The 56,533-nt window shown below is 73.7% G+C and carries 52 protein-coding genes and 1 pseudogene (1 of these 53 cut by a window edge); 32 read left to right on the forward strand and 21 right to left on the reverse strand.

All coding sequences use genetic code 11. From position 1 onward, the window contains the following. Window positions 1-480: 480 nt before the first annotated feature. Window positions 481-1,263: pseudogene (locus tag ACTMTB_RS26850) on the forward strand (GNAT family N-acetyltransferase); the annotation flags it as partial. Between the two features lie 117 nt (window positions 1,264-1,380). On the opposite strand, the gene ACTMTB_RS26855 reads toward ACTMTB_RS26850, so the two are convergent. Further along, entirely contained in the window at window positions 1,381-2,031 is a 651-nt protein-coding gene (locus ACTMTB_RS26855; protein WP_441148990.1) for a futalosine hydrolase, read from the reverse strand. Further along, on the reverse strand, window positions 2,028-3,842 hold the full coding sequence (locus tag ACTMTB_RS26860; RefSeq protein ID WP_441148991.1) for an MFS transporter: 1,815 nt from the start codon (window positions 3,840-3,842) through the stop codon (window positions 2,028-2,030). The genes ACTMTB_RS26855 and ACTMTB_RS26860 overlap by 4 nt, the downstream gene beginning before the upstream one ends. An 87-nt stretch (window positions 3,843-3,929) precedes the next feature. On the opposite strand from ACTMTB_RS26860, the gene ACTMTB_RS26865 reads away from it, so the two are divergent. Then, window positions 3,930-4,769, forward strand: coding sequence for a DUF3027 domain-containing protein (locus ACTMTB_RS26865; protein WP_441148992.1), 840 nt, complete (start codon window positions 3,930-3,932; stop codon window positions 4,767-4,769). Window positions 4,770-4,772: 3 nt separating this feature from the next. On the opposite strand, the gene ACTMTB_RS26870 is transcribed toward ACTMTB_RS26865, so the two are convergent. Beyond that, on the reverse strand, window positions 4,773-4,985 hold the full coding sequence (locus tag ACTMTB_RS26870; RefSeq protein WP_441149132.1) for a DUF2530 domain-containing protein: 213 nt from the start codon (window positions 4,983-4,985) through the stop codon (window positions 4,773-4,775). Between the two features lie 134 nt (window positions 4,986-5,119). Between ACTMTB_RS26870 and ACTMTB_RS26875 the strand changes: the two genes are divergently transcribed. The 5 genes from ACTMTB_RS26875 (at window position 5,120) to thpR (ending at window position 9,725) form a co-directional block, all read left to right on the forward strand. Next, window positions 5,120-6,598 carry an NCS2 family permease gene (locus ACTMTB_RS26875; protein ID WP_441148993.1) on the forward strand — a complete coding sequence of 493 codons (1,479 nt, stop codon included), beginning with the start codon at window positions 5,120-5,122 and terminating at the stop codon, window positions 6,596-6,598. A 120-nt stretch (window positions 6,599-6,718) separates the two neighbouring features. Continuing rightward, complete coding sequence (locus ACTMTB_RS26880) at window positions 6,719-7,168, forward strand: MarR family winged helix-turn-helix transcriptional regulator (RefSeq protein WP_172894517.1); 450 nt, start codon at window positions 6,719-6,721, stop codon at window positions 7,166-7,168. A gap of 68 nt (window positions 7,169-7,236) precedes the next feature. Further along, window positions 7,237-8,523 carry an MFS transporter gene (locus ACTMTB_RS26885; RefSeq protein ID WP_441148994.1) on the forward strand — a complete coding sequence of 429 codons (1,287 nt, stop codon included), beginning with the start codon at window positions 7,237-7,239 and terminating at the stop codon, window positions 8,521-8,523. Window positions 8,524-8,634: 111 nt separating this feature from the next. Continuing rightward, the gene (locus ACTMTB_RS26890) at window positions 8,635-9,150 is read left to right on the forward strand and encodes a hypothetical protein (RefSeq protein WP_357919609.1); all 516 of its coding nucleotides are present in this window, start codon (window positions 8,635-8,637) and stop codon (window positions 9,148-9,150) included. After that, window positions 9,147-9,725 (forward strand): RNA 2',3'-cyclic phosphodiesterase, encoded by a 579-nt coding sequence (thpR, locus tag ACTMTB_RS26895; protein WP_441148995.1) that lies wholly within the window; start codon window positions 9,147-9,149, stop codon window positions 9,723-9,725. Before ACTMTB_RS26890 ends, thpR begins: the two co-directional genes overlap by 4 nt. Window positions 9,726-9,864: 139 nt before the next feature. On the opposite strand, the gene ACTMTB_RS26900 is transcribed toward thpR, so the two are convergent. The 4 genes from ACTMTB_RS26900 to ACTMTB_RS26915 form a co-directional block, all read right to left on the reverse strand. After that, a complete protein-coding gene (locus ACTMTB_RS26900; RefSeq protein WP_350796566.1) occupies window positions 9,865-10,851 on the reverse strand; it encodes an aldo/keto reductase in 987 nt (328 codons plus the stop codon). A gap of 58 nt (window positions 10,852-10,909) precedes the next feature. Then, window positions 10,910-11,989, reverse strand: a complete 1,080-nt coding sequence (sepH, locus tag ACTMTB_RS26905) for a septation protein SepH (RefSeq protein WP_441148996.1) — start codon at window positions 11,987-11,989, stop codon at window positions 10,910-10,912. A gap of 184 nt (window positions 11,990-12,173) precedes the next feature. Continuing rightward, window positions 12,174-13,304 (reverse strand): phosphoserine transaminase, encoded by a 1,131-nt coding sequence (serC, locus tag ACTMTB_RS26910; protein WP_441148997.1) that lies wholly within the window; start codon window positions 13,302-13,304, stop codon window positions 12,174-12,176. 272 nt (window positions 13,305-13,576) lie between these two features. Beyond that, window positions 13,577-14,683: a citrate synthase 2 gene (locus ACTMTB_RS26915; protein ID WP_280839119.1), complete on the reverse strand. Its 1,107-nt coding sequence runs from the start codon at window positions 14,681-14,683 to the stop codon at window positions 13,577-13,579. 272 nt (window positions 14,684-14,955) lie between these two features. Between ACTMTB_RS26915 and pdxH the strand changes: the two genes are divergently transcribed. The 7 genes from pdxH (at window position 14,956) to ACTMTB_RS26950 (ending at window position 21,073) form a co-directional block, all read left to right on the forward strand. After that, window positions 14,956-15,585 carry a pyridoxamine 5'-phosphate oxidase gene (gene pdxH, locus ACTMTB_RS26920; RefSeq protein ID WP_441149133.1) on the forward strand — a complete coding sequence of 210 codons (630 nt, stop codon included), beginning with the start codon at window positions 14,956-14,958 and terminating at the stop codon, window positions 15,583-15,585. Then, window positions 15,582-16,877, forward strand: coding sequence for an MFS transporter (locus ACTMTB_RS26925; RefSeq protein ID WP_441148998.1), 1,296 nt, complete (start codon window positions 15,582-15,584; stop codon window positions 16,875-16,877). The genes pdxH and ACTMTB_RS26925 overlap by 4 nt, the downstream gene beginning before the upstream one ends. 107 nt (window positions 16,878-16,984) lie before the next feature. Next, window positions 16,985-17,914 carry an aldose 1-epimerase family protein gene (locus tag ACTMTB_RS26930; RefSeq protein ID WP_441148999.1) on the forward strand — a complete coding sequence of 310 codons (930 nt, stop codon included), beginning with the start codon at window positions 16,985-16,987 and terminating at the stop codon, window positions 17,912-17,914. Window positions 17,915-17,925: 11 nt separating this feature from the next. Further along, a complete protein-coding gene (locus ACTMTB_RS26935; protein ID WP_154940072.1) occupies window positions 17,926-18,528 on the forward strand; it encodes a nitroreductase family protein in 603 nt (200 codons plus the stop codon). Window positions 18,529-18,707: 179 nt separating this feature from the next. Next, complete coding sequence (locus ACTMTB_RS26940; RefSeq protein WP_154940070.1) at window positions 18,708-19,013, forward strand: type II toxin-antitoxin system VapB family antitoxin; 306 nt, start codon at window positions 18,708-18,710, stop codon at window positions 19,011-19,013. A 32-nt stretch (window positions 19,014-19,045) separates the two neighbouring features. Further along, window positions 19,046-20,209 (forward strand): acyl-CoA dehydrogenase family protein, encoded by a 1,164-nt coding sequence (locus ACTMTB_RS26945; protein ID WP_441149000.1) that lies wholly within the window; start codon window positions 19,046-19,048, stop codon window positions 20,207-20,209. 99 nt (window positions 20,210-20,308) lie between these two features. Continuing rightward, a complete protein-coding gene (locus tag ACTMTB_RS26950; protein WP_441149001.1) occupies window positions 20,309-21,073 on the forward strand; it encodes a DUF4230 domain-containing protein in 765 nt (254 codons plus the stop codon). 58 nt (window positions 21,074-21,131) lie between these two features. Here ACTMTB_RS26950 and ACTMTB_RS26955 read toward each other — a convergent pair whose 3' ends face one another. Then, entirely contained in the window at window positions 21,132-21,335 is a 204-nt protein-coding gene (locus tag ACTMTB_RS26955; RefSeq protein ID WP_154940064.1) for a PspC domain-containing protein, read from the reverse strand. 712 nt (window positions 21,336-22,047) lie between these two features. On the opposite strand from ACTMTB_RS26955, the gene ACTMTB_RS26960 reads away from it, so the two are divergent. The 10 genes from ACTMTB_RS26960 to ACTMTB_RS27005 all read left to right on the forward strand — a co-directional run bounded on the left by ACTMTB_RS26960 (window position 22,048) and on the right by ACTMTB_RS27005 (window position 35,667). Then, window positions 22,048-23,418: an L-serine ammonia-lyase gene (locus ACTMTB_RS26960; RefSeq protein ID WP_441149002.1), complete on the forward strand. Its 1,371-nt coding sequence runs from the start codon at window positions 22,048-22,050 to the stop codon at window positions 23,416-23,418. A 58-nt stretch (window positions 23,419-23,476) separates the two neighbouring features. Next, the gene (locus tag ACTMTB_RS26965; protein ID WP_441149003.1) at window positions 23,477-24,304 is read left to right on the forward strand and encodes an ABC transporter permease; all 828 of its coding nucleotides are present in this window, start codon (window positions 23,477-23,479) and stop codon (window positions 24,302-24,304) included. Between the two features lies 1 nt (window position 24,305). Beyond that, window positions 24,306-25,049 carry an ABC transporter ATP-binding protein gene (locus ACTMTB_RS26970; protein WP_154940058.1) on the forward strand — a complete coding sequence of 248 codons (744 nt, stop codon included), beginning with the start codon at window positions 24,306-24,308 and terminating at the stop codon, window positions 25,047-25,049. After that, window positions 25,046-26,998, forward strand: a complete 1,953-nt coding sequence (locus ACTMTB_RS26975; protein ID WP_441149004.1) for a DUF5941 domain-containing protein — start codon at window positions 25,046-25,048, stop codon at window positions 26,996-26,998. The genes ACTMTB_RS26970 and ACTMTB_RS26975 overlap by 4 nt, the downstream gene beginning before the upstream one ends. Window positions 26,999-27,015: 17 nt before the next feature. Further along, window positions 27,016-29,193, forward strand: coding sequence for a bifunctional glycosyltransferase/CDP-glycerol:glycerophosphate glycerophosphotransferase (locus ACTMTB_RS26980; RefSeq protein WP_441149005.1), 2,178 nt, complete (start codon window positions 27,016-27,018; stop codon window positions 29,191-29,193). A gap of 138 nt (window positions 29,194-29,331) precedes the next feature. Further along, on the forward strand, window positions 29,332-30,639 hold the full coding sequence (locus tag ACTMTB_RS26985; RefSeq protein ID WP_441149006.1) for an ABC transporter ATP-binding protein: 1,308 nt from the start codon (window positions 29,332-29,334) through the stop codon (window positions 30,637-30,639). A gap of 91 nt (window positions 30,640-30,730) precedes the next feature. Continuing rightward, on the forward strand, window positions 30,731-31,738 hold the full coding sequence (locus tag ACTMTB_RS26990) for a hypothetical protein (protein WP_441149007.1): 1,008 nt from the start codon (window positions 30,731-30,733) through the stop codon (window positions 31,736-31,738). Between the two features lie 287 nt (window positions 31,739-32,025). Further along, window positions 32,026-32,493: a DUF4442 domain-containing protein gene (locus tag ACTMTB_RS26995; protein WP_441149008.1), complete on the forward strand. Its 468-nt coding sequence runs from the start codon at window positions 32,026-32,028 to the stop codon at window positions 32,491-32,493. Window positions 32,494-32,551: 58 nt separating this feature from the next. Continuing rightward, window positions 32,552-33,301 (forward strand): beta-phosphoglucomutase family hydrolase, encoded by a 750-nt coding sequence (locus tag ACTMTB_RS27000; protein ID WP_441149009.1) that lies wholly within the window; start codon window positions 32,552-32,554, stop codon window positions 33,299-33,301. Further along, on the forward strand, window positions 33,298-35,667 hold the full coding sequence (locus ACTMTB_RS27005; RefSeq protein WP_441149010.1) for a glycoside hydrolase family 65 protein: 2,370 nt from the start codon (window positions 33,298-33,300) through the stop codon (window positions 35,665-35,667). Before ACTMTB_RS27000 ends, ACTMTB_RS27005 begins: the two co-directional genes overlap by 4 nt. A 57-nt stretch (window positions 35,668-35,724) precedes the next feature. On the opposite strand, the gene ACTMTB_RS27010 is transcribed toward ACTMTB_RS27005, so the two are convergent. Beyond that, complete coding sequence (locus ACTMTB_RS27010; RefSeq protein ID WP_441149011.1) at window positions 35,725-35,904, reverse strand: hypothetical protein; 180 nt, start codon at window positions 35,902-35,904, stop codon at window positions 35,725-35,727. A 193-nt stretch (window positions 35,905-36,097) separates the two neighbouring features. Between ACTMTB_RS27010 and ACTMTB_RS27015 the strand changes: the two genes are divergently transcribed. Continuing rightward, window positions 36,098-36,757, forward strand: coding sequence for a dienelactone hydrolase family protein (locus ACTMTB_RS27015; RefSeq protein WP_441149012.1), 660 nt, complete (start codon window positions 36,098-36,100; stop codon window positions 36,755-36,757). Between the two features lie 268 nt (window positions 36,758-37,025). Here ACTMTB_RS27015 and ACTMTB_RS27020 read toward each other — a convergent pair whose 3' ends face one another. Beyond that, window positions 37,026-38,162, reverse strand: a complete 1,137-nt coding sequence (locus ACTMTB_RS27020; RefSeq protein WP_441149013.1) for an AI-2E family transporter — start codon at window positions 38,160-38,162, stop codon at window positions 37,026-37,028. A 260-nt stretch (window positions 38,163-38,422) separates the two neighbouring features. Here ACTMTB_RS27020 and ACTMTB_RS27025 point away from each other — a divergent pair, with 260 nt between their 5' ends. From ACTMTB_RS27025 to ACTMTB_RS27035, 3 genes are all read left to right on the forward strand, one after another. After that, window positions 38,423-38,605, forward strand: a complete 183-nt coding sequence (locus ACTMTB_RS27025) for an antitoxin (protein WP_210777169.1) — start codon at window positions 38,423-38,425, stop codon at window positions 38,603-38,605. Window positions 38,606-38,794: 189 nt separating this feature from the next. Further along, window positions 38,795-40,003: a cytochrome P450 gene (locus ACTMTB_RS27030; protein ID WP_441149014.1), complete on the forward strand. Its 1,209-nt coding sequence runs from the start codon at window positions 38,795-38,797 to the stop codon at window positions 40,001-40,003. A 43-nt stretch (window positions 40,004-40,046) separates the two neighbouring features. Continuing rightward, on the forward strand, window positions 40,047-40,295 hold the full coding sequence (locus tag ACTMTB_RS27035; RefSeq protein ID WP_441149015.1) for a ferredoxin: 249 nt from the start codon (window positions 40,047-40,049) through the stop codon (window positions 40,293-40,295). A 51-nt stretch (window positions 40,296-40,346) separates the two neighbouring features. Here ACTMTB_RS27035 and ACTMTB_RS27040 read toward each other — a convergent pair whose 3' ends face one another. After that, entirely contained in the window at window positions 40,347-41,249 is a 903-nt protein-coding gene (locus ACTMTB_RS27040; RefSeq protein ID WP_441149016.1) for an SMP-30/gluconolactonase/LRE family protein, read from the reverse strand. A gap of 100 nt (window positions 41,250-41,349) precedes the next feature. On the opposite strand from ACTMTB_RS27040, the gene ACTMTB_RS27045 reads away from it, so the two are divergent. Continuing rightward, complete coding sequence (locus tag ACTMTB_RS27045) at window positions 41,350-41,811, forward strand: Lrp/AsnC family transcriptional regulator (RefSeq protein ID WP_441149017.1); 462 nt, start codon at window positions 41,350-41,352, stop codon at window positions 41,809-41,811. Window positions 41,812-41,862: 51 nt separating this feature from the next. Here ACTMTB_RS27045 and ACTMTB_RS27050 read toward each other — a convergent pair whose 3' ends face one another. The 9 genes from ACTMTB_RS27050 to eccB all read right to left on the reverse strand — a co-directional run bounded on the left by ACTMTB_RS27050 (window position 41,863) and on the right by eccB (window position 49,312). Further along, window positions 41,863-42,462, reverse strand: coding sequence for a hemerythrin domain-containing protein (locus ACTMTB_RS27050; RefSeq protein WP_441149018.1), 600 nt, complete (start codon window positions 42,460-42,462; stop codon window positions 41,863-41,865). A gap of 244 nt (window positions 42,463-42,706) precedes the next feature. After that, window positions 42,707-43,360: a C39 family peptidase gene (locus ACTMTB_RS27055; RefSeq protein ID WP_441149019.1), complete on the reverse strand. Its 654-nt coding sequence runs from the start codon at window positions 43,358-43,360 to the stop codon at window positions 42,707-42,709. Window positions 43,361-43,722: 362 nt separating this feature from the next. Continuing rightward, window positions 43,723-44,142: a pyridoxamine 5'-phosphate oxidase family protein gene (locus tag ACTMTB_RS27060; protein ID WP_154940011.1), complete on the reverse strand. Its 420-nt coding sequence runs from the start codon at window positions 44,140-44,142 to the stop codon at window positions 43,723-43,725. Between the two features lie 42 nt (window positions 44,143-44,184). Further along, complete coding sequence (locus ACTMTB_RS27065; RefSeq protein ID WP_154940009.1) at window positions 44,185-44,526, reverse strand: YkvA family protein; 342 nt, start codon at window positions 44,524-44,526, stop codon at window positions 44,185-44,187. 89 nt (window positions 44,527-44,615) lie between these two features. Beyond that, window positions 44,616-45,413, reverse strand: coding sequence for a hypothetical protein (locus ACTMTB_RS27070; protein WP_441149020.1), 798 nt, complete (start codon window positions 45,411-45,413; stop codon window positions 44,616-44,618). Between the two features lie 133 nt (window positions 45,414-45,546). After that, the gene (locus tag ACTMTB_RS27075; RefSeq protein ID WP_441149021.1) at window positions 45,547-45,891 is read right to left on the reverse strand and encodes a hypothetical protein; all 345 of its coding nucleotides are present in this window, start codon (window positions 45,889-45,891) and stop codon (window positions 45,547-45,549) included. A gap of 226 nt (window positions 45,892-46,117) precedes the next feature. Further along, the gene (locus ACTMTB_RS27080; protein ID WP_441149022.1) at window positions 46,118-47,380 is read right to left on the reverse strand and encodes a WXG100 family type VII secretion target; all 1,263 of its coding nucleotides are present in this window, start codon (window positions 47,378-47,380) and stop codon (window positions 46,118-46,120) included. Continuing rightward, window positions 47,373-47,741 (reverse strand): hypothetical protein, encoded by a 369-nt coding sequence (locus ACTMTB_RS27085; RefSeq protein WP_210774881.1) that lies wholly within the window; start codon window positions 47,739-47,741, stop codon window positions 47,373-47,375. The genes ACTMTB_RS27080 and ACTMTB_RS27085 overlap by 8 nt, the downstream gene beginning before the upstream one ends. A gap of 98 nt (window positions 47,742-47,839) precedes the next feature. After that, window positions 47,840-49,312, reverse strand: coding sequence for a type VII secretion protein EccB (gene eccB, locus ACTMTB_RS27090; protein WP_441149023.1), 1,473 nt, complete (start codon window positions 49,310-49,312; stop codon window positions 47,840-47,842). 163 nt (window positions 49,313-49,475) lie between these two features. Here eccB and ACTMTB_RS27095 point away from each other — a divergent pair, with 163 nt between their 5' ends. Further along, the gene (locus ACTMTB_RS27095; RefSeq protein ID WP_441149024.1) at window positions 49,476-50,657 is read left to right on the forward strand and encodes a type VII secretion protein EccE; all 1,182 of its coding nucleotides are present in this window, start codon (window positions 49,476-49,478) and stop codon (window positions 50,655-50,657) included. Here the strand turns inward: ACTMTB_RS27095 and eccD are convergent. Beyond that, window positions 50,641-52,038: a type VII secretion integral membrane protein EccD gene (gene eccD, locus ACTMTB_RS27100; protein WP_441149025.1), complete on the reverse strand. Its 1,398-nt coding sequence runs from the start codon at window positions 52,036-52,038 to the stop codon at window positions 50,641-50,643. The two genes, ACTMTB_RS27095 and eccD, sit on opposite strands and share 17 nt — an antisense overlap. Window positions 52,039-52,207: 169 nt before the next feature. Here eccD and eccCa point away from each other — a divergent pair, with 169 nt between their 5' ends. Together eccCa and ACTMTB_RS27110 are read left to right on the forward strand one after the other, a co-directional pair. Next, complete coding sequence (eccCa, locus tag ACTMTB_RS27105; protein WP_441149026.1) at window positions 52,208-56,170, forward strand: type VII secretion protein EccCa; 3,963 nt, start codon at window positions 52,208-52,210, stop codon at window positions 56,168-56,170. A gap of 257 nt (window positions 56,171-56,427) precedes the next feature. Continuing rightward, a protein-coding gene (locus tag ACTMTB_RS27110) for a WXG100 family type VII secretion target (protein ID WP_088964212.1) crosses the window boundary here: on the forward strand, window positions 56,428-56,533 show its 5' end (the start). It continues 203 nt past the right edge of the window; 106 of the gene's 309 nt are visible here — the first part of the coding sequence; the start codon lies at window positions 56,428-56,430; its stop codon lies off the right edge, out of view.

Genomic DNA, 56,533 nt, shown 5'->3' on the forward strand with positions numbered 1-56,533 from the left:
CCGCCGGTGCCGCCCGCGCCGCCGGTGCCGCCCGCGCCGCCCGCGCCGCCCGCGCCGCCCGCGCCGCCCGCGCCGCCGGTGCCGCCCGTGCGCCGGTGCCGCCCAGCGCTCACTGGTCAGGCCGTTTCAGGACGCGTGGCAACGCCTACGCGACTCGCTTTCGAGCTGATGTCGTGAACGATTCAGCCGGGTGAGATGCCGCTGGTGGGTGTCATCGGACACCTCACCGTCCGTGCCTCACCCTCGGCAGGATGGCCGCCGCAACAGCCGGGCGGTTACCCGGTGCTGCACTGCGCGCCCCCACCGAACGTCATACCGCCTACCCAACGCGTAGGGCCGGGCGTGAGTCGTTAGCGACATCAGCTCCAAAGCGTCGCATCACCCCACCGTTGTCCCCAGCCCGGCGGGTTTTCCACAGCGTTATCCACAGGTTGGCCGAGGCTGTTGAAAGGACGCGGTGCGTGGTCGCAGCATGGGTTCGTGACGCAGACCTCGCCCCGGATCGACCTGGGCCGCACGATCCGCGCGATGCGCCGCCGCGCCGATCTGAGTCAGCGGGAGCTGGCCGAGAAGTCCGGGGTACCGCAGGCGACGATCGCGCGCATCGAGTCGGGGCGGGCGGTCGATCCGCGCTTCCGCACGATCGAGGCCCTGGTGGCAGCGGTGCGGGGCCGGATCGTGATGTCTGTGCCGACCGCCGGCGACGGGGTCGAGGTCGGGGGCGGCATCGAGGCTGGGCCTGGCGGCCACGGCGTGGCCGAGGAGGGTCGCGAGCAGGCGACGGGTGGGCTGCCGGCCGTACCGCACGACGAGCTGCGGGACGCGGTCGGTCGGCGCTACCCGGCACACCTGGACGCATGGCCGGTGCACGAGCCGAAGGACTGGCCGGGTGCGTGGTGGGCGGACTGGTACAACCTGCCGCCCGAGCGGTGGCCCCTGCCGCTGCCCGAGGCGACGTACGAGCGGGACCGCGGCTACCGGGACCGGCGACGCAGGGCGGAACTAGTGCGCCGCAAGTTCTCGGTACGCCAGGTCGTCGAGCCCGGCCGGTCGGCGACGTGCTGGCGGTTCGTCGCCGAGCTGCCCGACGGGGAGCTCGTCGGCGAGTTGCGGGCCCACGAGCGCACAGTGCACCTGGCATACGGGGGCGACGAGTCGGTGTGGCCCCGCGACCTGGTGCTCGACGGAGTGCTGGTCGCCAACGAGCACCGGCGGCTCGGCATCGGGCGTGGGTTGCTGGACGCGTTGCTCCGGCGGATGGCGGAGGTGCGGATAGGCGCGGTGTCCGGGATCGCCGAGGGCCCGGCGTCAACTTCCTGGCGGCGTGCGGCTTCCGAATCGCACCGCACCGGCCCCTGGCGATGTGTCTCGACCTGCCGGTCAGCTCAGGGCCCGGGCGGCCGCCGTGAGGGCGGTGAACGCCTCCCGCATCCGCCACGACCCCCGGTCCCGGGGGCCGATCGGGTTGGAGACGGTGCGCAGCTCGGCGAAGGGCAGGCCGGCGTGCGCGGCGGCCACCGCCACGCCGTACCCCTCCATGGCCTCGGCCACGGCGTCCGGGTGGCGGTCGGCGAGGGCTCGGGTGCTCGCGGCCGTGCCGGTCACCGTGCTGACGGTCAGCACCGCGCCGACGACCGCCTCGGGGAGCGCCGCGCACAGGGTGGCCAGCAGGTCGGGGTCGGCGTAGACGGTTGGACCGCCACCCAGCAGCTCCGGCGGCATGCCCAGCTCGTCGACCGGGATGAACCCCTCGGGCGACTCCGCGCCCAGGTCCGCCGCCACGCTGCGGGTGCCGAGGACCGTCGCGCCGACCGCCACCCGGCCGGCGAAGCCGCCGCCGATCCCGGCGCTCACCACCGCCCGGTACGGGCGACCCGCCGCCTCGGCCAGCGTCAGCAGCCGCGCGGTGGCGGCACCGGCCATCGCCGGCCCCACCCCGACCGGCCGTACGGTCACCGTCGGGTCGGTGAGGCCGGCCCGGACCGCCTCCGCCTCGGCCGGCACGGCGGTCAGCACCAGCAGACCCGTCACGACACCGACCCCGGCGACTGGCGCCGCTGGTCGTCGTCCGCCCCGCCGGGACGCGCCACGGCCGAGGACGGCCGGTAGATGTGGTACCCGGGCGGTGCCAGTCCGGCGTCGTCGCCGGCGGTGTCGGGGGAGCGGTGGCCGGTCGGCGCCGGTGAGGTCGGCGCGGCCTGGGCGGCGGCCGCCGTGGCGGCGTCCGCCGCCGCGTCGTGATCGTGCGGACCGGCGGTGTACGGCTCGTGGCTCGGCCCGGGCCGGTCCCGACCGGCGGTGCGCGGCTCATGGGTCGGCTCGGGCCGGTCGCGACCGGCGTAGTGCGGCTCGTGGGTCGGCCCGGGCCGGCCGCGGTCCGGGCTGTCCGGCCGGTCTGAGCCCGGCGTGCTGCCTGCCGCGTTTTCCGGCACGTCGTGGTCCGCGAGTTCCTCGTCGGTGAGCGGGCGACCGATCAGCCGTTCGTCGCGCAGTCGACCGGCGACCACGATGCCCCGGACGGCGGCGAGCACGCCCACCCCGGCGGCGACCGCGATGCCGACCCGCCCCTCGAAGGGGACCAGGCCGAGGCCGCCGCCGGCCACGAAGGCCAGCATCAGCGCGGTCTCCGAGTGGGCGAAGGAGCTGGCCCGCAGCCGCTCCGGGATCCGCTCCTGGATCGAGGCGTCCACGGCCAGTTTGGCGATTCCGCTGGTCAGCGCGGCGACCAGGCAGAGCACCGCCACCATCGGCAGGGAGAACTTCAGCGTGCCCAGGACGGCCACCCCGGCCACGATGATCATGCTGCTCGACTGGATCGCGGCGGGCCGGTGGATGCGCAGCCGGGTGCCGAGCGCGGTGGCCAGGAAGCCGCCCACGACCAACGCCCCGCCGACCAGGCCCAGCGCCGCCTGGTCGCTGAGTTCGCGCCCGAAGAAGTCGGTGTTCAGGTCGCCCTTCTTGAGCGCGAACGCGAGGAAGAGCAGCAGGAAGCCGTAGAGCGCGCGCGGCGCCGCCGCGCCGATCAGGGTGGCGATCACCAGGCGGCCGGCCGGGCGACCCCGGCCCAGGGGCCGGTCCCGGTCGGGGTTCAGCCCGCGCCACGGGCGGGGTACCCGCTCCGGCGGCTCGGAGTCCGCCTTCGGTGGCAGCCGCAGCGCGATCACCATGCCGACCAGGAAGATCACCGAGGCCACCCGCAGCGGCCACTGCGGCCCGAACCAGAACGCGGCCAGCCCGATCGGCGCCACCAGCGCGCCGGCCACCGTGCCGTAGACGCTGGCCCGCGCCCCCACCTGGGAGAGGCCGAGCCCCTCGGGCAGCAACCGGGGCACGGCCGCCGAGCGGGCCACCCCGTACGCCCGGGAGAGCGCGAGCACGCCGAACGCGGCCGGGTACAGCCCGAGGCCGCCGATGTAGTCCGAGATCAACCAGGCCAGGAACGCCCGGCCGAGCATGGTGGTGGCCAGGGCGTACCGGCGGCCGTGCCGGAAGTGGTCGAGCAACGGGCCGACCACCGGCGCCAGCATGGCGAACGGCACCATCGTGACCAGCAGGTAGAGCGCGACCTTGCTGCGCGCCTCGCCGAGCGGGACGTCGAAGAAGATCGTCCCGGCCAGGCCGATCGCGATGAGCGTGTCACCGGCGCAGGAGATCGCGTGCAGGTCGAAGAGGCGGACCATGCCGACCTCACCGCCGGCTCCCCGCGCCCGCGCCGACCCCGCCCGCCGGGTCATCCAGCGTCCTCCGCGCAGTGATCCGCGGAACAGCAGACGTGCGGCGCGGATGCCCGTGCCGGCGGTCCGGCCGAGGACGGACCGCCCGGAGCGGGAGGAGAGCGGCATGTGCACCATCCTCGCCCATCTGATCCACGCCCGTCGCGCCACCCGGGGAAGACGTCATCGGGGAGTCCCTGTCAGGCGGCGACGCGCATGGGGAACAATGGACGGGTGACCAGGCCCGCCTCCACCCGCGCCGCCCGCCTCGACCAGGTCTGTGCCGCCGCCGTCGACGTGGCGCGCGACGCCATCACCGAGGTGGAGCCCTCCGACGTCGGTGATCACCTGCGCGCCGTCGCCGAGGGCGACCGGGTCGTCACGCACTACTTCGAGTGCCGGCTCGCCGGCTACCGCGGCTGGCGGTGGGCGGTCACCGTGACCCGGGTGCCGCGCAGCAAGCACGTCACGATCTGCGAGACCGTGCTGCTGCCCGGCTCCGACGCCCTGCTCGCCCCGGGCTGGCTGCCCTGGCAGGAGCGGCTCAAGCCGGGCGACCTCGGCCCGGGCGACCTGCTGCCCACCGCGCCGGACGACGAGCGGCTCGCCCCGGGCTACCTGCTCTCCGACGACCCGGCGGTCGAGGAGGTCTCCTGGGAGCTCGGCCTCGGCCGGCCCCGGGTGCTGTCCCGCGAGGGGCGCTCCGAGACCGCCGAGCGCTGGTACGAGGGCGACCACGGCCCGTCCGCGCCGATCTCGGTGGCGGCGCCCGCCGCCGCCCGCTGCGGCACCTGCGGCTTCTACCTGCCGCTGGCCGGGGCGATGCGGCAGGCGTTCGGCGCCTGCGGCAACTTCTACGCCCCGGACGACGGCCGGGTGGTCAGCGCCGACCACGGCTGTGGCGCGCACTCCGAGGCGCTGGTCGAGGCGGCAGAGTCCCCGGTCGACGAGATGCCCACGATCTACGACGACAGCGCGGTCGAGGCGATGTCGGTCAGTCGCGCGCCGGGCTCGGTGGAGACGGGCGAGCCGGCGGAGCCGTACGGCCACTCCTGACGGTCAGTCCTGCGGGGACGATTCGCGACGGCGGCGCCGGTTGGCGTCGTGCCGCATCATCACGGCCAGACCGGGAAAGCCCCACAGGAAACCGGCCAGGCAGGTCCAGAGCCAGTTCTGGTGCCCGTGCTCCGTGAGCCAGCCCCGGAAGAAGACCAGCAGGACGAGGCCGACGACCGCCCAGGCGATCAGCCCGGCGACCGCGAACGGGACCATCGGCGGGTCGAGCGGCTCGGGCCGCGGCGCTTGCTCCTGTGGCACGGGGAAAAGCGTACGCGATCAACTTTTCCTGCCGGGCCGTGATCTGGGACGATGCGCGCGACAACCGAAGATCACCTGCGAGGGACCTGATGGCCATTGCGCCGCCGGACAACGGCACTCCACCCGATCCCGCCCAGCCCCGCACCGGTTTTGACCGGTTCTTCGAGATCTCCGCCCGTGGTTCGACGATGAGCCGCGAGGTACGGGGTGGTCTGGCGACCTTCTTCACGATGGCGTACATCGTGGTGTTGAACCCGCTGATCCTGGGCGGTGCTGTCGACGGTGACGGCAAGAAGCTCTCGATCCCCGCACTGGCCGCCGCGACCGCCCTGGTCGCCGGCCTGATGACGATGCTGATGGGCGTCGTCGGACGATTCCCGATGGCGCTGGCCGCCGGTCTGGGCGTGAACGCGCTGGTCGCGTACGAGATCGCCCCGGAGATGACCTGGGCGGACGCGATGGGCCTGGTGGTGATCGAGGGTGTGATCATCGCCGTGCTGGTCCTCACCGGCCTGCGTACGGCGGTCTTCCGCTCGGTCCCCACCCAGCTGAAGACGGCCATCGGCGTCGGCATCGGTCTCTTCCTCACCATCATCGGCCTGGTCGACGCCGGCTTCGTCCGGCGGATTCCGGACGTGGCCAACACCACCGTGCCGGTGGGCCTGGGCATCAGCGGCAAGATCGTCAGCTGGCCGATGCTGGTCTTCGTGGTCGGCCTGCTGGTGACCCTGGTGCTGGTGGTACGCCGGGTGCGCGGCGCGATCCTGATCGGCATCCTGGCCTCGACCGTGCTGGCGATCATCGTGGAGGCGGTCGCCAACGTCGGGCCGTCCTTCGTCGACGGCAAGCCCAACCCCAAGGGCTGGTCGCTGAACGTGCCGGAGCTGCCCAAGCAGGTCGTGGACGTCCCGGACCTGTCGCTGCTGGGCAACTTCAACGTGCTGGACTCGTGGAGCCGCGCCGGCTGGCTGGTGCCGCTGATGTTCGTCTTCACGCTGCTGATCACCGACTTCTTCGACACCATGGGCACGATGGTGGCGATCGGCCAGGAGGGGGACATGCTCGACGAGCGGGGCACCCCGCCGCGGGCCAAGGAGATCCTGCTGGTCGACTCGATCGCCGCGGCGGCCGGTGGCGCGGCGAGCGTCTCCAGCAACACGTCGTACATCGAAAGCGCCGCCGGTGTGGGGGAGGGCGCCCGGACCGGCGTGGCCAACCTGGTCACCGGCGCCCTGTTCCTGTTGGCGATGTTCCTGGCGCCGCTGGCGGTGGTGGTGCCCTTCGAGGCGGCCTCGACGGCGCTGGTGGTGGTCGGTTTCCTGATGATGACCGCGGTACGCACCATCGACTGGACCGACTACGAGATCGCCATTCCGGCGTTCCTCACCATCACCTTCATGCCGTTCACCTACTCGATCTCCAACGGCATCGGCGCCGGCATCATCAGCTACGTGGTGCTGAAGCTGGCCAAGGGGAAGGCGCGGGACATCCACCCGCTGCTCTACGGGGTGGCCGTGCTGTTCGTGCTCTACTTCCTGCGCGGGCCGATCGAGTCCGTGGTGCTGTAGCTCGACCGCCGCTCCGGGCCGGGGCCGAAACCGGATACCCGGCCCGGAGCAGCACAAACTCCCCGTGAGCATGGTCATATCGCGTGTCGTTAGCCAGGCTCATTAGTTATGCTAACTACTGTGACGGAGCGGACGGTGACGGCGAAACGCGTGCCACCGGCGCAGCTGGCCCCTCAGCTGCGTGATGCGATCACCCGACTCAACCGGCGGGTCCGACAGGCCCGGCCGGTCGGCGACCTGACGGTCACCCAGCTCTCCGCGCTCACCAGCCTCAAGCTGGCGGGCGCGCTGACGCCCCGGGAACTGGCCGACGTCGAACGGGTGCAGCCACCGACGATGACCAAGATCGTCGCGAAGTTGGAGGAGCGCGGCCTCGTGCAGCGCACCCCCCACCCGACCGACGGTCGTCAGGTCATCCTGGCGGCGACCGAAGGGGGCCTGGCCGTGCTCGAACAGTTCGAGCGGGCCCGCAACGAGTGGCTGGCCAGCCGGCTCGCCGCGCTCACGGAGGACGAACGGGACACGCTGCGGCGCGCCGCCGAGATCCTCCAGCAGCTGGCAAGAGCCTGACACACCCGCACCTCGGGGTCCGCACCGTCCGTTGTGGATGAGGCGTACCACGAGGAGGCGCACCAAGAGTGCAGGCGAAGCTGACGACGATGTTCCAGTCCCTACAGGTCCGTAACTACCGGCTATTCGCATCCGGGCAGCTGATCAAGCTGATCGGCGTCTGGATGATGTTCATCGCCCAGGACTGGCTCGTCCTCGAGCTCTCCGACGACTCCGCCACCGCGCTCGGCGTGGTGACGGCACTCCAGTTCACCCCGGTGCTGCTGCTCACCCTGCTCTCCGGCCGGCTCGCCGACCGGTACGACAAGCGACTGCTGCTCTTCGTCGCCAACGCCTTCTGGACGGTGCTCGCGCTCGGGATGAGCGTGCTGGTCCTCACCGACCTGGTGCAGCTCTGGCACGTCTTCGCCTTCGCCGCCCTGCTCGGCGTCGCCAACGCCGTCGAGACCCCCGTCCGCCAGGCGTTCGTCTCCGAACTGGTCGGCATGTCCCTGCTGCCCAACGCGCTCTCGCTCAACGCGGCGGTCTTCAACTCGGCGCGGATCGTGGGCCCGGCCGTGGCCGGCCTGGCCATCGCCGCCTTCGACGTCGGCCCGGTGTTCCTCTTCACCGCGGTCAGCTCGATCGCCCCACTGGCCACCGTGGTACGGATGCGCCCCGCCGAACTGCACCGCAAGGACCTGCCGCCGGTCGGCGAGCGGGACTCGGCCAAGGTCGTCGACGGGCTGCGGTACGTCTTCCGCCGTCCCGACCTGCTGCTGCCGATGGCGGTGATGTCGGTGGTCGGGATGACCCTGTTCAACTTCCAGCTCACCCTGGCCGCGCTGGCCAAGACCGTGTTCCGTACCGGTGCGGCCTCGTTCGGCCTGTTCAGCACCGCGCTGGCGATCGGGGCCCTGGTCGGGGCGCTGGCCGGCACCGGGCGGCGCAGCCGCCCCTCCGTCTGGGTGGTGCTGGGCGCGGCGGTCGGTTGTGCCGTCTTCGGCACCCTGGTCGGGCTGGCGCCGGCGTACTGGCTGGTGGTGGCGCTGCTGCTGCCCACCGGCTTCTTCATGGTCTTCTTCGCCCAGGCCGCCAACCAGCGGGTCCAGCTCGGCGTCGACGCCGCCTTCCGGGGCCGGGTGATGGCGCTCTGGGTGCTGGTCTTCCTCGGCACCAACCCGGTCGGCGCCCCGCTGATCGGCTGGGTCGCCGAGATCTACGGCGCCGGGGCGAGCATCTGGATGGGCGGCCTGATCTCGCTGGCCACCGCCCTGCTCGCGCTCACCTGGCAGCTGCGGCGGTCCGGCGCCCGGCTGCGCTTCCGGGTGCTGCCCATGCCCCGCTTCTACGTGGTCTCGTCGCCCGACTGCTGACCGACGCGCCGCCGGCCCGCCCCCGCCACGCGCGGGAAAGGCGGGCCGGTTTCGCGTCCGGATACCGGCAATCCGGTGGCGGGAGCCGGGCGTGGGCCTTAGCGTCGATATGTGGCAGGCGGTGGCGCACTGACGCTCGTACTGGCGATCCTCGCCGTGGCATGTCTGCCGGCGGCGTTCGCCCTGCTCTTCTGCCTCGACGAGATCTTCGACCGGGTGGCCTGCGGTTGGGCCGAGTGGCGCGACGGGCGACGCGAGCGCCGCACCATCGCCCGGCTGGACCGGGCGATCGAGGCGGACGCCCTCACCCGAGACATCGACCTGACCCAGCTCGACCGGGTCGACCGGCAACCCCTGGAACGCATCGCCGCCGACCTGCGCCGCCTCGGCGGGCACCGGCTCGCCGCCCGGGGCCGCTCGGTGGTCTGGCACGCCTCGGTCATCGACGCGTACGACGACCGGCTCCGGGCCGCCTGCCGGGCGCTGGCGATCACCGAGCACCTCACCGAGCTGGAGGGCGTGGACCGGGAGATCGAGCGGGTCCGGGTCGAAGGACTGCTCGCCCAGGCGGGGCTGGCGCTGCCGGCCGCCGTCGCCGGCCGCCGACCCCGTCACCGGCGGGCGTGAGACTCTTCGTCGCGGTCTACCCGCCGCCCGCCGCGGTCGCTCACCTGACCGACCGGCTCGCCGGGCTGCGGATCGGCGCCGCCTCCGCCGCCGGCATCAACGTACGCCTCGCCGACCCGGCGAACCTGCACGTCACGCTCGCCTTCCTCGGTGACGTGGAGGCGGACCGCCTGGTCGACGTGGAGAGCACCCTCGGGCTCGCCGCCGAGACGTCCCGCGCGGGGCGCGTCGGCGCACCCCGGCTCCGGCTCGGCGGGGGCGGCCGGTTCGGCCGGGGCCGCTTCACCGTGCTCTGGGTGGACCTGCTCGGCGATGTCGAGGCGCTGCACGTGCTGGGCCGGTTGATCCGGATGGGGCTGCGCCGCAACCGCCTCCCGCACGACGAGAAGCCGTTCCGCCCGCACCTCACGATCGCCCGCCCCGGCGACCGGATCGACCCGACCGACGTGGAGGCCGACCGGGCCGCGCTCGGCGGCTACGAGGGGCCGGAGTGGCCGGCGACCGAGCTGGTGCTGGTCCGCAGCCACCCCGGCCCCCGGCCGACGTACGACCGGCTCGCCGCCTGGCCGCTCTGACCGGTCCCGGGAGCCCGGGCAGGCCCGCGACATGCGGCGTGTCGCGGTGTCCGGTCCCCGGATGACCGCGACACGCCGCAACCGGTGCGGAGCAGGCGCCGCACCGCACCCGGTGCGGGTCACCGGGGTTGGGGGTGGGTCACCAGGCCCAGGCCTCCGGGCCGGGGCCGCCGTTGCCGACCGGCGGGAACAGCTCGTCGAGGCGCTTCTCCGTCGCCTCGTCGATGTCGACGGTCAACGCGCCCAGGCTCCGGTCGAGCTGGTCCATGGTGCGCGGGCCGATGATCGGGGCGGTCACCCCGGGCCGGGAGAGCAGCCAGCCCAGCGCCACGTCGGCCGGGTCGTGCCCGAGGTCCGCGCAGAGCTTCTCGTACGCCTCGATGGTCGTCCGGTGCTCGGCCAGCGCGTCGGCGGCGCGCCCGCTCGCACCCCGCGCGGCGCCGCCCTCGGCCATCTTGCGCAGGACCCCGCTGAGCAGTCCGCCGTGCAGCGGCGACCAGGGGATGACGCCCAGCCCGTAGTGCTGCGCGGCGGGGATCACCTCCAGCTCGACGTGCCGGGTGAGCAGGTTGTAGATGGACTGCTCGGCGACCAGACCGAGGAAGTTGCGCCGGCCCGCCGCGGCCTGCGCCTGGGCGATGTGCCAACCGGCGAAGTTGGACGATCCGACGTAGATCACCTTGCCCTGGGCGACCAGGGTCTCCATCGCCTGCCAGATCTCCTCCCACGGCGTGCTCCGGGAGACGTGGTGCATCTGGTACAGGTCGATCACGTCGGTCTGGAGCCGGCGCAGCGAATCCTCGCAGGCCCGGATGATGTGCCGGGCGCTCAGGCCCTGCTCGTTGGGCCAGTCGCCCATCTTGCCGTAGACCTTGGTGGCGAGGACCACCTTGTCGCGCCGGCCGCCGCCCTGGGCGAACCAGCGGCCGATGATCTGCTCGGTGATGCCCTCACCGGTCTGCCAGCCGTACACGTTGGCGGTGTCGAAGAAGTTGATGCCGTGTTCCAGCGCCCGGTCCATGATGGCGAAGCTGTCCGGCTCGGTGGTCTGCGGCCCGAAGTTCATCGTGCCGAGGCAGAGCCGGCTCACCGACAGACCGGTGCGTCCCAGATTCGTGTACTCCATGGGTCCACCCTGGCACGCGCGCACTTAGAGTGCCTCGCGTGCCAGGGTGCCCGTTGGATCAGGAGGACTCGCGGGCCGCCGGGCCGGTGCCGAAGAGGACGTCGTCCCAGCTCGGCAGCCGCTTGCGCGGCTTGCCGGAGGCATCGGTCGACTCGCCGCCGGCCGCCGCCGCGGCACCCGTGCGGCGGGGCCGGAGCACCGCCAGCGACGGTACGGCCGGAACCTCCTTCGGCGCGTCCGAGTCGTCGTCGAACGCCGAACCCTGGCCACCGCCGAGCAGTGCCGCCGCGCCCCCGCCGACAGCCCGCTGCCGGGGCGCGTCGGCGCCGGCCAGCGCGGCCGGGGAGCGCGGGTCGAGCCCGCGACCCGAGGTGCCGCCGAGCGGCCGGTCGAGGGAGGCGAGCAGGGCGTCGCGCCCGGCCCGGATCGGGTCCCGCCCGGAACGGCTGTGCTCGCCGGCCGCCGGCAGGCCGTGCCCGCCCCGGCTCGGCTCGCCGCGCGACGGGCCGGGCAGCGCGTGCCCGCCCCGCTCCGGCGCCGGCTCCTGGCCGAGGATCGGCGTCGGACGCTCGGCGCACAGGTACTGCGCCATGTCGTCGTGCGGGGTGACGTTCTGCCGCAGCTTGTCGAGGTCCCAGACCGCCTGCGCGGTGGCCTTGCCCGACGGCCAGGTGGCGATGATCCGCCAGGTGCCGTCGTCGCGCCGGTACGCGTCCCAGGAGATCTTCTCGGTGTCTATCCCGTGCTGCGCCAGCCGGCCGTTGACCACCTCGGCCAGCGGGGTCGGCTTCTCCGCGCCCTTGAGCCGGGTGCGCCGGGCGTGCTGGGCGAGCATGGCCCGCTCCTGGAGCACCGGGCCGGCGTAGCGCAGGACCCGGTCGACCGGGACACCCGCGATGCGGGCGACGTCCTCGGCGGACTCGCCGGAGCGGATCCGGGCCTGGATGTCCCGGGGGGAGAGCGACGGCGTCGGGTCGGCGGCGGCGGGCACCACCGCGAGCGGCGCCGCGCCGGGCTCGGCGTGCAGCACCGTGGCGATGCGTTCGTCGATGGGGAGGGCGAGCAGGCGCCCGACCTCGTCGGCGAGCACCAGAGCCTGGCCGTCCTCGGAGAGGGCGACGAAGCGTACTGGGCGCATGGCGTTGCCTCCGTCCCGCTTCGCTGGCCGTCACGCCACGAGCCGGCCACCCGGGCGTCCTCGGACCACCGTACGCTCTCCTACCCGAAGGTGGGGGATGCGACACCCGCATGTCGTGACTGAGCTGCGACGATGATCACGGTGGGTGGTCGACGGAGCCCCGTCGGCCACCCACCGTGACTGTCTACTGGAGCCGGTCCACCACGTAGTCGATGCAGGCGGTCAGCGCCTCCACGTCGGCCGGCTCGACCGCCGGGAAGAGCGCGACGCGGAGCTGGTTGCGGCCCAGCTTCCGGTACGGCTCGGTGTCCACGATGCCGTTGGCGCGCAGCACCTTGGCGATCGCCGAGGCGTCCACCCCGTCGGCGAAGTCGATCGTGGCGACCACGTTGGACCGCAGCGCCGGGTCGGCGACGAACGGCGTGGCCACGTCGGAACGCTCGGCCCAGCCGTACACGATGCCCGCGCTCTCGGCGGTGCGCTTGGCCGCCCAGGCCAGCCCGCCCTGCGAGTTCATCCAGTCGGTCTGCTCGGCGGCCAGGAAGATGGTGGCCAGCGCCGGCGTGTTGTACGTCTGCTCCAGCCGCGAGTTGTCGATCGCGGTGACCAGGTCGAGGAAGGCCGGGATGTAGCGGCCGGATCCCTTGATCTCGGTGGCCCGCTCCAGCGCGGCCGGCGACATCAGGGCCAGCCAGAGGCCACCGTCGGAGCCGAAGCACTTCTGCGGCGCGAAGTAGTAGACGTCGGTCTCGCCGACGTTGACCTCCAGGCCGCCCGCGCCCGAGGTGGCGTCGACCAGCAGCAGCGAGCCGGGGTCGGCGCCGGGCACCCGGCTGATCGGCACCGCGACGCCGGTGGAGGTCTCGTTGTGCGGGGTGGCGTAGACGTCCACGCCGGCCTCGGCGACCAGCGTCGGCGCGGTGCCCGCTGCGGACTTGCGGACGGTCGGCTCGCCGAGGAACGGCGCGTCGGCGACCGACTTGGCGAACTTCGCGCCGAACTCGCCGAAGCTGGCGAACTGGGCGCGGTCGCGGACCAGGCCGAAGGTGGCGACCTCCCAGAAGGCGGTGGTGCCACCGTTGCCGATGATCACCTCGTAGCCCTCGGGGAGGGAGAAGAACTCGGCGATCCCCCGGCGCAGCCGGGCCACCTCGTCGCGGACGGTCTTCTGCCGGTGCGAGGTGCCCAGGTAGCTGGTGGCCACGTCCGCAAGTGCGGAGACCGCCGCCGGACGGACCTTGGACGGACCGCAGCCGAACCGTCCGTCGGCGGGCTTGATGTCGTCGGGAATCCGGATTGTCGGTGCGTCAGCCACGGTTGTCGAGATCCTTCCGCATGGGCGAGGGCGGGCCCTTCACCGGGCGGGGACCTGCGGCGGGCGCGTGCGCGGGCGCACGGGCGGCCGGGATCTCCAGCCCGGTCCGGCGGCACTGCCGAGCCTTCATCCTCGCACTTCGTCCGGGCGGTCCGGCGGCTGGTCCCGCCCTAGTGCGCTGAGGGATGCGCCACAACCCGGCCGCCGCGGGAGCCGGGGCACGCGAAGGGGCCCCGTCCGCGCGGACGGGGCCCCTTCGACGGGTACGCGGATCAGACGCCGTGCGGGATGGCGTCCCAGCCCTCGACCTCGCTGGGCTTGCGGCTGCCCGGCCCGACGTAGCGGGCGGACGGCCGGACCAGCCGCTGGAGCTTCTTCTGCTCCAGGATGTGCGCGCTCCAGCCGCCCATCCGGGCGCAGGTGAACATCGAGGTGAACATGTGCGCGGGCACCTCGGCGAAGTCCAGCACCACGGCCGACCAGAACTCGACGTTGGTGGCGAGCACCCGGTCCGGGCGGCGGGCCTGGAGCTCGGCCAGCGCGGCCTTCTCCAGCGCCTCGGCGATCTCGAAGCGCGGCGCGCCCAGCTCCTTGGCGGTCCGGCGCAGCACGCGGGCGCGCGGGTCCTCGGCCCGGTAGACCCGGTGGCCGAAGCCCATCAGCCGCTCGCCGCGGTCGAGGACGCCCTTGACGTACCCCTCGGCGTCGCCGCTGCGCTCGACGGCCTCCAGCATGCTCAGCACCCGGCTCGGGGCGCCGCCGTGCAGCGGGCCGGAGAGCGCGCCGATGCCGGAGGAGATGCAGGCCGCGGCGTCGGCGCCGGTGGAGGCGACGATCCGGGTGGTGAAGGTGGAGGCGTTCAGGCCGTGCTCGGCGGCCGAGATGAAGTAGGCGTCGACGGCCTTGACGTGCCGCGGGTCCGGCTCGCCCCGCCAGCGCTTCATGAAGCGCTCGACGATCGTCTCGGCCTTGTCGATCTCCTTCTGCGGCACGGCGGGCAGGCCGAGGCCGCGAGCCGACTGGGCGACGAAGGACAGCGCGGTGACCGAGACCCGGGCCAGGTCCTCGCGGGCCTGCTCGTCGGAGATGTCCAGCAGCTGGTCCAGCCCCCAGTACGGGGCCAGCATGGCGACCGCGGACTGCACGTCGACGCGGATGTCGCCGGAGTGCACCGGCACCGGGAACGGCTCCGCCGGCGGCAGGCCCGGGCCGAACCGCCCGTCGACCAGCAGCGCCCAGACGTTGCCGAAGGAGACCTGACCGATCAGATCCTCGATATCGACGCCGCGGTAGCGCAGCGCGCCACCCTCGCGGTCCGGTTCGGCGATCTCGGTCTCGAAGGCTACGACGCCCTCCAGGCCCGGTTTGAAGTCAGACATGTCGTCTCCTGGCTTCCGGCTCGGTGCGCCCTCGCGGGCTCAGTCCGGCCCAGACCTTAGGCGACCCTCAGGGATGGTTTCGTGACATCTTGCCTGCTCGGTAACCAAATGCGCGACCCGCTGCGACTGTGCCGCACGTGACAGTCCCTCCGGTGGATCTCGTCACGTCGTCGGTGAGACTGTGCGGTGGGGGCTGGCCAGCGTCGGGGGACGCGGGCGCCGCCGCGAGGGGGAGAAGGAACGTGACGGGCGACACACCGCCGCCGGCGGCCATGCGTAACGATTACGCCGCCGACCTGGGCCTTTCGGAGGCCGATCTGGCCGCGGACTGGTACACCCAGTTCGACCGCTGGTTCGCCGACGCGGTCGCCGCCGGGCTGCCCGAGCCGAACGCGATGGTCGTCGGCACCGCCGACGCCGCCGGCCGCCCCAGTGGCCGCACCGTGCTGCTCAAGGGCTACGACCCGGAGGGCTTCGTCTTCTACACCAACTACACCTCCCGCAAGGGCGGCGAGGCGACCGCCAACCCGCACGCCAGCCTGGTCTTCCCCTGGTTCCCGATGCAGCGGCAGGTGGTCGTCGCCGGTCCGGTGGAGCGGGTCGACCGGGCGGAGACCGAGGCGTACTTCGCCAGCCGGCCGCGCGGGTCGCAGCTCGGGGCCTGGGCCAGCGCCCAGTCCCGGGTGATCGGAGACCGGGCGGCGCTGGACGAGGCGTACGAGGCGGTGGTGGCGCGCTTCGCGGACGTGGCGCAGATCCCCGCGCCGCCGCACTGGGGCGGCTTCCGGGTCCGGCCCGAGTCGGTGGAGTTCTGGCAGGGGCGGGTGAGCCGGCTGCACGACCGGCTGCGGTTCCGCCGGGCCGACGGCGGCGACTGGGTCGTGGAGCGGTTGGCCCCGTGACCGCGACCAAGGAGACCCGGTCGCGCGGGGCGCGCCGCTGGGCGATCGACCTGCGTCCGCTGGCGGTGCCCGAGTTCCGGCGGATCTGGCTCGGCGGCGGCATCGCCATGCTCGGCTTCCAGTTCACGGCGGTGGCCGTGCCGGTGGAGATGTACGCGCTGACCCGGGACTCGTTCTGGGTCGGCCTGCTCGGGATCGCCGCGTTCCTGCCGCTGCTGGTCTTCGGGCTCTGGGGCGGGGCGATCGCCGACGCCCGGGACCGGCGGGGCGTGCTGCTGGCCAGCCAGGCGCTGCTCTGGGCGTCGATGCTGGCGCTGCTGCTGCAGGCGGTGCTCCGGGTGGGCAGTCCGGTGCTGCTGCTGGCCCTGGTGGCGCTCCAGTCGGTCGGCTTCGCGGTCAGCGGGGCGGCCCGCACGGCGAGCCTTCCCCGACTCGTCCCGGCCGAGCTGGTGCCGGCCGCGAGCACGCTGAACTTCACCACGTACACCGCCGCGTCGGTGGCCGGGCCGCTGCTGGCCGGGCTGATCTTCGCGAGCTGGCGGACCGACGTCGCGCTGCCGATCGCGTACGGCCTGGACACGGTCCTGTTCACCGCCGCCGTCTGGGCGACCGTACGGATGCCGGCGCTGCCGCCCGAGCCGGACCCGGACGGCGACGGCAGCCCGCGCAGGGCCGGCCTGGCCAGCATCGTCGACGGGCTCCGCTACCTGGCCACCACGCCGGTGCTGATGCTCTCGTTCGCCATCGACCTGATCGCGATGATCCTGGCCATGCCCCGGGCGCTCTTCCCCGAGGTGGCCGAGGAGCGGTTCGGCGGCGCCGCGGCGGTCGGCTGGCTGTACGGCGCGATCTCGCTCGGCGCGATGCTCGGGGGGCTCACCTCCGGCTGGATCGGTCGGCTCCGCCGGCAGGGCCTGGTGCTGGTGGTGGCGGTGGTCGGCTGGGGCCTCGCGGTGGCCGCGGCCGGGCTGGCCCGCCAGCTCTGGCTGGTGGTGCTGCTGCTCGCCCTCGCCGGAGCGTCCGACCTGGTCAGCGCGGTGATCCGGCAGTCGATGCTGCTGGTCTACGCGCCGGACCGGATGCGCGGCCGGCTCCAGGGCGTCAACACGGTGGTCATCGCCGGCGGGCCGCGCCTGGGCGACCTGCGCGCCGGCGCGGTGGCGGCCGGGTTCGGCACCGGCGTGGCCTGGGTGGGCGGGGGCCTGGTCTCCGCGGTGCTCGCCGTCGCGCTGGTGGTGGTCTTCCCGGCGCTGCTGCGCTACCGGGCCACCCCGGCCGCCGACCGGGACTGAACCGTCCGCGGCCGGCGGGCGGGACGCGGCGGACCGGGCGACCGCTGGGCGGGAAGCGGCTCGGCTGGTCCGACGGGGGCGGGGGCGGGCGACTAAGGTCGCCAGACATGGAGAAGGCCGGAACCCGCCCGCCGTCCGGGACACAGTGGACCATTGCCGCCGACGGCCACGAGGCGGTCATCGTCGAGGTCGGCGGTGGGCTGCGGTCGTACCGGCACGACGGCGTGGACTACGTCGACGGGTACGCCGCCGACGAGATCTCCCCCGGCTCGGCCGGGCAGGTGCTGGCGCCCTGGCCGAACCGGATCCGCGACGGTCAGTACACCTTCGGGGAGCGCTCGTTGCAGCTCGACCTGAGCGAGCCGGCCCGGCGCAACGCGATCCACGGCCTGGTCAACTGGGTGTCGTGGCACCTGGTCGAGCAGTCCGCCGACGCGGTCACCGTCGGGTACGACCTGCCGCCGACCCCGGGCTACCCGTGGCCGCTGCGGCTGCGGAACCGGTGGAGCGTCGGCGCGGACGGCCTGCGGGTCGAGCACGAGGTGACGAACCTCGGCGCGGAGGACGCCCCGTACGGCTACTCGATGCACCCCTACCTGCGGCTGCCCGGCGTGCCGGTGGACGAGGTGGCGCTGCGCGTACCGGGGCGGATCCGGGTGCTGCTGGACGGCCGCCTGCTCCCCGTCGCCGCCACCCCGGTGGCCGGCACCGAGTACGACTTCACCGAGCCCCGCCCGATCGGCGACGCGGTGCTCGACCTGGCCTTCGGCGACCTGGTGCGGGACGCCGACGGGGGCTCGGCGGTGACCCTGGCCGCCCCGGACGGCTCCGCCGTGCTGCACATCTGGGCGGACCGGGAGTTCGGTTGGTGGCAGGTCTTCACCGGGGACACGCTGACCGGGGAGCGGCACCGGCGGTCGGTGGCGGTGGAGCCGATGACCTGCCCGGCGGACGCGTTCCGCTCCGGCAAGGACCTGATCACGCTGAAGCCCGGCGGCACCTGGCAGGGCGCCTGGGGCCTGCGGCCCGGCGTCTGAGCGGCGGGGGCATGGAGTTCGGCGAGGTCGTCCGGCGACGGCGGATGGTGCGCAACTACGACCCGGACCGTCCCGTCCCGCCGGACGTGGTGGACCGGTTACTCGACCACGCGGTGCGGGCGCCGTCGGCCGGGTTCGCGCAGGGCTGGGGCTTCCTGGTGCTGGAGACCCCGGAGGACCGGGAGCTGTTCTGGACGGCGGCCACCCCGGGCGGCGGCGGCCGGGAGCGCTGGCTGGCCGGGATGCGCCGGGCCCCGCTGATCGTGGTGCCGCACGCCAACCGCTCCGCCTACCTGGAGCGGTACGCCGAGCCGGACAAGGGCTGGGCGGACCGGGCGGCGGAGCGCTGGCCGGTGCCCTACTGGTACGTCGACACCGGCTTCGCCGCGCTGCTCATGCTGCTCACCGCAGTCGACGAGGGGCTGGGGGCCTGCTTCTTCGGCATCCCGCCGCAGCGGCTGGACGCCTACCGGGAGGCGTTCGGGGTGCCCGAGGAGTACCAGCCGATCGGCGCGGTGACCGTGGGTTACCGGGCGCCCGACCACCGGTCACCGTCACTGCGTCGGGGGCGTCGCCCGGTCGGCGAGGTGGTCCGGCGCGGCCGGTGGAGTTGAGCGTGGTTCATGCGGTCCCGGGTGGGTATCGGCGGTAGCGAAACCGACATGAGGGAGTAAAACGCAGTGTGGCGGAGGCGGTTAGGCTGGCACGGTCATCGGTGCCGCACCGCGCGGCACCACGGCGTGACCCGGCTCCGCGCCGACGGTCGGCCCGGCCACGGGGAGGGGAGCGTGCCGTGATCTTCAGAGCGGTCCGGGACGGGCGTCCGTACCCGGAGCACAACTTCACGCTCAAGCAGTGGGCGGAGATCCCGCCGCGCCCGCTGCGGCTGGACCAGCTCATCACCACCAAGCGGGAGCTGGCGCTGGACAAGCTCCTCGCCGAGGACTCGACCTTCTACGGTGACCTCTTCCCGCACGTCGTGCAGTGGAACGGCGGGCTCTACCTGGAGGACGGGCTGCACCGGGCGCTGCGCGCGGCGTTGCAGCAGCGCAACCAGATCCACGCCCGGGTGCTGGTGCTCGGCGGCCAGGAGGGATGACGCCCTCCTGACGACTCGTTAAGGTGGCCCCCATGACCGCACCCCTGGACCTGCTCGACGTGGATGCCTCGCTGAGCGAGGAGGAGCGGCAGATCCGCGCCGTCGTGCGCCAGCTCGTCGACGACCGGGTACGCCCGCACGTCGCCGACTGGTACGAGCAGGGCCACGTGCCGGCCCGCGAGCTGGCCCGGGAGTTCGGCAAGCTCGGCCTGCTCGGCATGCACCTGACCGGGTACGGCTGCGCCGGCGCCTCGGCGGTCGCGTACGGGCTGGCCTGCCTGGAGCTGGAGGCCGGCGACTCCGGCATCCGCTCGCTGGTCTCGGTGCAGGGCTCGCTCGCCATGTACGCCATCTGGCGCTACGGCAGCGAGGAGCAGAAGCAGCGCTGGCTGCCGGCGATGGCGGCCGGCGAGGCGATCGGCTGCTTCGGCCTGACCGAGCCGGACCACGGCTCCGACCCGGCCTCGATGGCCACCAGGGCGCGCCGCGACGGCGACGACTGGGTGCTCAACGGCGCCAAGATGTGGATCACCAACGCGCCGATCGCGGAGGTCGGCGTGATCTGGGCGCGCACCGACGAGGGGGTACGCGGTTTCGCCGTACCCATGGACACGCCGGGGGTGACGGCGCGCGAGATCCGGCAGAAGATGTCGCTGCGCGCCTCGCTGACCGGCGAGATCGCTCTCGACGACGTCCGGCTGCCGGCGGACGCCCAGCTGCCCGGGGCGATCGGGCTGAAGGCCCCGCTGAGCTGCCTGACCGAGGCCCGGCACGGCATCGTCTGGGGCGCGCTCGGCGCGGCCCGCGACTGCCTGTCGACGGCGCTGGACTACGCGACCACCCGGACCCAGTTCGGCCGGCCGCTGGCCGGCTTCCAGCTGACCCAGGCCAAGCTCGCCGACATGGCCGTCGAGTGGAACAAGGGCTACCTGCTGGCGCTGCACCTGGGCCGGCTCGCCGACGCCGGGAAGCTGCGCCCGGAGCAGGTCAGCGTGGGCAAGCTGAACAACGTGCGGGAGGCGCTGGCGATCGCCCGCCAGTGCCGGACGATCCTCGGCGCGAACGGCGTCTCGGGCGAGTACCCGGTGATGCGGCACGCCAACAACCTGGAGAGCGTGCTGACCTACGAGGGCACCTCGGAGATCCACCAGCTGGTCATCGGGCAGAAGCTGACCGGGCTCTCCGCCTTCGCCTGAGCCGGGGCTTCACCCGATCGGGTCGCTCGACGCGCGGGTGTCGTATCCGGCCCGTACCGTCATCGCTAGACGACGTGTCTGACGAGGACGGTGAGGGCCATGGCCCGCGACGGTGACATCAACGAGCCCACCAGGGAGTTCCCCGGCTACCCGACCGCCGACACCCTTCCGGCCCGGTCGGACGACACCTCCCCGCCGCGGCCGGGCGGTTCGGCGCCTACCGGCGGGCCCGCCCGGGGCCTGCTCATGGTGCTGGGCGCGGCGGCGCTGGCGGTGGTGGTGCTGCTCGGCGCCCAGGCGACCGGGATCTTCCCCGACTTCCGCAATCCCTTCGCCAAGGAGCAGACCGACCGCAGCCAGCCGCCGCTGCTCAAGTCGATCCAGGACCTCAGCCGCTACGTCGCCGCCGAGGGCAACTTCCAGGTCGTGGTCGACCTGCAGAACGACCGCAACAACGTGCCCGAGTTTCTGCTCAAGCAGCGGACCCTCTTCGTCGGGGCCGGCAGCGTGGAGGCGTACGTCGACTTCACCAAGATCTCCGAGGGGGCGGTGGTCGAGTCCGCCGACGGCAAGTCCGTCGAGATCAAGCTGCCGGCGCCGCAGCTCGGCAAGACGAACCTCGACCTGCAGAAGAGCTACGTCTTCGCCGAGGAGCGCGGCCTGCTCAACCGGCTCGGCGAACTGGTCAACGGTGACCCCAACCGGCAGCAGCAGGTCTACCAGCTCGCCGAGGAACGGATCACCGCGGCGGCGCGCGACAGCGGGCTGACCCAGCGCGCCGAGGAGAACACCCGCAAGATGCTGGAGGGCCTGCTCCGCTCGCTCGGCTACGAGAAGGTCACCGTCACCTACACCGCCCCCTGACCCACAACCGGCAGCGCCCGCCCCGAGATGTCGGGGCGGGCGCTGCCGTGCGGGAAGGTCAGTAGCGGGTGGCGGCGCGGTCCTCGTTCGGCATCAGCACCCAGAGCACCAGGTACACGATCACCTGGGTGCCGGGCAGCAGCAGCGACAGCAGGAACAGCAGCCGGATCATGAACGCCGAGGTGTTGAACCGGCGGGCCAGGCCGGCGCAGACGCCGGCGAGCATGCGCCCCTCGCGGGGCCGGACCAGTTTGCGACTCATCGTCGTACTCCCACTCTGCGGCGATCCGCCGCTCTGGAATCAACGGTAGGAAGGGGTGGCCACCGCGCCCTCCGTCCGAAGACGGATCCGGCGGCCCCGTACCCGTAGGTGGTTACCCGCGCCGCCCCCGCCCGACGCCCCACCGCCCCTGCGTCCCGCCGCGCCGCCCGCACGGTTTGCGGCGTGTCGCGGTGTCCGGGCCGGCTGATACCGCGACTCGCCGCAAGTCGCGGCGCCACCCTCCGTCGCGGCCGATGCTGGCCCGCGGCCCGTCTCACCGTTTGCGGTGTGTCGCGGTGTCCGGGCCGGCGGACACCGCGACTCGCAGCAAGTCGCGGCGCGCCTCCGCGCGGCTGATGGCGGCCCGCGGCCCGTCTCGCCGTTTGCGGCGTGTCGCGGTGTCCCGGGCGACGGTCACCGCGACACGCCGCAAATCGCGGTGTCCGGGCCGGCGGACACCGCGACTCGCCGCAAACCGCGCCGCGTCCCGGGCGAAGACGCCGGCCGGGCCGCGGCCCGGTGAGGGTGGCGGAGGGTGGCGGGATGTGTCGTCACCTGCGGCGGAAGGGCGGGAGGTGCGGCGGGCGGGTAGGCTCGCCGGTCGGATGCCGTCCACCACCCCGGGCGGTGCCGCCGGCCGCCGGAGACCCCGGCGGGCGGAACCCGGGTCGGACCCGGCACCACCGGGCGCGACGGCGAGGAAAGTGCAGCCATGATCAGTGTTTTCGACCTCTTCAGCGTCGGCATCGGGCCGTCCAGCTCGCACACCGTGGGCCCGATGCGGGCCGCGCGGACGTTCGTCGCCGGGTTGAAGGGCGACGGACTGCTCGCCGACGTCGTCCGGGTCCAGGCCGAACTGTTCGGGTCGCTCGGCGCCACCGGGCACGGGCACGGCAGTGGCCCGGCCGTGCTGCTGGGGCTGGAGGGCGAGGCGCCGGAGACGGTCGACACCGACACCGTCGGCCCCCGGGTCGCCGCGATCCGCGCCGAGGGCCGGCTGCACCTGCTCGGCGTGCAGGAGATCGACTTCGACCCGGACCGGGACCTGGTGCTGCACCGCCGCCGGTCGCTGCCGTACCACCCGAACGGGATGACGTTCGCGGCCTACGACGCCGCCGGCGCGCAGGTCAGGGCCCGTACCTACTACTCCGTGGGCGGCGGGTTCGTGGTGGACGAGGCGGCCGCCGGGGCGGACCGGATCAAGCCCGACACGACCCGGGTGCGGTACCCCTTCTACACCGGCGCCGAACTGCTCGACGTGACCGCCTCGACCGGGCTGTCGATCAGCGAGGTGATGCTGGCCAACGAGTGCTCCTGGCGCAGCGAGGCCGACGTGCGGGCCGGCCTGCTGGAGATCTGGCGGGTGATGCGGGAGTGCGTGGTGGCCGGCTGCGAGCACGACGGCGTCCTGCCCGGTGGGTTGAAGGTTCGCCGCCGCGCCGCCGAGCTGCGCCGGAGCCTGGAGGCGGAGACCGACTCCACCGACCCGCTGCGCGCGATGGACTGGGTGACGCTCTTCGCCCTCGCCGTCAACGAGGAGAACGCCGCCGGCGGTCGGGTGGTGACCGCCCCGACCAACGGCGCGGCCGGGATCATCCCCGCGGTGCTGCACTACTACACCCGGTTCACGCCGGACGCCAGCGACGACGGGGTGGTCCGCTTCCTGCTGGCCGCCGGCGCGATCGGCGTGCTGTTCAAGGAGAACGCCTCGATCTCCGGCGCCGAGGTCGGCTGCCAGGGCGAGGTCGGCTCGGCCTGCTCGATGGCCGCCGCCGGGCTGGCCGAGGCCCTCGGTGGCACGCCGGCGCAGGTGGAGAACGCCGCCGAGATCGGCATGGAGCACAACCTCGGGCTGACCTGCGACCCGGTCGGGGGGCTGGTGCAGATCCCGTGCATCGAGCGGAACGCGGTGGCTAGCATCAAGGCGATCACCGCCACCCGGCTGGCGCTGCGTGGGGACGGGGTGCACGCCGTCTCGCTGGACAAGGTCATCAAGACCATGCGGGAGACGGGCGCCGACATGAAGGTCAAGTACAAGGAGACGGCGCGCGGCGGCCTGGCCGTCAACGTGATCGAGTGCTGAGGGGCGTTCGTTCACCGACTGCTAACCTGTCGTCCGTCCTGGGAGGCGGGAGGCGACGGTGACCGCTGGCGTCGCGGCGTTGTGGTCGCACCGCAACTCGCTGCGGATCCTGGTCAAGCGGGACCTCGCGGTGAAGTACCAGCAGTCGGTGCTCGGCTACTTCTGGTCGCTGATCGAACCGCTGGGCATGGGGGCGATCTACTTCTTCGTCTTCGGCGTGCTCTACTCCGGCGACACGGAGCAGCACCTCGGGCAGGCCGCCGAGTCGTACCCGCTCTTCCTGATCACCGGCATCTTCGCCTGGATGTGGACCAGTTCGGCGCTGAGCGAGGCGACCAACGCGCTGACCGGGCAGTCCCGCCTGATCACCACGATGAACGTGCCCCGGCAGGTCTTCCCGATCGGCCGGGTCACCGGCCGGTTCGCCGAGTACGCCGCCGGCCTGCCCATCCTCTTCGCCGTCGCCGCCGTCTACGCCGCGCACGGCAGGATCCACCCCGGCTGGTCGCTGCTCGCCCTGCCGCTGGCCGTGCTGGTGCAGGCTACCCTGCTGGTCGGGCTGTCGCTGCTGCTCTCGGCGGTCAACGTGCTGATGCGCGACGTCGAGCGCTTCATGCGGCTGATCATCCGGGTGCTCTTCTACGCCACGCCGATCATCTACCCGCTGAGCCTGGTCCGGGAGTCCGGGATGCCGGGCTGGGTGAAGGTCGCCTACGAGCTCAACCCGCTGGTCGGCATCTTCCAGCTCCAGCACGCGATCTGGTACCCGGACGAGTTCCCCGACGCCCGGCTGCTGGCCACCACGGTCGCCGGCAGCCTGCTGCTGCTGGTCGCCGGCTGGTGGGCGTTCCGCCGGCTCGAACCCGCCGTGCTCAAGGAGCTGTGAGGTGGCGCCGATCATCGAGGCCGAGGGCCTCGGTATCCGCTTCGTCCGCAACCGCCGGCGGCAGCTGAGGCTGCGTGAGCTGTTCATCCACCGGGGCGGGCGGGGCGCCGCGTCCGGGCAGTTCTGGCCGCTGCGGGACGTCTCCTTCACCGTCGAGCCCGGCGAGACGGTCGGCGTGATCGGGCGCAACGGCACCGGCAAGAGCACGCTGCTGCGGCTGATCGCCGGGGTGCTCATCCCCGACGAGGGGCGGATCCGGGTGCGCGGCGACGTCGCCCCGCTGCTGGAACTCTCCGCCGGTTTCTCCAACGACCTCACCGGGCGGGAGAACCTCTACCTCGTCGGCGGCCTGCACGGGCTGTCGTCGGCGTACCTGAAGCGGAACTTCGACGACATCGTCTCGTTCGCCGGCGAGCAGGTGGAGCGGGCCATCGACACCTCGGTCCGGCACTACTCGTCCGGAATGAAGGTCCGGCTCGGGTTCGCCATCATCTCCCACCTGCCGCACCCGATCCTGCTGATGGACGAGGTGACCGCGGTGGGCGACGCGGAGTTCCGCAAGAAGTGCTATTCGACGATCGACCGATTGCTCGCGGAGGGGCGCACCTTGGTGCTGGTGTCACACAACGAGAAGGACCTGACCCGGTTCTGCCGTCGGGGGCTCTACCTCGACGGCGGGCGGCTGACCGTGGACGGCACGGTCGCCGAGGCGCTCGACGCGTACCACGCCGCGGTTCCGCGGTGACGCTCGCGATCGTGCTCGCCGCCGGTGCGCCGGCCGCGGGCCTGCCCACCGGCGCCGGGGAGACGCTCGCCGACCGGCTGGCCGCCCAGTGGCGCCGGGCCGGGGCGGACGAGGTGCGCGCCGTCGCCGACCTGGACGAGCTGGCCGCCCTGGTGGGCGCCGCCAGCGGCCCGGTGATCGTCAGCGGGGCTGACCTGGTCGCGCACACCGCCGTACTGAAGCACCTGGCGACCAGCCCGGTCGGCCCGACGGTGGCCCTGGTGCTCACCGACCCGCCGGCCACCGGCCGCACGGCCGTGCGCGAGGAGCGCGGCCAGGTGGTCGAGGCCGGGCCGGAACTGGCCGACGCCACCGGCGTCTTCGGCGGCGCACTGCGGGTCGGCGTGGAGGACCTGCCGGCGCTGGCGGCCGCCGCCCGGGCCGCCGCCGCCCGGCCCGCGACCGGGCCCGCCGTGGACGGGCTCTTCGCCGCGCTCACCGCGCTCGGCACGCTGACCTTCGCCCACCGGGTACGCCTGCTCGTGGCGCACCGGGTCGGCGACGCCGCCGGGCTGCACGCCGCCGAGGCGGCGCTGGCGGGGGTGGACGAGGACAAGGCCGAGCTGCGACTGTCAGTCAAGGAGCGGGACGACTTCTTCACCACCTACTTCGTCAGCACCTGGTCGCCGTACGTGACGAAGGCGGCGGCCCGGATCGGCCTCGGCCCGACCGCCGTGACCATGCTGTCGGTGCTCTTCGCGGTCGCCGCGGCGGTGCTGTTCGCGGTCGGCGGCCGGCCCGCGCTGGTCAGCGGGGCGGTGCTGCTCTACCTCGGCTTCGTGCTCGACTGCGTGGACGGCCAGCTGGCCCGCTACACCCGGAACTTCAGCGCCTGGGGCGGCTGGCTGGACACGATGGCCGACCGGGCGAAGGAGTACGTGGTCTACGCGGGCCTCGGCTACGGGGCGACGGCCGCCGGCTTCCGGTACGGCTGGGCCCTCGCCATCGCCGCGATGACGCTGCAAACCGTGCGGCACATGACCGACACCTGGTACGGCGTGCTGCACGACGAGGCGGCCCGCCGCCCGAAGACGTCGGTGGGCGGGGGTGGCGGTGGGATCGGTGACCGGCTGAACGCCGCCTCGACCCGGGTGCAGGCCGACACCGGCTCGGTGTCGTACTGGCTGAAGCGCACAGTGGTCTTCCCGATCGGCGAGCGGTGGGCGCTGATCGCGCTGACCGTGGCGCTGTTCAACCCGCTGGTCAGCCTGGTCGCGGTGCTGGTCTGGGGGATGCTGGCGTTCGCGTACACCGGGGCGCTGCGCACCTTGCGGGCGCGCTGGATGTGGGTGCCGGTGCTCGACACGGTCGACGCCACGCTGCACCGCGACGACGGTCCGCTGGCGGCGCGGCTGCCGGTGGTCCGCCCGATGGGCCCGCTGACGCTGGCGGTGCTGGCGGCGCTGGGCCCGGCGGCGCTGCTGGTCGCGGCGCTGCTGACCGACGACGGCGGGCTGCGCTGGTGGGTGCCGGTGGCGCTGCTGGTGCTGCTGGTCGCCGGGCTGGGGGCCGGCGCGGCGCACAACGGGCCGCTGGACTGGCTGGTTCCGGCCGCCCTGCGGGCCGGGGAGTACCTGTTCGCCATCGCCGTCGGGGTGGTCGGCGGCGCGCCGGCCTGGCTGGTCTTCGGCTACGTTCTCGTGCTCACCCTGCACCACTACGACCTGACAGCCCGGCTGGAGAAGCGACAGGCGGCCCCGCCGCTGCACCGCTGGACGCTGGGCTGGGAGGGGCGGTCCGTGCTGCTGGCGCTGGCGGCGATCGCCGGAATTGTGAGTATCGGTCTGGCTACACTCGGTACGTACCTTCTCGTGGGATTCGTGGCGAGTGTCGTCCTGGCCTGGGTCGTCCTGCCGGCCCGCGCCGCGCGGGTGACGGCCGTTCCGGTCGGAGGCGGTTCGCCGGGCTGACCAAGGGGGCGGCCGGGATGGCCCTGATCAGCTTCGTCGTACCGGCCTACCGGGTGCAGGGCTACCTGCGTGAGTGTCTGGACTCGATCCTCGGGCAGCCCTTCGACGACCTCGAGGTGATCGGCGTCGACGACGCCTCGCCGGACGCCGTCGGCGACATCCTCGACGAGTACGCCGCCCGCGACCCCCGGGTCCGGGTGCTCCGGCTACCCCGCAACGTCGGGCTCGGTCCGGCCCGCAACGCCGGGCTGGACCGGGCCGTCGGCGAGTACGTCTGGTTCGTCGACGGCGACGACTGGCTCGCCCCGGACTGCCTGCCCGAGGTCGCCGACCGGCTGCGGGGCGCCCGCCCGGACGTCCTCGTGGTGGACCACGTCCGGGCGCACTGGAACGACACCGCCACCCGCAGCGCCATGGCCGAGGTGTTCCCGGAGCCGCCCGGCGAGGCCACCTTCCGGCTGCGGGACCGGCCGGAGACCCTGCACCTGCTGCACACCGCCTGGAACCGGGTGGTCCGCCGGGAGTTCCTGGTCGACCTCGGGCTGCGCTTCGCCCCCGGCTGGTACGAGGACGTCTCCTTCACCTATCCGGTGCTGCTGGCCGCCGAGCGGATCGCCGTGCTCGACCGGGTCTGCGTCAACTACCGGCAGCGGCGGGCCGGGGCCATCACCCGGACCCGGGGAGACCGGCACTTCGAGGTCTTCGCGCAGTGGCACCGGGTGTTCGCGCTGATGGACCGCTGGGGGCCGGCGGTGGCCGAGCTGCGCCCGGCGGTCTTCGAGCGGATGGCCTGGCACCACCTGACCGTGCTCGGCAACGGCGAACGGATCGCCCCCGCGCTGCGCCCGGCGTTCTTCGCCCAGATGACCGCCGACCACCGGCGCTTCCGGCCGCCCGAGGGCTACCCCGCGCCGGACGGGCTGGAAGGGCTCAAGCACCGGCTGGTCGCGGCGGGCCGGTGGCGGACCTTCAGCGCGTTGCGCGCGGCGAACCAGGCCCGAGCGACGGCCCGCGGCACCGCCCGGCGGGCGCTGCCGGTGGCCCGGCGTACCGCGCGGCTGACCCGGGACGCGGTGCTGCGCGAGTACTACCGGGCCGAGCTGCGCCGGCCGATCGACCCGACACTGGCCGTCTACGCCGCCTACTGGTACCGCGGGTACGCCTGCAACCCGGCCGCGATCCACGCCGCCGCCCGTCGGCTGGCCCCGCAGGTCCGCGGGGTGTGGATCGTCCGGCGGGACCGGGTGGACACCCTGCCGCCCGGCACCGAGTACGTGGTCGCCGGCACCCCCGGCTACTACCGGACGCTGGCCCGGGCCCGGTGGCTGGTGAACAACGTCAACTTCCCCGACTTCGTCCGCAAGCGACCCGGCTCGGTGCACGTGCAGACCCACCACGGCACGCCGGTGAAGGTGATGGGCCTGGACCAGCAGCGTTTCCCGCTCGGCGCGGGCGGGATGGACTTCGCCGGGCTGCTGCGCCGGGTGGACCGCTGGGACTACAGCATCACCTCGAACAGCTTCTCCACCCAGATGTGGGACCGGGCCTACCCGGCCTCGTACACCACGTTGGAGGTCGGCTACCCGCGCAACGACCGGCTGGTCACCGCCACCGCCGAACAGGTCCGGGAGATCCGGGACCGGCTCGGCATCGGGCCGGACGAGCGGGTGGTGCTGTACGCGCCGACGCACCGCGAACACCTGCCCCGCTACCGCCCGCCGTTCGACCCGGGGCGGTTGCTCGACGTGCTCGGGCCGTCGGGGCGGCTGCTGATCCGCAGCCACTACTTCCACGACCGGGCCGGCCGGGCCCGCCGGCGTACCGGGGGCCGGGCGGTCGACGTCAGCGACCACCGCTGCGTGGAGGACCTCTATCTCGCGGCCGACGTGCTGGTCACCGACTACTCGTCGGCGATGTTCGACTACGCCGTCCTGGACCGCCCGATCGTCGTGTACGCGCCGGACCGCGACGCGTACGCGCTGGCGCGGGGCGTCTACTTCGACGTGACCGCCGAACCGCCCGGCGCCGTCGCGCTCACCTTCGCCGAGCTGCTGGACCTTTTCCGCTCCGGCGCGGTGACCGGGGCGGAGGCCCAGCGGGCGCGACAGCGGTTCCGGGGCCGGTTCTGCACGTTGGACGACGGGCACGCCGCGGAGCGGGTGGTCCGTCGGATCTTCCTCGACGATCCCGCCTGACGCTGTGGTCCCGTCGACGGGGCCGCCGCCGGTAATAGGACCGTCATGACCGCAACATCGCACGTTTACCCGATGTGCTGATCCGATGATGCTCGTCACAGTCAAGCGCGGGGTTCGGCCGAGCTGGGGGAGGAGACGGTGACCACCGTCGCGCTCAAGGATGTCACCAAGGTGTTCCCGGACGGGACGCTCGCGGTCGACAGCGTCAATCTGGACGTCAACGACGGCGAGTTCATGGTGCTGCTCGGTCCCTCGGGCTGCGGCAAGTCCACCGTGCTGCGGATGGTCGCCGGCCTGGAGGACCCGAGTTCCGGCGCCGTGATGCTCGACGGCGAGGTCGCCAACGACCTGCCGCCACGGGAGCGCAGGATCGCCATGGTCTTCCAGGACTTCGCGCTCTATCCGCACATGACCGTCGGGGACAACATCGCCTTCCCGCTGCGACTGGCCGGTGTGGAGCCGGCCCCGCGCGGGGAGCGGGTGCAGGACGTCGCGGGCGCGCTCGGCATCGGGGACGTCCTCGGCCGCAAGCCGAGCCAGCTCTCCGGCGGCCAGCGGCAGCGGGTGGCCATGGGGCGGGCGATAGTGCGCCGTCCGGGGCTCTTCCTGATGGACGAGCCGCTCTCCAACCTGGACAGCGGCCTGCGCGCCGAGCTGCGCGCGGAGATTTCCGGGCTGACCCGGGAGCTGGGCGTCACCACCATCTACGTCACGCACGACCAGGCCGAGGCGCTGACCATGGCCGACCGGGTCGCCATCATGCGCAAGGGCGTCCTCCAGGACGTGGGCACACCGACCCAGGTGTACGGCCGGCCGGCCACCCTGTACGTCGCGGCGTTCCTGGGCAGCCCCCGGATGAACCTGCTGGAGGCGTCGGTCTACGTCCACCTCGACCGGTACGTGACCCTCACCCTCGGCGAGCAGGCGCTCTACCTGCCCTGGGACGACATCCGCAGCCGGGCGGTGGCGCACTACCACGGCGAGCGGATCGTGATCGGGATGCGGGCCGAGGCGCTGACGCCGGTCGCGCCGGACACCTCCGGCGACGTGCTCCAGGGCCGGGTCCGCTACCTGGAGCACCACGGGCACGAGTCGCTGGCCTTCCTCGACATCGGCGCCACCGCGATCGTGGTGGACGAGATGGGCGCCACGACCGACGACGCACCGGCCGGGCAGCGCGGGCTGCGCCGGTTCGGGCAGGTCATGCAGCGGCTCACCGGCCGGGCCGGCGAGCTGGAGCCGATCTCCGCCCCGACCGGGGGCGGCAACCGGACCAGCGTGCTCCCCGACCCGGGGCGCCACCACCGCCGCCCCGCCGAGCTGGCGGTACGCCTCGCCCCGTACCCGGCGATCTCGGCGGGTCACCCGATGTCGGTCGCCGTACGGATGGACGCCCTGCACTTCTTCGACGAGCGCGGCGACCGGATCGACGTCGGCTGGCGCTGAGCCGTCAGGGCGGGGCTGCGGGCGACCGGGCCGATGCCCTACGGTCAGCGCACCCAGTCCACTGAGCACCGCCTGTAGAGAGGGGCCCGCCGTGTCGGGTGACCGTCCGAGCCCGCTCGTGATCGAGCGGATCCTGCGTGATCGGCAGGGCATCTGGCAGCAGATCGTCGCCGACGACGACCTGAACGCGCTGACCGGGCGGATGCTGGCCAGCTCCGCCGTAGCACTGGCCTGCTACGGGGCGGTGCTCGGCGCGTTCCACGGCGTGCTGATGGCGCTGACCTCGGCGGTCAAGCTGCCGCTGCTCTTCCTCATCACCCTGGCCATCTGCCTGCCCACGCTCTACCTGTTCAACCTGGTGTTCGGGGCCCGGCTGTCGGTACGCCAGTCGGTGGCCCTGGTGATGGTGGCGATCACCGTCACCTCGATGCTGGCGGTGGCGTTCGCCCCGATCAGCCTCTTCTTCCTGATCACGGCGCCGGACTACGGCTTCTTCAAGCTGCTCAACGTGGCGATCCTGACGCTGTCGGCGGTGGTCGGGCTGCGCTTCCTCACCGGCGGGATGCAGGTGCTCAACGCGCACGGCCTGCTCGCCCCGTCGGCCGCCGCCGCTGCCAATGGCACGCAGGCCGCCGTGGCCGCCCCGGCCGCGCCGGCCGCCGTACCGGCCCAGCCGGCGTCCGGTGAGCCGGTCGCGGAGCCGGTGGCCGTGGGGGCGGGCGCGAACGGCACCACGCCGGCCGCCGAGGCGCAGCCGGTGGCCGTCGTCCCCGCGCAGCCGGCCGTCGGCGTCCCGGCGCAGCCGGTCGTGCTGGCCGGCCACCCGATGGCGGCCTTCCCGCCCGGGATGGTGCCGCCGGGGTACGCCGGTGCGGGCCGGCCGTGGGCCACCCCGCCGGTGCGGCGCGGCGAGTCGGAGCGGCCGGCCAGCATGACCCTGCTGTACGTCTGGATCCTGCTCTTCGGCTTCGTCGGCACCCAGCTCGCCTGGACCCTGCGCCCGTTCGTCGGCAGCCCGGGCGAGGACTTCGCGCTGTTCCGCAGTATCGAGGGCAACTTCTACGCGGAGATCCTCCGCACCCTCGGCAACCTGTTCTGACCACCGCCGTCGAGGGCGATGCCCTCGGCGCGACCGGACGATGTCCGCACGAGCGTCATGCCTGACAGACATAAATATGCCTGTCAGGCATGACGCTTGCCGGGGGATCGCTACCCGCGCGGTGACGCGGCGTGACGCGTGAGCGGGCGACAGGCGCGGGCCCGACCCGTTCGACCTGAGCCGACGGCACCGGGCCGTGACCGGGCCGGTCGAGTGCGGCCGGCGACCCCGAAATTGCTGGTCGCTGGTGGCTTGCCGGAAAAGTTACCGGCTAGTAACGTCGGGGCATGTCCATCGACTCGCGCCAGGTGGCGGCCGGGATGCTCCAGGCCGTGCCGTTCGCCCGTACCCTCGGCTTCGAGTTCGTCGAGGTCGCCCCGGAGGCCCACGGTGGGGTCCGGGCTGTGGTCCGGCTGCCCGACACGCCGACCACCCACAACCACGTCGGCGGTCCGCACGCCGGAGCCATGTTCACCCTCGGCGAGACCGCGTCCGGCACGGTGGTGATGGCCGCCTTCGGCCACCTGCTCGACCGCGCGGTGCCGCTCGCCGTCCGGGCCGACATCGCGTACCGGAAGCTGGCCATGGGGCCGGTGCTGGCCACCGCCCGGCTCGGTCGCACGCCGGCCGAGGTGGTCGCCGAGCTCGACGCCGGGCAGCGGCCGGAGTTCCCCGTGGAGGTGGAGATCGGCACCGAGGACGGCACCGTCACCGGCACGATGACCGTCGTCTGGACGCTGCGCCCCAACCGCTGACGCACCGGCACCTGACGAAACGGGTTTGTTCGGGCGGTGCGCTGGATAGATTCGTACCGTGCTGGGCCTACCTGCTCATGTGTCCGCCTGTCTCTTCGATCTGGACGGTGTGCTGACGCAGACCGCCAAGGTGCACAACGCCGCCTGGAAGCAGACCTTCGACGCGTTCCTGGCGCGCCGGGCGGCGGCCACCGGTGAGCCGTTCCGGCCCTTCGACCCCGGGCCGGACTACAACCGGTACGTGGACGGCAGGCCCCGCGCCGACGGGGTCCGGTCCTTCCTCGCCTCGCGGGGCGTGGTGCTGCCGGAGGGCAGCCCCAACGACCCGCCCGAGGCGGACACGGTCAACGGGGTCGGCAACCGCAAGAACGTCGTCCTGCTGGAGCGGATCCACCACGACGGGGTCGAGGTCTACCCGGGCTCGGTGACGTACCTGCGGGCGGCCGTCGCGGCCGGGCTGCGCCGCGCGGTGGTCTCGGCCAGCGCGAACTGCCGCGACGTGGTCGCCGCCGCCGGCCTGGAACCCCTGCTCGAGGCGCGGGTCGACGGTCTGGTGGCGCGGGCCGAGGGGCTGCGCGGCAAGCCGCACCCGGACACCTTCCTGGCCGGCGCGAAGCTGCTCGGGGTCGACCCGGCCAACGCCGCGGTCTTCGAGGACGCCCTCGCGGGGGTGGCCGCCGGGCGGGCCGGCGGTTTCGGCTACGTGGTCGGCGTCGACCGGGTCGGCCAGGCCGACGAGTTGCGCGACCAAGGCGCCGACATCGTCGTCACCGACCTCTCCGACCTGCTGAAGGGGACGGCGGCATGATCCGCGAACGCGCCTATCCGGTCGAGCCCTGGCACATCCGGGAGACCCGGCTCGACATGGACGTGCTGGCCCAGTCCGAGTCGGTCTTCGCGCTCTCCAACGGGCACGTGGGGCTGCGCGGCAACCTCGACGAGGGGGAGCCGCACGGCCTGCCCGGCACCTACCTCAACTCCTTCTACGAGCTGCGCCCGCTGCCGTACGCGGAGGCCGGCTTCGGCTTCCCCGAGTCGGGCCAGACCATCGTCAACGTCACCAACGGCAAGCTGATCCGGCTGCTGGTCGACGACGAGCCGCTCGACGTCCGGTACGGCGAGCTGCTGAGCCACGAGCGGATCCTCGACCTGCGCGCCGGCACCCTGCACCGGGAGATGCACTGGCGCTCCCCGGCCGGGCGCGAGGTCAAGGTCCGCAGCACCCGCCTGGTCTCCTTCACCCAGCGGGCGGTCGCCGCGATCAACTACGAGGTGGAGGCGGTGGACGGGCCGCTGCGCCTGATCCTCCAGTCCGAGCTGGTCGCCAACGAGACGCTGCCGGCGCAGAGCCGCGACCCGCGGGTGGCCGCCGTGCTGGAGTCGCCGTTGCAGGCCGAGGAGGAGCTGACCACCGACGACGGCGGGCTGCTCATCCACCGCACCAAGGTCAGCGGCCTGCGGGTGGCCGCCGAGATGGGCCACGACGTGTTCGCCCCGGCGAAGTTCACCGTCGAGTCCGAGGGCTACGAGGACTGGGTGCGGACCACCGTCGGCTGCGTGCTCAAGCCCGGCGAGACGCTGCGGGTGGTCAAGTACCTCACGTACGGCTGGTCGAGCAAGCGGTCGCTGCCGGCGCTGCGCGACCAGGTCGGCGCGGCGCTGGCCGCAGCCCGGCTGGACGGCTGGGAGGGCCTGCGCCGGGAGCAGCGGGAGTACCTCGACGAGTTCTGGGACGCCGCCGACGTGCGGGTCGAGGGCGACCCGGAGGTGCAGCAGGCGGTCCGCTTCGGGCTGTTCCACGTCCTGCAGGCCGCCGTCCGGGCCGAGCGGCGACCCATCTCGGCCAAGGGCCTGACCGGCCCCGGGTACGACGGGCACGCGTTCTGGGACACCGAGATGTTCGTGCTGCCGGTGCTCACCTACACCCAGCCGTCCGCCGTCCGGGACGCGCTCTACTGGCGGCACTCGACGCTGGGGCAGGCCCAGGAGCGGGCCCAGACGTTGAATCTCCAGGGCGCCGCGTTCCCCTGGCGGACCATCGAGGGCCCCGAGTCGTCGGCGTACTGGCCGGCCGGCACCGCCGCCTTCCACATCGCCGCCGACGTGGCCGACGCGCTGCGCCGCTACCTGCTGGTCACCGACGACGACCAGCTGGAGCAGGAGATCGGCCTGGAGCTGCTGGTGGAGACGGCCCGGCTCTGGCGCTCGCTGGGCCACCACGACCGCAGCGGTCGGTTCCACGTCGACGGGGTGACCGGGCCCGACGAGTACACCGCCGTCAAGGACGACAACATCTACACCAACCTGATGGCGCAGCGGAACCTGCTCACCGCCGCCGACTGCGCGATGCGCTACCGGGACGAGGCGATCGACCTCGGGGTGACCGAGGAGGAGGCGGCCCAGTGGCGGGACGCCGCGAACGCCATGTACATCCCGTACGACAAGGGGCTGAAGGTCCACCAGCAGGTGGAGGGTTTCACCCGGTTGCAGGAGTGGGACTTCGAGCACACCCCGCCGGAGAAGTACCCGCTGCTGCTGCACTACCCGTACTTCGACCTGTACCGCAAGCAGGTGGTCAAGCAGGCCGACCTGGTGCTGGCCATGCACTGGCGGGGTGACGCCTTCACCGCCGACGAGAAGCTGCGCAACTTCCTCTACTACGAGCGGCGTACCGTCCGGGACTCCTCGCTGTCGGCCTGCACCCAGGCGGTGATGGCGGCCGAGGTCGGGCACCCGGAGCTGGCCCACCGCTACCTGCGCGAGGCCGCGCTGATGGACCTGCACGACCTCAACGAGAACACCCGCGACGGGGTGCACATGGCCTCGCTGGCTGGCGCGTGGATCGCGCTGGTCTCCGGCTTCGGCGGGCTGCGCGACCACGACGGGACACTGTCGTTCTCGCCGCGCCTGTCCAGTCGGCTCAGCCGGCTGGAGTTCTCGTTGCAGTGGCGCTCACTTCGGCTGCGGGTGGACGTCCGGCCGCACCAGACGACGTACTCGCTGCGCAACGGCGGGCCGGACACGGTGGTGGAACTGCACCACCACGGCGAGAAGATCACCGTGACCAGTTCCCTGCCGGTCACCGTCCCGGTGCCCACGCCCGACCCGCCCGGCCCGGCGCCCGAGCAACCCCCGGGCCGGTCCCCGCTGCTGCACCTTCCAGAGGAGGGCTGACCAGACGGACCGGCCACGAGGTCGGCGGCGTACCGCCGACCTCGTGGCCGGAAAGGGTCAGAACTGGCGGCCGTTGGAGGGCCGGCCCCCCGCGTCGCGCGGAGCCATCGCGGCCGGGTCGTCCGCCGTGCGGGCCCGGGCCGCCTCGTCCGCCCAGTCCCGGCCGCGCTCGGCGTCCCGTTCGCGTTCTTCCTGCTCGGCCGTCCGGGTCTGCTGCCTGGACTTCTGCTCAGCCATGGCGATCCTCGCGATCCGTCGGGGCGCCGGGCACGCCGGCGCCGTCGTGCGGTCACCCTGCGGCTTCCCGAGGGCGTCGGCGGCAAACGCCGGGGCGACCGCCGCAGCCCGTCGCCCGTGCCCCCGCTTGGGTACCGGCAGCGCGGGTATGACCGCCGGGCCGGTGCGAATCCGACGGTACGGAGGGGTGCAGATGCGGACAGGAAGCAACGAGGTGACCATCCCGGTGGCCGGCGTCGGGCTCCCGGCCGACGTGGCCGTCCCGGAGGGCGCGAACGGCGTGGTGCTCTTCGCCCACGGCAGCGGCAGCTCGCGGCACAGCCCGCGTAACACGGCGGTGGCCGGGGTGCTCCGGAGTCGGGGCGCCGCCACCGTGCTGGTCGACCTGCTCACCCCGGAGGAGGACGCGGTCGACGCCGTCACGGCCGAGCTGCGCTTCGACATCGGCCTGCTCGCCGACCGGCTCGCCGGCATCGTCGACTGGCTGGGCACCGAGCCCACGCTGGGCCGGCTGCCGGTGGGCCTGTTCGGGGCGAGCACCGGTGCGGCGGCGGCGTTGGTCGCCGCGGCGGGACGGCCGGACCGGGTGGCGGCGGTGGTCTCCCGGGGCGGACGGCCGGACCTGGCGGGCCCCGCGCTCACCGGGGTACGCGCGCCGACGCTGATGCTGGTCGGTGGCCTGGACGAGCAGGTGATCACGCTCAACGAGCAGGCCGCCGCGGCGCTCACCGCGCCGCACGAGCTGCGGATCGTGCCCGGCGCCACCCACCTCTTCGAGGAGCCCGGTGCGCTGGAGCAGGTGGCGGCCGACGCGGCCGACTGGTTCGCCGCCCACCTCCGCGTCCCCGCCTGACCCTCCCACCCACCCACCCCGCCCCGCGAGCGCGGCCCGCTCCGCGAGTGCGGCCCACTCCGCGAGCGGGGCCGACTCCGCAAGCGCGGCCCGCTCCGCGAGAGCGCACTTTCACGGAAAGCGTGGCTATTCGGCGCGCGATAGCCACTCTTTCCGTGAAGGTGCCTGCCGTGTCTGTGCGCGTGCCGTGCCCGTGTGTCCGTGCCGTGGCCGTGCCGCGTGTGCCTGTGCCGGGCCGAGGCCGGGCGGGGTGGGCGGGGTGGGCGGGTCAGGCGTGGTTGGGGGGTGGGGAGGGGCGGGTGGTGGCGATGCGTTCGCGGTGGCGCTGGACGGTGTCGATCACCCGGTAGGCGACGGCGGCGATCGGCACCGAGACGAAGGCGCCGGCGACCCCGGCGATCAGCGTGCCCGCGGTGACCACCACCAGGATCACCGCCGGGTGCAGCTGCACCTGCCGCTTCATGATCAGCGGTTCCAGCAGGTTGCCCTCGATCTGCTGCACGGCGATCACCGCGAGCAGCACCAGCAGCGCCGTCGTCGGGCCCTTGGCGGCGAGCGCCACCAGGACGGCGACCGTACCGGCGACCGTGGCGCCGATGATCGGCACGAAGCCGCCGAGGAAGGTGATCAGCGCCAGCGGCAGGGCGAGCGGCACCCGCAGCAGCACCAGGGACAGCCCGATGCCGATCGCGTCGATCGCCGCGATGATCATCGTCCCCCGGCTGTACGCGCCAAGGGTCTGCCAGCCGGCCCGGCCGGCCTCGGCGGTCAGCTCGCGGTTCGGGCCGGTCGTCCGGCGCAGCACCCACTGCCACATCGTCCGGCCGTCCTTGAGCAGGAAGAAGAGCAGCACCAGGGCGAGCAGGGCGGAACCGACGACCTCGGCTGCCGTCCGGGCCCCGCCCACCAGGTCGAAGCCCCCGCCCATGCCGGAGCGCACCTGCTGGATCAGCTTGTCCAGCTGCGCGTCGCTGACCGGCAGGGTGGAGGTGACGAAGTCCCGGCTGCGCTGGACGCCCTCGCCGAGTTCCTTGCTCAGCTCGCTGAACTGGGCGGCGGTCAGGTTCCACACCAGCACGCCGACCCCGACCAGGATGCCCAGCAGCAGCAGGAGCGACAGCAGCGCCGCCAGCGCGGGCGGGACTCGCAGCCGGCGCAGGCGCAGCAGCACCGGATCGAGCAGCGCGGTGAGGAAGAGCGTGACCGCCACGGCGATCGCCAGCGGCGCCAGCAGCACCGCCACCCGACCCAGCAGGTAGAGCGCGAACACCACGACCACCAGGCAGGCGCTCCACACCACCGCCGTGCGGACCAGCCAGGGCAGCGCCGCCCAGGCCTGCCGTGGCGCCGGCCGGGCGCCTGCCGCCGTCACCTCGGGCGTACGCCCGGCACCGTCCTCGTCCACGTCGATCCTCCTCGGTCTCGGCGGGATCGATACCCGTACGGCCCTGCTCCGACACCCGTCGGTGGATCAACGCCGTCCCGGGCAGGTGGTTCCGCTCTGGACAGTCCCGGCCGCGCGGCCGGGCAGGCGCCGCCGGGCATGGCCGCCGAGGGACGTTCGCCTGCGCCACTGCCGCCGAGACGTGGGCGTACGACCGGGGCCGGGGTGTTTGCGGCCGGGACCGGAGGGAACGCAGCAGGTACCGAGCGAGGAGGACCGTGGTGAGTGACTTCATGGACAAGGCCAAGGACATGGCCGACAAGCACGACAAGCAGGTCGACCAGGGCCTGGACAAGGCCGGCGAAGCCGCCGACCAGCGCACCGGCGGCAAGTACGACGAGCAGACCGACAAGGCCGTCGACATGGCGCAGGCGCGCACGGGTGAGGGCGACCAGGGCCGCTGACCTCGCGCTTCCGCTGCCGGACCGCCCTCGGGTGGTCCGGCAGCGGCGTGTCCGGGGACGGGCACGGTCTGGTCAGCATCGACCGGGCTCGCTACGATCCGCAGTCGTGGCATGACTCACTGTGGAGTCGTGCGGAGCGACGGCCCCGCCCGGCACGGCGGGCCGCGGACCCAGAGGGAGCCACCCCCGGTGACCGAGACTGCCCAGCCGACCATCCCGCAGCCCTACCCGTTCAGCGACCCCCACCGGCTCGACATCGACCCCCGCTACGCCCGGCTGCGTCAGGAGCAGCCGTTGACCCGGATCCGGATGCCGTTCGGCGAGCCCGCCTGGCTGGCCACCCGGCACGCCGACGTCCGGGTCGTGCTCGGTGACCCCCGGTTCAGCCGAGCCGCCTCGGTGGGCCGTGACGAGCCCCGGAACAGTCCACGACAGACCGACACGGGCATCCTCCAGATGGACCCGCCGGAGCACACCCGGCTGCGCCGGCTGGTGGCGAAGGCGTTCACCGCCCGCCGGGTGGAGGAGCTGCGCCCGCGTACCCGGTCGGTCGCCGGGGAACTGGTCGAGGTCATGGTCGCCGCCGGGCCGCCGGCCGACCTCGTCGCCGACCTGGCCACCCCGCTGCCGATCCGGGTGATCTGCGACCTGCTCGGGGTGCCGGTCACCGACCAGGACCGCTTCCACACCTGGTCGGAGGCGGTCGTGTCGACCACCTCGCTGCCGCCCGAGGTGGCCGCGAGCTACGTCGAGCAGCTGCTGGGGTACATGGCCGGGCTGATCGCCCAGCGGCGCGCCGAGCCGACGGACGACCTGATCGGCGCGATGGTCCGGGCCCGGGACGAGCACGCCGACCGGCTCAGCGAGGAGGAGGTCGTCCGGCTGGCCGCCGGCCTGCTCGCCGCCGGCCACGAGACCACCGTGACCCAGATCCCCAACATGGTGTACGTCCTGCTGACCGAGCCGGACGGCTGGGAGCGGCTACGGGCCGACCCGGCCCTGGTGCCGACGGCGGTCGAGGAGCTGATGCGCTTCATCCCGCTCGGCGCGACCGCCGCCTTCCCCCGGTACGCCCTCGAGGACGTCGAACTCGGCGGCGAGCTGGTCCGGGCCGGCGAGCCGGTGGTCGTGTCGATCCACTCGGCCAACCGGGACGAGCGGGTCTTCGCCGACCCTGACCGGCTGGACCTGGGCCGGGAGGTCAATCCGCACGTCGGGTTCGGCCACGGCGTGCACCACTGCGTCGGCGCGCAACTGGCGCGGATGGAACTCCAGGTGGTGCTGGAGACCCTGCTGCGGCGTACCCCCGGTCTGCGGCTCGCGGTGCCGGAGTCGGAGCTGACGTGGAAGAGCGGCCTGCTGGTCCGGGGTCTGACCGCGATGCCGGTGTCCTGGTGAGCCCGGTGCGGGGTCCGGCGGTGGTGACCGGTCGGTGGCGCCGGTGAGCGCCGGGAGCGCGGCGGGCGACGCCGCGCGCTGGCGGGTCTTCGTCGACCCGACCCGGTGCATCGGATCGGGGATCTGCGCGGGAGCCGCGCCCGCCCACTTCGTGCTGGTGGACGGGCTCTCCCGCCCGCTGGCCGAGCGGATCGCCCCGGCGGATGAGGTGCTGGACGCCGCCGAGTCGTGCCCGATGGAGGCCATCATCGTGTCCGACGCCGAGGGGAGCCGGATCGCGCCGGAGCCGTGAGCGCGGCGCGCCCGGGTGGCCGGCGGCATCGACCACCCGGACGCCGACCGGTCACCAGCCCGGGTAGCGGACGCCGCTGATGTTGACCCGCAGCGTGTAGAGCGAGCTGGAGGCGCAGAGGTAGAGGTGGTTGCGCTTCGGGCCGGCGAAGGTGAAGTTGGCGACCACCTCCGGCATGTGCAGCTTGCCGAGGAGGGTGCCGTCCGGGTCGAAGCAGTGCAGGCCGTCGTGCGCGGCCACCCAGACCCGGCCGGCCTCGTCCAGGCGTACGCCGTCGAAGGAGCCGGCGTCACAGGTGGCGAAGACCTCGCCCCCGGCGAGCGTGCCGTCGTCGCGGACGGCGAAGCGGCGCAGGTGCTTGTGTCGGGTGTCGACCACGTACAGGGTGGACTCGTCGGCGCTGAAGGCCAGGCCGTTGGGTTGCCCGAAGTCGTCGGCGACCAGCCGCACCTCGCCGCTGTCCGGGTCGACGCGGTAGACGTGGTTGCCGCCGATCTCCGACTCGCCCCGGTTGCCCTCGTAGTCGCTGTCGATGCCGTAGCTCGGGTCGGTGAACCAGATCGACCCGTCGGAGCGCTCGACCACGTCGTTCGGGCTGTTCAGCCGCTTGCCGCGCCACCGGTCGGCCAGCACGGTGTCGGAGCCGTCCGGCTCGGTGCGGGTGACCCGGCGGTTGCCCTGCTCGCAGCTGAGCAGCCGGCCGCGCCGGTCGACGGTGTGCCCGTTGGCGTACCCGGCGCTGTGCCGGAACACGCCCACCGCGCCGGTGGTCTCGTCCCAGCGCAGCACCCGGTCGTTGGGGATGTCGCTGAAGAGCAGGTACCGCCCGGCGGGGAACCAGGCCGGCCCCTCCAGCCACCGCCCGCCGGTCCACAGGCACTCGACCCACTCGTCGCCGTTGACCCGCCGGAACCGCTCGTCGCACACCTCGAACCGGGTCCTGAACCTGTCCACCGTCTGCCACCCCCTGTGATCGTGTTCGGCATGACGCTAACATGGCCGAACCACAGTCGGTCAGTCCATGATTCGGCCGGATAGGATTCGAGGAGGCTCGTTGGACGACACCGACCGCGAGTTGCTGGCGGCCCTGCAACGGGACGCCACCCAGTCGTACGCCGCGCTCGCCGCGACGGTCGGGCTCTCCACCGGCGCGGCGCACGAGCGGGTCCGCAAGCTGCGGGAGCAGGGGGTCATCCGGCGTACGACGGTGGACGTCGATCCGGCGGCGGTGGGGCGGGGCGTGCTGGCCTTCGTGATGGTCGAGGCGAACGCCTGGATGGGGGACTCGCCCACCCACGAGGCCCTGGCCGCCCTGCCCGAGGTGGAGGAGGCGCACGTGGTGGCCGGCCCCGCCTCCGTGCTCGTGAAGATCCGCGTGGGCACCCCGGAACAGCTCCAGGCCAGCCTCCGCCGGCTGTTCGGCGTCGAGGGGGTCACCGGCACCCGGACCATCGTCGTGCTGGAGACGTTCTTCGAACGCCCGCTCGATCCCCGCCCGCCGACGGCCGTCCCCTGAACGACGCGACGGCCAGGCCCGGTCGGGCGTGGCCGTCGCGAGACGATCGGGTCAGTGCTGCTTCTCGCGCAGTTCCGCCATCGAGGTCGGCCGGCCGCTGAGCGCGTCGCGCATCCGGTCCACCAGGCCGGCGCCGGGGGCGAGCAGCTTGTTCGCCGGCGGGTGGTCCGGGGCGGCCGGGTGCGGGCGGGTCGGCGCCGACTTCTTCGCGGCCTGCACCTTGCCGGCGAGCTCGACCAGTTCCTCGCGCGCCACCGCGGCCCGCAGGCGCGGGAAGAGGTCGGCCTCCTCGTCCTCGATGTGGTGTCGGATCGTGCCGGTCAGGTGGGCGAGCAGCTCGTCGAAGCGCGGGTCGGACGGATCGACGGACTCCAGCTCCTTCATGGTCCGCTCGGCCTCGGCGTGCTCGGAGATCTCGTGCTCGGCGACCTGCTTGCCGTCCGGCAGTGCCTTGCGGGCGGTCGGGTAGACGTACGCCTCCTCGGCGACGGAGTGCCGGACCAGCTCGGCGATCACCACGTCGGCCAGCTGACGGCGGTGCTCCGGCGTGCCCCGGCGGCCCTCCAGCTCGACGAAGATCGACTCGACCTCGCGGTGGTCGGAGATCAGCACGTCCACGACGTCCTGGTGGCTCTTCTCGTGATGGCTCATCTGGTGCCCCTTACCGGTTGCGGACGGTCGGATGGGGGGCAGGTACCCGTCCGTGGCCGACCGAATCCCCTCCGGCGCGATCCGACGGGGCCGGGTCGCCGCCGCCGGCCGGACGGGCCGGGATGGCCGTTGTGGCGCCGGCATCGTGGGGCCTGTCGGCGCGGGCCTCGGCCCCGCCGCGGAACAGCGACGAGGGCCGGCCTCCCCTGTCGGGGAGGCCGGCCCTCAATCGATCAGGTCGGGATCAGGAGCTGTAGCCGCGGCCCGCGATCCAGTTGGCCAGCTCGGCCACGTCCATCCAGTACTCCTGGACGTCCGGCGCGGCCGGGTCGGCGATCTTGACGGTGTTGCCGTCGTCCTTGTACTCCACCACCGTCAGGTAGTGACCGGGGTAGTAGTGCTCGACGCCGTCGACGTCGACCGCACCGCCGAGGATGTTGGCCACCACCGGGTCACCGGCGTCCACCGCCGCCTTGACGTCGGCCCGGAGCCGCTCGATCTGCTCCTTGGACGCGACCTCGTCGCTGATCTCGGTGGTCTTGTACCGGCCGCCGGTGTACTCGTTGAGCACCCGGGTGACGTCGATGGCCGAGTCCGTGCCGTTCTCGGTGGTGCCGAGCTTCTCGGCCAACTCGTCCTGGCTGACCGCCTTGCCGTCGGCCGACAGCGCCATCCGGGTCGACGCCGGGCCGCAGTAGAAGAAGTTCGGCTGCGCCTGGTACTCGTAGCCGGCGCGGCGCTCGCCCTTGCCCTTGCCCTTGCCCTTCTCGGACACGACGGACGCGGACGCCTTCTCGACCGGCGCGGCCTGCGCGGCCACGGCGGGGCCGACAATGGCGCCACCGGTCATGACCAGGCCGGCGACGGAGAGCATGCCGTTACGGAAAATCGTCTTCATGGTCGAAGCTCCATTCGGGGGGTTTGCCGCCCGGTCGTGGAGACCCGGACGCAAGCACCGGGAAAGGCGCTCGGATCATCAGGGGACGCGGACCACTCGGCCCGCGCTCACCAGCAACGCAACGACCGCCAGCCCGGACCCATTCCGGCGCGGTCGTACGGACAATCCAACGACCCGCCCCACCCCCTGATTCCGCCTCCCCGGTGGCCCCCCTCACCCCCGCCCACCCGCAAACCCGACAACCGGGCCGAGACCTCACACCGCCCAAGACTGGCGCACTTTCACGGAACGAGTGGCTATTCAGCGCGGAACAGCCACTCCTTCCGTGAAAGTGCGGACCGAGGAGGGCGGGGGCGGGGGGGTCAGGTGGGTGGGGGGAGGCTGCCGAGGAGGCGGGTGACGGCGATCTCGATGACGACGCGTTCGGGGTTGGGACGGGGCTGGCGGTAGCGCTCGGCGTACCGGCGCTCGGCCTCGGCCACCGACGCCGGGTCGGTGCGGAGGGTCGCCCGGCCCTCGATGGTCAGCCACCACCGCCCGTCGAGGTGGCACACCGCGACGGGCGTGCCCTCGGGGCCGGCGGCGGCGACGTGCCGGGCCTTGGCGGAGCCGCCGGAGGTGATCACCCGGGCCAGCCCGGCGTCCGGGTCGAACGTGACCCCCACCGGCACCACGTGCGGGGTGCCGTCGGCGCGCAGGGTGGTCAGCGTGGCGAGGTGCCGCTCCCGGCAGAACGCGACGACCCGCTCGTCGTGCGGGTCCAACCGATGGTCGCCGGCCATGTCCGTCCCCTTCCTCCCCCGGTGCTCGGCCGGCCCGCACGATCATGGCACGGGACGGCGTACCCGGTCCTGACCAGGGGGAGTGTCCGGCTGGCCGGGCAGCCGGCGGGCCTGCGCCCGGCGCTGGTGGGCCAACCGGGTCAGGTAGATCAGCGCCCCGGCGAGGATCCCCATGTCGTCCAGGTAGATCGGGTCGGGCAGCACGTCCACCGGGAGGATCGTGTAGATCAGCGCGCCGTAGAAGGCCACCTTGCCCCCGACGCCGAGCGTGCCGAGCAGCCGGCGGGTGCGGACCACCCGGATCGCCAGCAGCACCGCGCCGACCAACGTCGCCAGCGCCAGGATGCCGCCGATGACGACGAGGACCAACGTCTCGCGGGACATGCCGTCACGCTAGCCGAACCCCGCACCCACCGCCGACGAGCGCGGCGGTGAGAGACCCGGCGGTTGACTGCCGCCGAGCCGGCTCGCGGTCAGTAGGCGGCGACGGCGGCCCGACCCCGGGCCACGCCCGCCGACTCCCGGGCCGGCTCGGCCGCCGGCCGCCGGGTCTCCGGCATCGGCACCACCGACTCGACCTCCTCCGGCCTGCGGTCCAGCGCGGCGAACGCCTCCTCGCGCAGGCTGCGCGCCCCCGCCACGGTCAGCTCGGCCGCCCGCCACGCCGCCCGCTCCCGCTCCGACGCGGCCCGGTGCCGGGCGGCCAGGTTGTCCCGGATGGCGCGGCGCAGCACCAGCTCCTGCTCGACCGGGTGCCGCCGTGGGTCCCAGCCGTTGCGGTGGGCGAAGACGTCGCTGAGCTGCTCCACCGAGAGCTCCTTGCGCCAGTACGCGTCCAGCGCGGCCCGGTGCAGGTACCGCTCCCGGTCGGCGTACTCGGCCGGGGTGCGGACCGTGCCGGGCAGTGGCATCGCGGCGGCGGCGGACAGCCGGCGGACATCCGCCTCGGCCGCCTCGTACGCCGCCCAGGCCGCCTCGACCTCGTCCTGGGCGGCCAGCCACTCGGCGCGCCGCCGCCCGGCGGTGGCCGACGCGCGCTCGGCGGCGACCGCCACCTCGCCGGCGTACCGGGTGCGTTCCCGTTCCTCCTCGGCCAGCTCCATGGTGCTGGGCAGCGCGGCCTGCCGGATCCGGCCGGCGACGGCGGAGCGCAGCCAACCCGGACGGGCGACCAGCGCGCCGAAGGCGACGGCCGCGACGGCGAGCAGTACCAGCCAGATCACGGCGGCGGCGGGGACGTCGGGCAGGACGGAGGAGAAGACGGTCTGCATCACCAGCACCTCACGGCGGGGATCGATGTGGACGGGCGGCCGGGCGAGCGGAGCGGCGGGCGTACCCGGGGCGGACCGCGCGGCGCGGCGGGTGGCGCGGCGGTGGTCCGGCGCCGGGCGGGCGCCGCGTGGCTCAGCGCCGGGGCGGGCCGCGCCGGCCGGTGGCGTCCCGGACCGGGTCCGTCGTCGTCGCCGGCGCCGCGAGCGGCCGGTCGGGCGAGGCGGCGTCACGCCGGGCCGGGATCGGCCGGGCGGAGGAGTCGGCGGGCTGTTCGTCGGTCGGCCGGGCGGTGGCCGGCGACTCGGCCACCCGGGCGGCCGACACGGCGGGCCGGGTCGGCGCGGCGGCGGCCGGGCCGGTCGTCGGGGCGAGGACGCCGCCGAGACCGACCGCGAGCACCAGGGCGGTCAGCGCCAGCCGGGTCAGGTCGCGCAGCGTCGCCCGCCGAAAGGGGCGGGTGGACGCTACGGGCAGCACCTCTCCAACCTATCGCCACCCAGGGGCCGGTGCAGCGGACCAACAGCGTTCATCGGCGTGACCCGAACCACTCGTCCTACGTGGACTCACCACTCGTCGGGACGGTGGGGCCGCGTTGGCTTCCGCTGAGCACGGCGGGGCCGGGCGACTTCTGCCGACCAGATGTCCCGGAACGAGAAGCGGCCCACCCGGTAACTCCCGGGTGGGCCGCTCGTCGTGCGTCAGGTCAGCGGTCGCCGCCGAGCACCGGCGGGGTGGTGTCGGCGCCGTCGTGCCACACCATCTCGTCCTCGGTGAGCCAGGTCAACCGCTCGTCGCTCTCGTCCTCGCCGTGCTGCCCGCGCCCGCCGATCACGCCGTTGCGGCCGGCGCCGCCGGCCGTGGCCGCCCGGTTGGTGCCGGGCCGGCCGCCGCCGTTGGCGCTGCCCAGCTGGCCCGAGGCCAGCCGGCCGGTGCCGGCGGCGGACCGGTTCTCCATGCCGGTGGCGCCGGTGGCCGGCCGGACCGGCGTCGGGGCGGATGGCCGGCCCGAGGAGGCCAGCGCGCCGGTGCCGAGCACCCCGCCGGCCGCGATGCCGGCGGCCGCGCCGAACGCCATGCCCGAGCCGCCGCCCGAGGCGCCGCCCGTCGCTCCCGCGCCGGCCAGGCCGGCGCCCCCGGCGAGTGCGCCGCCGGTGAGCGGTTCGGCGCCCGCGAGCGAGGTGCCGGTGCCGACGAGCCCACCGCCGGTGACCGGCGTGGTCGTCGTACCCGTGCCGTTGCCGCCCGTGCCGGTGTCGCCGGAACCGGTCGTCGGACCGTGCGCCGGGCTGCTGGGGGTGGACACCGTGGCGCTGCCGCCCGGACCGGCGATCCCGGTGCCGGGCGCGGACGCCGGGCTGCCCACCGACGGGCCGGCCTTGGTCGTGGCGCCGTTCCGGTCGGCCTCACCGGGCAGTCGCGGCGGCGGGGCCGGCGGGTCGACGACCCGGCCGTACGAGGCGGCCTCGTAGCCCGTGGCCAGGTCGGCCACCACCTGCACCATCCGCTGGTGGGCCTTCTCCTGCTCGGCCTTGTCCTGCTGGTGGCCCAGGATGCCGCCGACGATCATGCCTGGCACGCCGAGGATCAGGCCCTTGGTCGCCCCGTCCACCGCCTTGTCGTGGTCGTCGGTGGCCTCCGGGCTTTCCGCGTTGCGCTGGGCGGTGCGCAGCTGGCCGGCCATCAGGGAGAGCGCCTGCCGCACCTCGGCCGTGCCCTCGGCCAGGTCGGACGAGTAGCGCACGACCAGGGAGAGGCGGTCGTGGAACTCCCGCGCGGCGTCGCCCGTCCAGGCCGGGGCCAACTTGTCCAGGTCGGCGCCGAGATCCCGGGCGAGGTTGTCGAGCGTGTCCCGCAGGGAACTCCACTGGCTGGCCAGGTTGTCGATCTGCTGCGGGTCGCCGGCGTGCACCGCGTCGTACAGCTCGCGGTGGCTGACATGCTGATAGCGCTGGGTGTACTCAGACACGACGGTCCCCCCGCTCCTTGAGCGCCTCGTCCACCCCGTTGAGCGCGGCCTCGATGTCGGCGGCGTTCGCCGCGTTGCGCGCCTCGGTGGTGCGGTAGTTCGTCATGATCGTGTGGGTCGCCGTCCGGGACGCCTCGACGGCGCGGCGCAGCCGGGCGACCTGCTCGGCATAACTCGCCTGGATCTCGCTGTAGCGGCGGGCGTTGCTGCTGGCATCGGTGAACGTGCCGAGCGCGGGCGGGGTGCACTGGAGCTCGGTGTTGAGCTTCTTCAGCGCCGCCTCCGCCTGGGCGAGCCGGTCCGCCAAACGCTGGTGAAAGTCCTCCAGGGACAGCACGTCGACTGTCGTACGCCCGGTCATGGCAGCATCCCCGTTGTCCATAGTCGATACGTCGGCCACGCCCAGGTTAGTCGACCGGCGCCAGCCGGGGCGACCCGTGGATCGGCCGTCGGCACCCCTCAACCGCCCTGCGCCGGCGCTCCGGTGGCCGCCTTCGGCTGCGCTGACGGGGTGCCGGGGCCGTCGCCGGGGGCGAAGTAGGACAGCGCGTCCCGCCGCTCCAGGGTCGGGCCGGTCGGGATCAGCGAGAGCAGCGATGCCGGCACGACCAGGGGCTTCACCCCGCCGTACCCGAGCGCGGTGGCCGCGTCGCCGGAGCGCTTCCCCAGCGGGTACCGCACCCCCTGCGGGCTGATCAGGTAGACCGTCGCCCCGGCCGCCGCCTCGGTGCCCTCGCCGGCGCCCGGGGCGGCCTGGACCAGCACGCCCTTGCCGCCCGGCAGCAGCACCTCCTCGGCCGTCTCGACGGCGTCGCGGGAGCCCTGCCGCACCGCCGTCGCGCCGTCCGCGCCGGCCAGCTCGGGCGGCGTCCGGTCGAAGACCTCCAGGGTGGTGGTCGGCAGACCGCCGGCCGGACCGGACCGGTAGCTGGCGCAGACCACCGTCTGCCCCGGGCGGACCGGATGCAGCGCGGGCAGCGCCTGCGGCATGCCGTCGGGCTCCACCCGCCGGTCGGCCAGCTCGCCCACCTGGTCCGGGCTGATGTCGGTGACCTGACCGCCGTCGCTCTGCAGCAGCAGGGCGCTCACCTCGCCGATGGAGACCAGGCCGTCGCGGGTCAGCACGTAGTGCTCGCCGGCGGCCCGGAACACCTGGCCGATCCGGGCCGGGCGGCCCCCGACCGACCGGCTGCTCGGCGTGCCGTCGCCGTCGATGCTCAGCTCCCGCAGCGCCGGTCCGGCCGGGACCGCGTTGAGCAGCTGCGCGCCGACGTCGAGCGCGGTGGCGTTGGCCATCCGCAGCGCGGCCAGCGCCGGGTCCCCGCCGACGATCTGGAGCCGGGAGCCGCCGGTGAGCAGGAAGCGCTGCCCGTCACCCCGGACCAGCACCGCCCGGTCCGCCAGCGGCGTGCCGCCGGTCAACGGCCGGTCGATCACCACCCGGGTAGTCGACCGGCGGGAGTCGCCGGGGTCGGGCACGTCGCAGACCGACCAGGGGAGGCCGACCAGCGACTTGCGGTCCGGCAACGCGTCGGGGGCGCCGACGATGCCGACGGTACGACCCCGGGGCCGGTCCTCGATCGACGCGCGCGACATCGTCCGGGTCGGCGGATCGGCCTCGTTGAGGATCAGCCGCGCCGAGGCGTAGTTCAACGTCGGGTGCAGCACCCCGTCGGCGAAGACGTACGTCGCGCCGGTCTCCCGCTCGATGACCAGCGTGTTCGCCTCCAGCGGCGCGGTGTTCCCGGTGAACTGGCCGTACGCGCCGGCCCCGCCGAGCACGATCGCGGCGGTGAGCACGCTGCCGATCACGGCCATGCCCAGTCGCCGCATCGGCAGGTTGGTGGTCTCGGGGTCGCCGGAGAGCAGCGCGGAGACGATGCGGCGGGTGACGAAGCGGTACGCCTGCACCTGATCGCGGCGGGTCCGCATGTTTGACCTCCGGCGGGGGTGGGTCCGCGACGATCAGGTCCGAACTCCGCCGCGGGCTTCCCTACGATAAGGGGCCACGGGTGGGTCATCGGGACCCCCGCCCGTCCTCCGGCACCGCACCGCCCCGCCGGATGCCCATGATGTCCAGAAGGGACGCTCACCGATGACGCAGCTCCAGGCGCCACCCGGTCGTACCCCCGCCGCCCCCGACGCCGCGGCCGACCGGCCGGTGGTGCCGGCCGACCGGCGCGGGCGCGGCCGGATCGGGCCGGTCGCCGTCGGTCAGCTCGTCGTGCTGGAACTCTGCGCGCTCGCCGTCTGGGCCGCGCTGGGCGGGCCCGGCTGGGTGGTCGGGGTGGTCGGTGGCCTGGCCCTGTTCGCGACGGTGGCGTCATTCGCCCGGCGCGGCGGCCGCTGGTGGTACGAGGACCTGCTGCTGCGCCGCCGGTTGGGGCGCCGCCGCGAGCAGGCCCGGGCGGCGGTCGCCCAGGGCGCCGTGGTCGACCCCCGGCTGGCGGCGCTCACCCCCGAACTCAACGTGATCGAACTCACCGAGCGGGGTACCCGGCTCGGCATCGGCCAGGACGGGCGCGGCTGGTTCGCCGCCGTGGCGCTGACCGGGCGGCCCGGCGCGCCGGCCGGTTCGATCGAGGCGTCCGTGGTGGACCGTGCCCTCCAGGTGCTCACCGACTTCGCCGGCCCGGTCACCCTCACCCAGGTCGTCTCGCACACCCTGGTCTGGTACCCGGCGCCGGGCGCGCCACCGGCCGCCCACCGGACGGTCTGGGTGGCGCTGCGCCTGTCGGTGCCGGACGCCCGCACCGAGACGGTGACCCGCGGCGGCGGGATGCGCGGCGTGCACCGCACGGTCGCGGCCGGCGTCGGGCGGTTGGGCAAGGCGCTGAACGCGGCCGGGCTGAGCCACCGCGTGCTGGGCCGGGACGAGCTACGGGCGGCGGTGGTCTCCGCAGCGGGCCTCGACCTCGCCCCGGCGGCGCCCGCGGAGACCTGGACGGGCCTGCGCGGCGGCGGCTGGACGCAGCTCTGCCTGACCCTGCGCAAGCGGCCCGAGGCGTCGCTGGGCACCCTGGTGGACGCGATCACCTCCACCTCGGCCCCGTCGCACACCGTGGCCGCGGTGGTGGTGCCGGGTGGCCGGCCGGTGCCTCCCCTGCTGCGCGTCGCCGCCCTGGACGGCCACGTCGAGGCCCTGGTCAAGGTGGTCCGCGACATGGCCCGCCGGTGCGGCATCCCGGCCCGGCCGCTCGACGGCCAGCACGGGCCCGGGGTCTACGCCACCACGCCGGTCGCCACCGCGGCCGGCACGTTCAGGGTCGGAGATTGACGATCCAGCCGTAGAGCCCGCACACCCAGAAGGCCAGCGGCACCAGCGAGACGATCAGCAGGATCTCGACGATGTCCAGCGTCCGGCCCCAGACCGGCGAGATCCGCTTGCCCGCCACGCTCAGGCCGTAGATCAGGCTGACCACCGCGGTCAGCAGCAGGCCGCCGAGGACCAGCCCGAGCCGGGTCACCAGCGAGCCGCCGGCGAAGGTGGCCGCCGCGGTCAGCGCCAGCCCGGCGGTGCCGGTGACGAGCACCGGGGTGCGCTGGGCGCGCCCGATGAACGGCCGGGCCCGCAGCAGCGACAGCAGCGCCAGCACCAGGCAGAGCAGCACCGCCGGCAGTCGGCCGTTGCCGGCCAGCACCACCTGGCTGCCCAGCACGAGCAGCGACACCGTCCACAGCAGCCCGGTGAGGAACGCGTCAGCGCGCTCGCTGAGCCGCAGCACCCGGCGACCGTCGACCGTCTCGGTGTCGGTCTTCAGGTCGTCCGGGCCGGTGGGGATGGACGGCACGGGCAGCCGGGCCAACCGGTAGGCGGCCATCGGCAGCGCCGGCAGGGTAGCGAACGCGACGGTGGCGACGATCGCGGCGGCGGCCGCCGCGCCGATGCCGAAGGCCAGCGAGAGCAGCGCACCGAGGGCCACCGCCGCGCCGACCGCGACGGCCCCGAAGAACAGCGGCATCCGGTCGCCGACCGCCAGCGCGGCGACCGCGGCGAAGAGCACCACGGCGGTACCGGCCAGCAGCACGTGCGGACTCGCCAGCGCGGTCAGCGTCCGGTCGCCGGCCAGCACGAGCAGGCCACCCACCGCGGCGTAGCCGAGGCCGGCCATGGCGAGCACCGAGCCGGTCCGGCTGTCACCGGCCGCCCGGGACAGCACCGCCGCGCCCACCACCAGCACGACCGCCATCAGCAGGGCGGCCACCGCGCCGGGCAGCTGCGGCGGGCCGGCGAGCAGCGTGACGACCGCGCCCACCCCCAGCGTCACCGCCGCCAGCAGCACCGAGAACGTGCGGGTGGTGCCGACCTGCCAGGTGCCCGGGCGCTGGTTGGTCGCCGTCGCGACCGCGTCCACCACGTCGTCGAAGACGATCTCCGGGGCCGCCGCCGCGCGCGGGTTGAAGTAGAGCACCTCGCCGTCGCGGACCCCGAGCTGCGCGGCGGTACGGCCACCGTCGAGCGGCTGCCCGCCGAGCCGGGCCAGGCTCCAGCCACCGTGCCGTACGCCCTCGTCGGCGAGGTCCTCGCCGGCGTACCGCAGCAGGGTGGGGAGCAGGTCCGCCAGGGGTACGTCGGACGGCAGTGCCAGATCCATCCTCGTCCGGGGTGCCACGATGGTGATCCGGCTCAACCCGCCGGTCGCCGACTTCGTCGCCACTGTGGCCTCCTCGTGCTCTCTCAGATCCACCTCGGCCGGCGGCCTCGCCCCCGTGGGTCCACGACGCCCACGGGAGATTACCTACGATGGCGGGCACGTACGATGCCCACCCGACGACTCAGGTCGGTCGCGAAACCGCATCAGGGCCGCTTCTGGGGAGGAGACAGCCGTGAGCACGGTGGTGTTCCGCCGGCTTCCGCGTCAACCGGGGCCCGCGCTGCCGCGCGGCGAGGTGCTGCTGGAGTCCCCTCCGGAGCTGCCCGAACCGACGCCCCGAGGCATGGGCCAGCTGTTGATGATCCTGCCGATGGTGTGTGGGGTCGGCGCGATGGCGTTCCTCTACGCCGGTCGGGGCGGCGGCATGATGACGTACGTCGCCGGTGGCCTCTTCGGCGTGTCCATGTTGGGCATGGCGATCGGCTCGCTCGGCAACGGCGGCAACGACAAGGCCGAGCTGAACGCGGAGCGGCGCGACTACATGCGCTACCTGGCCCAGATGCGCAAGCGCACCCGGCGCGCCGCCGAGCAGCAGCGGGCCGCGATGACCTGGCGGCATCCGGAACCGGACGCGCTCTGGTCGATCGCCGCGTCCCGGCGGATGTGGGAGCGGCGGATCACCGAGGACGACTTCGGCGAGGCCCGGATCGCCACCGGCCCGCAGCGCCTCGCCGTGGAGATCGTCCCGCCGGAGACCAAGCCGGTGGAGGACCTGGAGCCGATGAGCGCGATCGCGCTGCGCCGGTTCGTCCGGGCCCACTCCAGCGTGCCCGAGCTGCCCACCGCGCTCTCCCTGCGGGCGTTCAGCCGGATCGTGCTGCGCGGCGACCGCGAGCCGGTGCTGGACCTGACCCGGGCGGCGCTGGCCCAGTTGGCCACCTTCCACGCCCCCGACGACCTGATCCTCGCGGTGGTCGCCGCGCCCGACCGGCAGCAGGTGTGGGACTGGGTCAAGTGGCTGCCGCACGTCCACCACAGCGCGCGGACCGACGCCGCGGGCGCCCGCCGGCTGGTCTTCGCCAGCCTGGCCGAGGCCGAGGAGTCGCTCGCCGCCGAGCTGGCCGGGCGGCCCCGCTTCACCCCGGAGGCCAAGCCGCTGACCAGCGCCCCCCACGTGGTGGTGGTGATCGACGGCGGTGAGGTGTCGGCGACCTGCCAGCTGATGGGGCCGGGCCTGCTCGGCGCCACCACCATCGACCTCTCCGGCACCATCCCGCGCGACGCCGGCCGCTGGCTGCTCTGCCTGGACGCGGGTGACGGCAGCTCGCTGGAGCTGGTCCGGGGCGCCTCCAGCTCGCGGCTCGGTACGCCGGACCGGCTCAGCGCCGAGGCCGCCGAGGGGCTGGCCCGGCAGATCGCGCCGTACCGGCTCTCCCAGCAGCAGACCACCTCGGACGAGCCGCTGGCCCGCAGCATGGAGCTGCCCGACCTGCTCGGCGTCGGCGACGCGGCGGCGGTCGACGTGCAGCAGACCTGGCGGCCGCGCAGCCACCGCGACCGGCTGCGCATCCCGCTCGGCGTCGGGCCGGACGGCAACGTCGTCGAGCTGGACTTCAAGGAGTCCGCGCACGAGGGCATGGGCCCGCACGGCCTGGTGATCGGCGCGACCGGCTCCGGCAAGAGCGAGCTGCTGCGCACGATCGTCGGCGCGCTGGCGGTGACCCACTCGTCGGAGGAGCTCAACTTCGTCCTGGTCGACTTCAAGGGTGGCGCGACGTTCGCGTCGCTGGAGGCGTTGCCGCACACCAGCGCCGTGATCACCAACCTGGCCGACGAGCTGCCGCTGGTCGACCGGATGCGGGACGCGCTCGCCGGTGAGATGACCCGCCGGCAGGAGGTGCTGCGGGATGCCGGCAACTACGTCTCCCGGTTCGACTACGAGAAGGCCCGGGCCGCCGGTGAGCCGCTCGCCCCGATGCCGAGCCTGCTCATCATCTGCGACGAGTTCAGCGAGCTGCTCGCCGCCAAGCCGGACTTCATCGACCTCTTCGTGATGATCGGTCGGCTGGGCCGGTCGCTCGGCGTGCACCTGCTGCTGGCCTCCCAGCGGTTGGAGGAGGGCAAGCTGCGTGGCCTCGACACGCACCTGTCGTACCGGATCGGTCTGCGGACCTTCTCGGCCGTGGAGAGCCGGATCGTGCTCGGCGTGCCCGACGCGTACGAGCTGCCGAACGCGCCCGGCCACGGCTATCTGAAGACCGACACCAGCACCATGCTGCGGTTCCGGGCGGCGTACGTGTCCGGGCCGTACCGGGCGCCGGGGGAGGGCCAGCGCTCGTCCCGGGCGCTGGTGCAGCGCCGGATCGTGCCGTACGGGGTGAACTTCGTGCCGGTGCAGGTCCCGCAGGCGCCGGTCGAGGTGGCCCCGGCCGAGGAGAAGCCGGCCGACGGCAAGGCCGTGGCGATGCTGGACGTGCTCATCGAGCGGCTCAAGGGCCGGGGCACTCCGGCCCACCAGGTGTGGCTGCCGCCGCTGTCCGAGCCGCCGAGCCTGTCCGAGCTGCTGCCGCCGCTGGCCGTCCACTCGACCTTCGGGCTCTGCACCGCGACCTGGCCGGGCCGGGGGCAGCTCACCGTCCCGGTCGGGGTGGTCGACCGCCCGTACGAGCAGCGGCGCGACCCGATGATGGTGGAGTTGGCCGGAGCGGGCGGCAACGTGGTCATCGTGGGCGCCTCGCTCAGCGGCAAGAGCACCCTGCTCCGCTCGATGATCGCCTCGCTGGCGCTCACCCACACCCCGCGCGAGGCGCAGTTCTTCTGCCTCGACTTCGGCGGTGGGGCGCTGCGCAGCCTGGACGGACTGCCGCACGTCGCCGGGGTGGCCGGCCGCCGGGACACCGAGGCGGTGCGCCGCACGGTGGCCGAGGTGGTGGCGGTCCTGGACGACCGGGAGACCCGCTTCGCCCAGCACGGCATCGACTCGGTCGCCAGCTACCGCCGGCGTCGGGCGGCCGGCGAGTTCGCCGACGACCCGTTCGGCGACGTCTTCCTGGTGGTGGACGGTTGGAACACGCTGCGCCAGGAGTACGAGGAGCTGGAGCAGACGATCACCAACCTGGCCAACCGTGGCCTGGGCTTCGGCGTGCACGTGGTGCTGACCGCGGTCCGCTGGGCGGAGATCCGGATCAACATGCGGGACCTGCTCGGCACCAAGCTGGAGCTGCGCCTGGGCGACGCCAACGAGTCGGAGATCGACCGGCGGGCCGCGGCGAACGTGCCGACCGGCGCGCCGGGGCGCGGTCTCACCCGGGACAAGCTGCACTTCCTCACCGCGGTCTCCCGGATCGACAACCGCCGGGACATCGAGGACCTGACCGAGGCGTCGGCCAAGCTGGCCCGGCACGTCGCGGACGCCTGGCCCGGCGCCCCGGCCCCCAAGGTGCGGCTGCTGCCGCGCAAGCTGCCCTTCACCGAGCTGGTCCGGGTCGCGGACCGGTCGGCCCCCGGCCTGCCGATCGGCGTCAACGAGTCGGCGCTCGCGCCCGTCCACCTCGACCTGGCCAACGAGCCGCACCTCACGGTCTTCGGCGACGCGGAGTGCGGCAAGACCAACGTGCTGCGGCTGATCGCCCGGGGCATCACCGAGCGGTACACCCCGGCGCAGGCGCGGATCGTGATCGCCGACTACCGGCGGGGTCTGCTCGGCGCGGTCGAGGGCGACCACCTGCTCGACTACGCGCCGTCCAACCAGGTGTTCAGCCAGGGACTCGGGTCGATCCGCAGCGCCCTGCAGAACCGGCTGCCCGGGCCGGACGTCACCACCGCGCAACTGCGCGACCGCAGCTGGTGGAAGGGGCCGGAACTCTACATCCTGGTCGACGACTACGACCTGGTCGCCTCGGGCGGCAGCAACCCGCTCACCGCGCTGCACGAGCTGCTGCCGCAGGCCCGCGACATCGGCCTGCACCTGATCATCACCCGCCGGGTCGGTGGCATCGCCCGGGCCCTCTACGAGCCGGTGCTGCAACGCCTGCGCGAGCTGGACTCGCCGGGCCTGCTGATGTCCGGCAACCGCGAGGAGGGGGCGGTCTTCGGCACCCTGCGGCCGAGCCCGCAGCCGCCGGGCCGGGGCACCCTGGTCCGCCGTCGGGACGGTCAGCAGCTGATCCAGACCGCCTGGGTCGAGCCGGTGTGAGCGGGATGACCGGCCTCGATCCGGTCATCCGACAGCGCAAACACGTCGGTCGATAGGTGGGAAGGGCTCGACGGGCGGCGACCGGTCCGTCCACAATGAGTCATGGTGTGTGCGGTCTCGCGCCCGGGCAGGGCTGCGCGCGCTGGACACGGTGGGCTACCGTCTCCTACGGAGTGTCCGTCGGTGGGGTGTTGGCCTTGCCGCGGGGGAGGGCGCGGCAGATTCCGCCGCCACAACATGACGGAAGGGTGTGAAGCATGGCGTTCGAGGTCGAAGCAGCGACTCTGCATACCGCCGCGAGTGACGTGCGGTCCACGCGCAGCGAGGTCGACGGCGAGCTGAAGAAGCTGTGGAACGTGGTCG

Source organism: Micromonospora sp. L32 (assembly GCF_052068055.1).
GTDB lineage: Bacteria > Actinomycetota > Actinomycetes > Mycobacteriales > Micromonosporaceae > Micromonospora > Micromonospora purpureochromogenes.

Excerpts from the sequence above, each read along its gene's own strand:
- ACTMTB_RS27060 (WP_154940011.1), bottom strand. The coding sequence starts at position 44,142 with ATGGCCGGCGACCATCGGTTGGACCCGCACGACGAGCGGGTCGTCGCG.
- ACTMTB_RS26945 (WP_441149000.1), top strand. The coding sequence starts at position 19,046 with ATGACCGCACCCCTGGACCTGCTCGACGTGGATGCCTCGCTGAGCGAG.
- ACTMTB_RS26870 (WP_441149132.1), bottom strand. The coding sequence starts at position 4,985 with ATGGTCCCGTTCGCGGTCGCCGGGCTGATCGCCTGGGCGGTCGTCGGC.
- ACTMTB_RS27015 (WP_441149012.1), top strand. The coding sequence starts at position 36,098 with ATGCGGACAGGAAGCAACGAGGTGACCATCCCGGTGGCCGGCGTCGGG.
- ACTMTB_RS27010 (WP_441149011.1), bottom strand. The coding sequence starts at position 35,904 with ATGGCTGAGCAGAAGTCCAGGCAGCAGACCCGGACGGCCGAGCAGGAA.
- eccB (WP_441149023.1), bottom strand. The coding sequence starts at position 49,312 with ATGCGGACCCGCCGCGATCAGGTGCAGGCGTACCGCTTCGTCACCCGC.
- ACTMTB_RS26860 (WP_441148991.1), bottom strand. The coding sequence starts at position 3,842 with ATGCCGCTCTCCTCCCGCTCCGGGCGGTCCGTCCTCGGCCGGACCGCC.
- ACTMTB_RS26935 (WP_154940072.1), top strand. The coding sequence starts at position 17,926 with ATGGAGTTCGGCGAGGTCGTCCGGCGACGGCGGATGGTGCGCAACTAC.
- ACTMTB_RS26875 (WP_441148993.1), top strand. The coding sequence starts at position 5,120 with ATGGCCATTGCGCCGCCGGACAACGGCACTCCACCCGATCCCGCCCAG.
- ACTMTB_RS27085 (WP_210774881.1), bottom strand. The coding sequence starts at position 47,741 with ATGACCGGGCGTACGACAGTCGACGTGCTGTCCCTGGAGGACTTTCAC.
- ACTMTB_RS27065 (WP_154940009.1), bottom strand. The coding sequence starts at position 44,526 with ATGTCCCGCGAGACGTTGGTCCTCGTCGTCATCGGCGGCATCCTGGCG.
- ACTMTB_RS27005 (WP_441149010.1), top strand. The coding sequence starts at position 33,298 with ATGATCCGCGAACGCGCCTATCCGGTCGAGCCCTGGCACATCCGGGAG.
- sepH (WP_441148996.1), bottom strand. The coding sequence starts at position 11,989 with ATGCGCCCAGTACGCTTCGTCGCCCTCTCCGAGGACGGCCAGGCTCTG.
- ACTMTB_RS27055 (WP_441149019.1), bottom strand. The coding sequence starts at position 43,360 with ATGAAGACGATTTTCCGTAACGGCATGCTCTCCGTCGCCGGCCTGGTC.
- ACTMTB_RS26900 (WP_350796566.1), bottom strand. The coding sequence starts at position 10,851 with ATGGAGTACACGAATCTGGGACGCACCGGTCTGTCGGTGAGCCGGCTC.
- ACTMTB_RS26950 (WP_441149001.1), top strand. The coding sequence starts at position 20,309 with ATGGCCCGCGACGGTGACATCAACGAGCCCACCAGGGAGTTCCCCGGC.
- ACTMTB_RS27070 (WP_441149020.1), bottom strand. The coding sequence starts at position 45,413 with ATGCAGACCGTCTTCTCCTCCGTCCTGCCCGACGTCCCCGCCGCCGCC.
- ACTMTB_RS26865 (WP_441148992.1), top strand. The coding sequence starts at position 3,930 with ATGGGGAACAATGGACGGGTGACCAGGCCCGCCTCCACCCGCGCCGCC.
- ACTMTB_RS26930 (WP_441148999.1), top strand. The coding sequence starts at position 16,985 with ATGGAGAAGGCCGGAACCCGCCCGCCGTCCGGGACACAGTGGACCATT.
- ACTMTB_RS26955 (WP_154940064.1), bottom strand. The coding sequence starts at position 21,335 with ATGAGTCGCAAACTGGTCCGGCCCCGCGAGGGGCGCATGCTCGCCGGC.
- ACTMTB_RS26960 (WP_441149002.1), top strand. The coding sequence starts at position 22,048 with ATGATCAGTGTTTTCGACCTCTTCAGCGTCGGCATCGGGCCGTCCAGC.
- ACTMTB_RS27050 (WP_441149018.1), bottom strand. The coding sequence starts at position 42,462 with ATGAGCCATCACGAGAAGAGCCACCAGGACGTCGTGGACGTGCTGATC.
- ACTMTB_RS26980 (WP_441149005.1), top strand. The coding sequence starts at position 27,016 with ATGGCCCTGATCAGCTTCGTCGTACCGGCCTACCGGGTGCAGGGCTAC.
- pdxH (WP_441149133.1), top strand. The coding sequence starts at position 14,956 with ATGCGTAACGATTACGCCGCCGACCTGGGCCTTTCGGAGGCCGATCTG.
- ACTMTB_RS26915 (WP_280839119.1), bottom strand. The coding sequence starts at position 14,683 with ATGTCTGACTTCAAACCGGGCCTGGAGGGCGTCGTAGCCTTCGAGACC.
- ACTMTB_RS26995 (WP_441149008.1), top strand. The coding sequence starts at position 32,026 with ATGTCCATCGACTCGCGCCAGGTGGCGGCCGGGATGCTCCAGGCCGTG.
- ACTMTB_RS27095 (WP_441149024.1), top strand. The coding sequence starts at position 49,476 with ATGACGCAGCTCCAGGCGCCACCCGGTCGTACCCCCGCCGCCCCCGAC.